Below are 57671 nucleotides of genomic sequence, written 5' to 3'. Positions count from 1 at the left end.
TGGCCTGCAGCTTCGCCGAATTCGGGGTTGTTGCCGCGGCCGACCGCGTTGATCAGATACTTCGAGCGCCAGTTGTACGAACCGCGCAGGCTGAACAGATCATCCTCGTAATAGAGCGAGAGGTTGTAGCTCTTGCGCGAGAGGCCCGGGAACGGAAGCTGCTCACCCGTGAAGTAGTCGGTGCCTTCATAGCCCGAGTCCTTCGAATAGGTGAAATTCGCGATCACGCCGAAGTTCTGCACGACCGCCATGTCGGTAAAGGTGCTGAACGACAGCTGGCCGCCAATCTCAAGACCGTTAACCGTCACCGCAGCCGAGCCGTTGACCGGCAGGTTAATCGCATAGACCTGGCCATCATAGGTTTCGTTGACCGTGGTACGTTCGATGAACGAGCTGATTTCCTTGCGGAAATAGGTCGCCGACACGAAGCTGACCGAGTCTATGTAATATTCGAGACCGGCATCGTACTGACGGGCACGATAGGGCTGCAGATCCGGATTGCCGCGCGAACCGGAGAATCCGACGATGTCCAGCGTCAGGCGCGGGGCAAGATCGGTCGGGTTCGGACGGGCCAGCACCTCGGTCGCCGAGCCGCGGAACAGAAGCTTGTTCGGGATGATGTCGGCACGCAGGTTCAGTGCGGGCAGGAACTCGACATAATCACCGTCGAAGCTGACCGGCGAGAACACGCCGCCTGCCGACTGATAGCCGTTCGCGGTCGTCTTGGTCTGGACCACGCGGGCACCGACCACGCCATAGAACGGCACGCCGAGGTCGAAGGTGAAGCTGCCCTGCAGATAGCCGGCAAGGTTCTTTTCGACCACGTCATAGGTCGCGCTGAGCGTCGGGTTGTCGTACGGATCGGGAACACCGATGGCCGAGGAGAACGCGCCATCGTCATACAGCCAGGCCGGGACCGAGAAGCCACCAAGCGAGCCGGTATTGAAGAACTCGTTCTCGATCGGGACGAGCAGGTCGGCATAGCTCTGGATCTCGTCCAGCAGCGAGGGATCGGAATATCCGTCGAGGATGATATTCGCGTCCCACTGCTTGTTGTCGAGCGTGGTGCGGCGATACTGGACGCCCGCCTTGAGCTGGGTCAGCCAGTCGGTCAGGTCGTTGCGCGCGACATCGCCCTTGGCCATGAACTCTTCCTGCGTCGACAGGACCGGGCGGTGCTGCACGCGGACATAGTTGATCGCCGACGAATCGTCATAATCGAACGGAAGCGTGATTTCCGGCGCATATTCGGCATTGTCGTAGTTCACGATCAGATAATCGAGACCGCGCACGTCCGCCGTGGTGTTGACGTAGTCGTTGTCGATCTGCGCCTTGGAGAAGCTGGTGCGGACACCGATTTCCCATTGGCCGGGCGTATAGTCGACGCCGCCCGCCGCGCTCCAGTTATAGCGCGTGATGTCGCCGCGGATGGTGCGCAGGTTCAGATAGGGGGCCGAGCCATTGTTCAGATAGGTGACCTGGCTGACGGTATCGTCCTCACCCGTGGCCGAATTGGCTGCATCGACCAGCGCGCCGCCGCTGAACAGCTGAAAATAGGGCGCTTCCAGGTCCTGCTTTGATCGGGTGTAGGTCCCTTCGACATAGGCGTGGAGGTCATCCGTGGGCTTGTATTCGAACACGCCGTTGAGACCGATGCGCTTCGTATCCAGCACGTCTTCGGAATAGCGCGGGATTTCGGGGAAGAAATCCGGATTGCCGTTACCGTCGAGGTCGTAGAGTTCGCCCGTGTCGGGATCGGTGATCTGGCGCCAGCCGGTGGTGCGGGTGGTGTGCGTCTCGATCCGGCGGCGTTCATAGGTGGCCGACAGCAGGATGCCCATGGTGTCGTCGGCAAAACGCTTGGAACCGATCAGCGCGAGCTTGGGATCGAGCGTATCGCCGATTTCCGAATAGATGCCCTGCGCAGACCCCGCGATGAAGGAATCTTCCTTCGAATCGAACGGACGGCGGGTGATGATGCGCACCGTGCCGCCAAGGCCGCCTTCGGTCATGTCGGGAGTCACCGACTTCACGACTTCGAGACGGTTGACGAATTCGACCGGGATATCGCGGAAATCGACCGCGCGCGAGCCCGACTGCGTGCCCAGCATCGAGACGCCGTTCATTTCAACGCGGTTGAGATCTGGGCTGGCGCCGCGGATGGAGACGCCGCTGCCTTCGCCGTTGGTGCGGCTGATCTGAACGCCGGTGACGCGCTGCAGCGCCTCGCCCACGTTCTTGTCCGGGAACTTGCCGATGTCCTCTGCCGAAATGGCATCGAGGACCTGGTCCGAATCGCGCTTGGCGCGAAGGGCGTTTTCAAGGCTCTGGCGGATGCCCGACACGACGATGACATTTTCATCGGCAGGAGCCGGCGTCTGCGCATCGGTTTCGTCGGCCGCTTCGGCCATGGTGTCATCGCTCGACGCGGTGGTTGCGTCCTGCGCATTGGCGGTGCCGCCAAAGGCAAGAGCAATGGCCGAAGCGCCGGCGATCAGGAATGTATGATTAGTCTTTCGCATCAGCTTACTCCCCAAATCTCGGTCCCGACTCTGTGGTCGGTGAAGCGTCGCCTCTTTCGTTCCATTCCGATTCACAGTCAAGAAAAAGTTCACATAGTGCTGTCAAAGCCCAATATGTGGAACACGCCTGAACGTCTGTTCCACATGGGGTCGCGATCGGTCGCAATCGGGCCGGATCCCGCACAAAACCGCGACATCATGACGCTTGACGCGTCATGAAAAACGGGCCCGCGCGGCTGATGCCGGCGGGCCCTGAAAATTTTGTATCAGCTTCGGCGGCCAGCGCCGCGTCGCCCAGTTACCGGTCCGAGTTGCCGGGCCTAATTGCCGGGGCGGTAACCCAGCGCTTCGCTGATCTGGTCGGCAGTCTCGACGACGGAGGCACGAAGCTCGTCGATATCCCGGTCGGCAAGGTAGAAGGCGGCGCTGGCGATCGAGATCGCGACACAGATCTTGCCAAAGGAATCTCGTACCGGCGCGGCAATGGACCGGACGCCATCGCCCAGCTCGCTGTCATGGATAAGCGAACCCGCTTCCTTGGCCTCGCGCATCTGGGCGATGAAACGCTTGAGCGCGGCAGCGGTTGCCGTCTCGCCGCGCGCCGCGCGGTAAAGCCGCTCCCACTCCTCCTCGCTCTCGTCCAGCAGCAAGGTCTTGCCCAGACCCGTTTCCGCCACCGGGCGACGATCGCCCGGCGCGGTCGCCACGCGCAGCCGCTGCGTGCCGGTGACGCGTTCGAGATGGCGTGAAAAATCGCCCTCGCGCTTGGCCAGAAACACGCAGATCCCGGTGTGTTCCGACAGGGTCTCCATGAACGGCCGCGCCACGCGGACATAGTCAATCTGCTCGGTCGCAAGCCGGCCGAGATGGAGGAGCTTTGGCCCCAGGGCCAGCCCCTCTGGCGTGACGGCGAGATAATTGCGCGAGCGCAGCGCCTGCACCAGCCGATGCGCGGTCGTCTTGCTAACGCCCAGCCTGCGGGCAAGGTCGGTGGTGCGGATCGGCCCGTCGATGACGGCATCGAGGATGTCGAGCGCCCGCATCAGCGTCTGCGCGCCCTTTACCTCAAGATCGGGATTCACGTCCCGGTCGGCCACGTTTTGCATGTCTATCCTCCTCTCCCCCGGCCCGTTCACCCCGACCTTGACCGTCGGCGCAGCCTCGAGCCCCCCCCAATTTGACCGCTTGCAACTCTGCCAGTCCGTAAAGGACGAGCCCGCCGTGGCAGAATTATGGCCCCGCCGCCGTGTCAAACCGCGGATATGAAATCGCGATATGTCCGATGGCTATAAGGGGAGTTTTCCAATTCCGCCACTGAAAGGCTTGACTTGATGTTCCCAGATGGTGAACTTTATCACCATAATATGGAAATCATAGCGATTTCGCTTTCTCATGGGAGATGATATGGCCCTGGCGTCCATGACACGTCGATCGATGCTGGCTTCCTCGGCACTGGCAGGTTCGGCAGCGGCATTGCCGGGCCTTGCGCAGGCAGCCTCCCCCGCCCCATCGACCGGATTGCATAAGGGCTCCGGCCCAGACGTCGCATGGCTCGACCCTGCGCCGCCCGCCGCGCATGAAGGGCAGGCATGGGGACAACCTTGGCCGCGCGGGACGAAATACGACAAGTCGGGATATCACCTTTCGGGCAAGGACGGAAAGATCCCGCTTCAGACATGGCCGCTGGCATGGTGGCCGGACGGTTCGATCAAGTGGACCGGCCACGCCACTGCCGCCGATGCCGCGCTGGCAGATGGCTTCGCTGTCAAGCCGGGCGCCGCCAAAGGAGCGCCCTCGCTCAAGCTCGCCGATGGATCCACGGCGATCACCGTCACCAATGGCGCGACGGTGTGGTCCATCGCCAAATCGGGCACGAATTTCCTGCGCGCGACCAGCGCCGACGGGCGCACCGTGCTGGAAGACGTGCATTTCCACGCGACCGATCAGGACAAGCCCGGCGACGACGGCACCGGCCCGGTCGAGGCCGCGCCGAAACTGATCCGATCGACCGGCACGATCACCGGGGCCGAGATCGAGCAGACCGGCCCGATCCGCGCGGTCGTGAAACTGTTTGGCAAATTCACCGGCGAAGGGGGCGACTGGATGCCCTTTTCCATGCGCCTGTATTTCCACGCGGGCAGCGCCAGCGTGCGGATCGTGCATTCGCAGATCTTCGACGGCGATCCGGCGAAACGCTTCATCCGCGGGCTTGGCCTGTCGGGCCATGTGCCGATGCGCGATGAACTGCATGACCGCCATGTCCGCTTTGGCGGCGAGGATGGCGGCCTGTGGGGAGAGGCGGTGCGCCCCCTCACCGGCCTGCGCCGCGATCCGGGCGAGACTTTCCGCGCCGCGCAGGTCGCCGGCATGCCCACCCCGCCCCTGTCCGAAATGTCGGAGCGGGTGCGGCCCAATCTGCAGTTCATCCCGGCCTGGGGCGATTTCCGTCTGCGCCAGCCCAATGCCGACGGGTTCTCGATCATCAAGCGCACGGCACCCGGCTTCGGCTGGATCGATGTCGACACCGCCGGCCGCGCGCCGGGCCTTGGCTATGTCGGCGGGACCACCGGCGGCGTCGCATTCGGCATGCATGATTTCTGGCAGCGTTGCCCGACTGGCCTCGACATCAATGATGCCGCGTCGGACAAGGCCGGTTTCACGGTCTGGTACCATGCCCCCGATGCGCCCGCGATGGATCTGCGTTTCTATCACGACGTGATGGGGATGGAGGATTACGTCGACCAGAACCGCGGGCTCGACGTGACCTATGAAGATTATGAGCCCGGCTGGGGCGATGCATCCGGCATTGCGCGCACGATGGAATTTCGCCTGTGGGCCCTGCCCGCCACGCCTTCGCGCGACCGGCTGGCGCAGATGTCGGCGACGATGGAGACCCCTGCCCGCCTGACCGCCAATACGATGCGCGTGTATGAAGCGGACATGTTCGGCCCGTGGAGCCCGCCCGCCGCCGACGGCAATCCGCTGCGTGAGAAGATCGAGGCGCGGCTGAAGCGCGAACTCGATTTCTATGTGGGCCAGGTCGACCAGCGGCGCTGGTACGGGTTCTGGAACTATGGCGATGTCATGCACAGCTATGACAATGACCGCCATGTCTGGCGCTATGACATCGGCGGCTTTGCCTGGGACAATTCCGAACTGTCGAGCGATCTGTGGCTGTGGACCAGCTATCTGCGCACCGGCCGCGCCGATGTGTTCCGCATGGCCGAGGCGATGACCCGCCACACCGGCGAGGTCGATGTCTATCACACCGGCCGGTTCAAGGGGCTGGGCACGCGCCACGGGGTGCAGCACTGGGCCGATAGTTCGAAACAGCCACGCATTTCCAATGCCGCCTATCGCCGCTTCTACTTCTACCTCGCCGCCGATGAACGTTGCGGCGATCTGATGCGCGATCTCAACGACAGCGCCAAGGCGCTCTCCACCGTGATCATCGAGCGCAAGGTCAATGCGCGTGAAGGCGATAATCGCATGACCGGCAGCATCGGGGCGGGCAATGGCCTGCCCGAAGGCCAGGTGATGATGGGCTTTGGCACCAGTTGGGGATCGCTGCTCGCCGCATGGCTGACAGAGTGGGAGCGCACCCGGTCCGAATGGGCGAAATCCATGATCGTCAACGGGATGAAGAGCATTGCGGGCCTTAAATACGGCTGGCTCGCGGGCGGTGCGCCCTTTGATCTCAAGACCGGGCGCTTCTTGGGCGCGGGCGATGAAATTTCGATCAGCCATTTGTCGGGCGTTTTCGGCGTGTTCGAGATCACGGCGGAACTGCTCACCCTGCTCGACGTGCCCGAATATGAAGAGGCCTGGCTGGATTACTGCGCGGTCTATAATCTCACCGCCGAGAAATACACGCTGCCTGGCGGCGCGCCGGGCGCGGCGGGACGCGGGCTGCGGCAGGCACACTCGCGCTTTACCGCCTATGCAGGCGTCATGCGCGACGATCCCGAACTCAAACGCCGCGCATGGGCCGAATTCTTCGGACCCGGCGACCGGACAGACCGCGACCAATATGCCGAAGGGCATCGCGTCACCGGCGATGCGGTGCTGAGGCCCGTGGACGAGATCATCGAGATCTCGACCAATGATGCATCGCAATGGGGCCTGACCGCGATCGAGAACCTGACCCTGATCGGGGATGTGCTGCGTCCATGACCCTTTCTTCCCGCTTTAGCCTTGCCCCCCGGGCTTTCCTGCCGGTCGCATTGCTGCTGGCAGGCTGCGCGTCGACCATCCCTCCGGTCGACGTGCTCCCGGTGGAAAAGGGCCTGCCCGGCTGGACGGTGGAAGCCGAAGCGGGCGAGGATGCCACGGTGCGCGCGCTGGATGGCGACATCATCGATATCGACACACCCAAGGGGCTCTCGCTGTGGTGGAACCAGCCGGTCGAAGGGCCGGTCAGGATCAGCTTTGAAGCCAGGGCAGTCAGCGAGGGCGGCCCCAATGACGAGGTCAGCGACGTCAACGCCTTCTGGATGGCGACCGATCCGTCAGCACCCGACAGTTCGCCCCTGTTCTATGGGCGCAGCGGGGCCTTTGCGACCTATGACACGATGAAGACCTATTATGTCGGGATCGGCGGCAACCGGAACACGACGACGCGGATGCGCCGCTATGTCGGGGAAACGGGCAATCGCCCGCTGCTGCCCGAAAACGACCGCGCCGATGCGGATGTGATGCTAAAGCCCAATATTTGGACCAGCGTGACGCTGACCGCCAATGGCAAGACCGTCGCCGTCGATTACGGCGGCAAGCGGATCTTCACCATGCAGGACGACGATCCCTATAAAATGGGATGGTTCGCGCTGCGCACGACGAAAAGCCATTTGCAGATCCGCAACGTGCGGATCACCCCGATTGCCGAGTAAACGTTAGACGCTGGTCATCGGCAGCCCGTGTCGGGGCGCGAAATGGCTGAAACGGCTGAGCCAGAGCAGCGCATCGCCATCGTCGGTCAACATGGGCGCGCCGTGCCCGCCCTCTTCGATGATGAACAGCTCCGACGGGACCTGCGCCGCCTTCAGCCCCTGGAACATGGCGATCGAATTGCCGACGGGGACGACTTCGTCATCGGCGGCCTGCCCCAGCATGATCGGCGGGCAATCGGCGGGAATATTGCGTTCCAGCGAATAGCGCTGCTCCAGCTCTGCCGAAGGGTTTTCGCCCAACAGTTCGGTGCGCGACTGGGCATGCGCCAGCGGCGCCATCATCGACACCACCGGGAACAGCATGGCCGACACCTTGGGCCGCGCGCTCAACCCATCGGCGGCATCGACCGCGTCATAGGTCTTGTCGCCCGATCGGGTGGACAGCATGCCGCACAGATGCCCGCCTGCGGAAAAACCCATCGCACCGACGTTTTCGGCATCATAGCCGTAATGCGATGCCCATGACCGGATCAGCCGCATCGCGCGCTGCGCATCCTGCAAGGGCGTATCGGGGCCAGCCGCCCAGCCGTCATGCGCAAGCCGGTAGCGCAGGGTGAAAGTCGTCACGCCCAGCGATGCGAACCAGAGCGCGATGGGCATGGATTTGCGCCCCACGGCGACGCGGGCATAGCCGCCGCCCGGGATCAGAAGCATCGCCGCGCCCGATGGATTGGGCGATGGCGTCACGGTCATCACCGGATCCGCGACATGGGGCCATGCGATGTCATCCGGTCCGCCGCCCTTGTTGCGGTTGACGAATTCGTCCTGCACCCCGCCATCGGGCATGCCCGGCGCGGCGCCCGGCCACAGCCGCACGATACCGCCATCGCCGCCCGGCGGCAGCACTTCGGCCTGTGCGGAAAAGGCGCCAAGCCCGCCCCCCATAGCCAGCCCCGCACCGGTCAGTGCCCCTGCCCGTGCCATCGCGTTCAGCATGCCCCGCCTATCAAAACCGGGCCTATCAAAACCGGGCCCATCAAAAACGGGCCGGTCGAGTTTGGACCTGTCCATCGCCATTCGTCCCTTATTCCGCTTTCGCCAGTTCGGCGGCGTAGACCTGTTCTTCGCCTTCCATGTTTGAACGGAAGATGATCCATTTGCCGTCGGGCGTGAAAGTGATGTTCGGCTCCAGCTTGTAGTCATGGCCGCGCATGTCGACGATCTTTTCGGCAGCGAAGGTGCCCGGGCTGATCAAATCGGCCGCATTGGCGGCATGAATGCCCGCGACATCGGGCACGTCCTGCGGCGTGAAGAGATAGAGATATTTGCCGTCCGGCGCATGGGCGACCATTTCGCTATCGCCGCCATCGCCCGAAAAGCGCGTCATGTCGGGCGACTGGTAGTAATGTACCGACCATTCGTTGCGCTCGACATGGTACCATTTGCGCTTGCCGGTCGCGATCTCATAGCCCGCCAGCCAGAAATCCTCTCCGCGCGGGGTCTGGAGATCGTACCAGATCCACTTGCCGTCGGGGCTGAAGAATTCATGGCCCGCGATCTCCATGTTCATGGTGCGGGTGTGGATTTTCGTGTTCTGGCTGCCATCGGTGCGCACGGTCCAGATACGGTCGACCTTATGCCAGGGCCCTTCATGGCAATACATGATGAGATTGGGGTCGGTGGGCGAGAACTGGACATGGTTCAGCCAGTCGGTCGAGGCGACGACCACTTTCCTCTCGCCGGTTTTGGTGTCGAGCGTGAAGATCTCCATCGGGATCTTCGCTTCCAGCCGCTGGTCAAGGCGCACTTCCTTCGCCTCGGCATAGGTCAGTGGCTTGCCGTCGGGGCCCAGCGCGGCATAGGCGGGGTCGCCATGCTTCTGCATTTCGCCGCCCGGCTGCAGCGGGGGATTGCGCTCCGCCCACTGGCCCAGCAGCAGCGTTTCATCGGCATTGATCGAACCGATCGAACCGGATTCGATGCTCGCGATCTTGCGGATCTTCCCCGTGTCGACGTTCACGCCGTAAACGCTCGTGCCCTCCTCGCCATAGGGCTTTGAGAAATAGGCCGTGCGCGTCTTGCGCCCGGTGAAAAGCAGCTTCGCATCCTTGTCGTTGACGAGGGGGGCGACCTTCCAGTCCTTCAGCCGGATCGTCGCGATGCCAGCAGGCGTGGTGATGACCATCATGTCGCCCTGCGGGGTATAGCTGTTCTGATGGAAATAGAGCGACTGGCTGCCCGCCTGATCGGTAATGCGCACGATGCGGTGGCCGGTCAGCTCATCGACCCAGCTCTTGGGGTGGGCCATCTGCTGCGCCGTCGCGGCGGCTGCGTCGCGGGCATTGGCACTATCGGCGACAACAAATGCCGGGGCGGTCAGCGCCATGGCTGCGATGCCTGCCAGGAAACTCTTCAAGCGTTCTCTCCTGTCCACGGGCGCCGATTTGAATCGAACCCGGTGTTTCACTTTATGGTTTAATGTTTTATCATATGGACCATAAGGTCAAGGCATCTCGTTCCACGATGAATGGGCACATCGGGATGACCGACAGCAGAGAGGCTTCAGGGTGACATGCCAATTTTCGCCGCCGTCACGGCCATGTCGATAGCGTGCAGCGCGCCCGGCGCCATCCACGCCGATCTTTCCGAAATCCTCCCGACCGCGCTGCCAGCCTATGGAGTGAACGGCCAAGGGATTGAGCCGGGCGGTTCGGACACGGGCTTCGCCTATTCCTTCGCCGTGCCGGAAGGGACATGGCGCGTAACCGTGAGGCTGGGGAGCAAGAGCGCCGCGGGCGACACCACGATCAAGGCCGAAAGCCGCCGCCTGATGGCGCGTTCCATCACGACCCGCGCAGGGCAATATCGCGATGTCTCCTTTCTGGTGCCCGTACGAACGCCCGCGCTTGCCCCGGTGCCTGAAAACGCGCCGGGCGGCCATGCCGTGCTGGTCGATACGGCAGAAGCGGAAACGCGCGACTGGGACGACAGGCTGACACTGGAATTCCTGGGCCGGCCGGCGGTGGCAGAGATCTGCGTCGAACCGGCAGGGGAAGATGTGCCGACCATTTACCTTGCCGGGGATTCGACGGTCGCGGACCAGCCCGCCGAGCCTGCCGCCAGCTGGGGGCAGATGCTGCCCGCATTGTTCGACGAGCGCATTGCCGTTGCCAATCATGCGAAATCGGGCGGCACGCTCAAAAGCTTCATCGCCGAGCTGCGGCTTGCCAAGATAACCGAAACGCTGAAGCCCGGCGATTACCTGCTGATCCAGTTCGGACATAATGACCAAAAGGCGAACTGGCCGCAGACCCATGCCGATGCCCGCTTCGCCTATCCAGCCTATCTGCGCGCCCTGATCGCGGAAGCGCGGGCACGCGGGGCGCATCCGGTTCTCGTCACCTCGCCTGAGCGGCGCTTTTTCGACGATGGCCGCATCCGCGACACGCTGGCAGGCTATCCCGACGCTATGCGAAAGGTCGCGCAGGCCGAAGGCGTGCCGCTCGTCGATCTCAACCGCGACAGCATCGCCATTTACGAAGCACTTGGCGAACAGCGCGCGGCTTTGGCCTTCAACGATGGCGGGCGCGACAGGACGCATCACGATAATTACGGCGCATGGCTGATGGCCAATGCGGTGGCGGCAGGGCTTGTCAAAGCGGTGCCCGCACTTGCCCCGCATCTGACCGCAGCCCCGTTCGACCCCGAACATCCGCCCCTGCCCGGCACGGTCGCCATCGCGCCGAGCCTGCTGCACAATTCGGCCCGGCCGCAAGGGTATTGACGCGCATGACCATTCCTTCGGAAATCACCCTCCCCTTCGCGGGCCATGCCGCGCAAGTCTTCGATGTGCGCGATCATGGCGCGCGCGGCGATGGCACGACCATCGACAGCGGCGCGATAAACATGGCAATCGCCAGCGCCGCCGCTGCGGGCGCAGGCGCCGTCATCGTGCCTGCGGGGCGTTATCTGTGCTTTTCGATCCGGCTCGCCAGCCATGTCACGCTGGTGCTGGCAAAGGGCGCGGTGATCGAGGCGGCGGACCCCGCGATCCATCCGGGCAGCTATGACCTGCCCGAAGACAATGGCGAACAGCTCTATCAGGATTTCGGCCACAGCCACTGGCACAACAGCCTGATCTGGGCCGAGGATCTGGAACAGGCGGCGATCGTCGGTCCCGGCATGATCGTCGGCACCGGGCTGACGCGCGACGGGCCCGGTGCGCGCTGGAAACAGCAGACCGGCGAAAGGCCTCTGTCCATGGCCGGCATGAGCGAGTCCGAAATCGCCGAGCTGGAGCCCGAAGCCGCCGCGATGCAGGGCAAGGGCAACAAGGCCATCGCGCTGAAGCGCGGGCGCGATATCGTCCTGTCGGGCTTCACCATGGCCATGGGCGGCCATTTCGCGATCCTTGCCACCGGCACGCGAAAGCTCACCATCTCGCATCTTGCCATCGATACCGACCGCGACGGGATCGACCTTGATTGCGTGGCCGATGTGGTGGTCGAACATTGCCGGGTGAACAGCCCCAATGACGACGCCATCGTCCTCAAGAGCAGCCTTGCGCTGGGCCGCGCCATCCCAAGCGAAGATGTCGTCATCCGCCATTGCCTTGTGTCGGGTTTCGACATGGGCACGATGCTCGACGGCAGCTTTGGCCGCACGCAGCAATGCGCGCCCGACCGCGACCGGGTGACGGGCCGCATCAAGCTCGGCACCGAAAGCAATGGCGGATATCGCCGCATCACGATCGAGGACTGCCGGTTCGAACGCAGCCGGGGCGTGGCGCTGGAAACGGTCGACGGCGGCATCATGGAGGATGTGACCGTTCGCCGCATCACCATGCGCGAAGTGACCACCGCCCCGTTGTTCGCGATGGTCGGCGACCGCCGCCGCGGCCCCGACGGAACCGGCATAGGCCGCGTGCGCCGCATCACCTTCGAGGACATCGAGGCGAGCGGCATCGATCATCGCTTTCCGGTGATGCTTTCGGGCCTCGCCGACAGTCCGCTGGAAGACATTGTGCTGCGCAACATCCTGCTGCAATACGAAGGCGGCGGAACCGCCGCCGATGCGCGGCGCATGGTCCCTGAAATCCGCGATGCCTACCCCGAACCCAGCATGCTGGGCGTGCTGCCCGCATGGGCTCTCTGGGCGAGGCACGTATGCGGCCTCAGGGTCGAGAATTTTACTGCGCGGACATTCAGCGATGAACGAACCGACATCATCCTCGATCAATGCGAAGACGTGGTCATAAAAGATGCCGACTGCCGGCTCGGGGGAAACGTCGCACCGTAAGCCGCATCACCATCCACGCAAAGGGTCGATAACCGGCTCAAAATCCACAAAGACAGCATGAAGAGACAAATTCCATGGGCGCAAATCCGATACTGGGCGTGATCTTCCACTGGCTGGGCGGCTTTGCCTCGGCCAGTTTCTACGTCCCCTACAAACGCATCAAGTACTGGTCATGGGAGATCTTCTGGCTTTTCGGTGGCCTGTTTTCCTGGGCGATCGCCCCCTGGTTCTTTGCCGCATGGAGGACGAACGACCTTTTGGGCGTGCTGGCCGCCACACCGACCAGCACGCTGGGGTGGTGCTATTTCTGGGGTCTGCTCTGGGGCTTTGGCGGGCTAACCTTTGGGCTGACCATGCGCTATCTCGGCCTTTCGCTCGGCATGGCGGTGATCATGGGGCTGACCACTGTCGTGGGAACATTGGGGCCGCCAATCTTCCGCGGGACCCTGGTCGATATCGCGTCACGCACCAGCGGGCAGATCACGCTGTTCGCCATCCTGATCACCCTTGTCGGCATCATCGTGGTGGCCCGCGCGGGCCATGCCAAGGATGCGGAGCTGGGCGATAGCGCCAGCGAGGGCGTTGCCGAATTCGACCTTAAAAAGGGTCTCATCATCGCGGTCTTCTCGGGCGTGCTGTCGGGCTGCTTTGCATGGGGCCTCGACGCCGGTGAACCCATCCGCCAGCTAACCCTGGCCGCCGGCACCGATCCGCTCAGCCAGGGCCTCCCCGTGCTGTGCGTCGTGCTGGCAGGCGGGCTGACGACCAATGCGATCTGGTGCGCCATACTGATTCATCGCAACAATAGCTTCGGTCAGTTCTTTGGTGCGGGCACCGACGATTCTGCCGGGGCGCGGGTGCCGCTTCTGGCGAATTACCTGCTGGCCGCGCTGGGCGGCACGCTCTGGTATTTCCAGTTCTTCTTCTACACGATGGGCGAAAGCCAGATGGGCCGCTTCAGCTTCTCTTCGTGGACGCTGCACATGGCCTCGATCATCCTGTTTTCCACGCTGTGGGGTTTCGCGCTCAAGGAATGGAAGGGCGCCAGCACCCGTACGCGGCGCATGGTCTGGCTCGGCATCGCTTTGCTGGTCGGGGCGACGATCGTGATCGGCATTGGCAACATGCTCGACAGCACGACGGTCACCGGACATTGAGCGCGACGTTCCCACCCCGTTCGGCCCGTTCGATCGGAATGAACTGACCCGCCAGTTCCTCGCGGTGCGTCTTGCCCGCCATGAGGCATATCTGCGGCGCATCGGTCCCTGCATCGATAGCGCCGCAGAAATGTGCCGCCCGGGCACTACTCTTCGAAGAGGGTATACGCCAAGACCGGCGCGCGCGGACAGATCGACCTGGTCCGCGACATATCGACAGGCATCAGGCGCTGGCTTGATAAGAGGCTTGATCAGGGGCTTGACCGGGGCCTTGATCGAGAGGGCCGATCAGGGGGGGCTGATCAACCCACCAGCATCAGCGCCAGCAGGAAAATCGCCAGCGCGCCCGCACTGGCTGCACAGAGCATGCCCATCGGGCAGGTTTTGAATCCGGCATCGCCACGTTCCACGCATCCGACTCCCATTTTATTTTTTGCCAGAATAGCTTTTCGGGAAACCGCTGACAAGCATATGGGTTGCGGTCTTGACTGGACCGAAAGCTCGGCTAGCTCCATCCGCGCCCCCCACTCTAACCGTGAGAATTCGACCCCATGAACGGCAATGAACCGGCCAATCCGCCGAGCGAAATCGCTCAGGATCCGGCCGGAGAGGAAAGAGCCCCGGAAAAGAAGTCCCTTTCGAAGCGGACAAAGACCATTCTTGCCGTCGTGGCTATCGTGGTGCTGGTGGGAGCGGCGGCATGGTACATGCGCTACAAGAGCTACGGCCAGTACATGCAGGAAACGAACGACGCGCAGATCCGGGCGGACCTTTCGGTCATCTCGCCAAAGATCGACGGTTTCGTCGATGCCGTGCTGGTCAGCGAGAACGAAGACGTGAAAAAGGGTCAGGTCCTCGTCCGCATCAACCCCACCGATTACCGCAGCCAGACCGGGCAGGCACAGGCGCAGATCGCACAGGCCGAGGCTGCCGCCGACAATGCGCGTTCGGCCATTGGCGTGCAGCGCGCCCAGATCGCGCAGGCAGAGGCGCAGCTGGCTGCCGCCAGGACCCAGGCCGCGCATGACGCCGAAGAAGTCGCCCGCTATCGCCCGCTGGTCGAGATGGGCGCAGAAACCCGCGAAAAGCTGAACGGCCTGCAATCGCAGGCGCGCCAATCCGCCGACCGGGTGCGCCAGCTGACCGCCGCTTTGGCCGCGCAGCGCCGACAGGTTTCAGGGATGCAGGCCCAGGTGAGAGAGGCGCAGGCCCGCGGCCAGCAGGCGCGCGCGCAACTGAACGCGGCGCAGCAAGACCTGTCCTCCACCGAATTGAAGGCGCCAGTCGCAGGCCGCATCGGCGACAAGACCGTGACCGCCGGGCAATATGTCCAGCCCGGCACCCGCCTGATGAGCGTGGTGCCTTTGCAGGATCTTTATATCACCGCCAATTTCAAGGAAACGCAGCTCGCCCTGATGCGCCCCGGCCAGCCGGTGGAGATCGAGGTCGACGCCCTGCCCGGCGTTACCATCGACGGCCATGTCGCCAGCATATCGCCTGCGACGGGTGCGCAATTCTCTCTGCTGCCACCCGAAAACGCGACGGGCAATTTCACGAAAATCGTGCAGCGCGTGCCAGTTCGCATCGCATTGGACGCCGCCCCCGATGCGCGCAAGCTGCTGGTGCCCGGCATGTCGGTCACCGTCACTGTCGACACCCGCGGAGCAGACGGCGAGCTTGAGCAGATTCAGGAACAACAGGACGCGATGGGTGCCGCAAACTGATCATGGCTAGCGCCGCGACACCGGACGAAACGGGCGGTCTGGAAACCGCCCCTCCCCCCACGCGGGCGGAGCCAAAGGCGAGCATCACCGACTGGCTCGCCGTGATCGCGGGCACGCTGGGCGCATTGATGGCGACGCTCGACATCTCCATCGTCAATTCCGCGCTTCCCACCATCCAGGGCGAAATCGGCGCTTCGGGGACCGAGGGCGCATGGGTCGCCACCGCCTATCTGGTGGCGGAAATCATCGTCATCCCGCTTGCCGCATGGCTTACGCGGGTGTTCGGCCTGCGCACTTTCCTGCTGATCGCGGTCACGACCTTTACCGGCTTTTCGATCGTCTGCGGCATTGCAACCTCGCTTTCGACCATGGTGATCGGGCGGATCGGGCAAGGCTTTACCGGCGGCGCGCTGATCCCGATCGCACAGACCATCATCGCCCTGCGCCTGCCGCGCAGGCAGCAGCCGGTCGGCATTGCGCTGTTCGGCGTGGTCGTCATCCTCGGCCCGCTGCTCGGCCCGCTGCTGGGCGGATGGCTGACGGAGAATATCAGCTGGCACTATGCGTTCTTCATCAATGTCCCCGTATCGGGCGTGCTGCTGATCCTGCTGCTGACCGGTCTGCCGCATGAAAAGGCCAATCTGGGCCTGCTCGGTCGCGCCGACTGGATCGGGATCCTCGGCCTTGCGATGACGCTGGGTGCGCTGACCGTGCTTCTTGAAGAAGGCGCGCGCGAAGAATGGTTTGCGAGCGAGCTGATCCAGCTGATGGCGCTGATCGTCGTGGTCGGGGCCTGTCTGTTATTTTATGGGCAGGCGACTGCGCGCGAACCGGTCATCAAGCTCAAACTGCTGCTCGACCGGCAATTCGGGGCGGTGGCGATCATGGGGATCACCATCGGCATGGTGCTTTACGGCACCTCCTATGCGATCCCGCAATTCCTGGCCGCGATTGCCGATTACAACGCACTGCAGGCGGGCAAGGTGGTGCTGCTATCGGGCATTCCCTCGATCATGCTCATGCCTTTCGTGCCCTTGATGATCCGCAATATCGACATTCGCGTTGCGGTCGGGGCGGGCATGGTGATGATGGGACTGTCGGCCTATTTCGATGCGGAGCTGACCATCAATTCGACCGGCGGCGCCTTTACCGTGTCGCAGCTGCTGCGCGGGGCGGGCACGATCATGGCGATGATGTTCCTCAGCCAGGCGACCGTCGCATCGGTTCCGCCAGAGGATGCGGGCGACGCGTCGGGGCTGTTCAACGCCTTTCGCAATCTGGGCGGCAGTTTCGCATTGGCGGGCATTTCGATCCTGCAGCAGAACCGGCTGTGGCTGCACCAGCGCCGGATCGAGGAATCGCTCAACGCCAATGGCATGGAGGTCCAGTCCTATGTCGCCCAGCTTTCGCACCAGTTCGGCAATGCCGCCACCGGCATGCGGGTGCTGGGCCAGCAGATTTACGGACAGGCGCTGGTCATGACCTATAACGACATATTTTTCGCACTGACGGTCGCGGTCGCGCTGGCCACACCGCTGGTGCTGCTGCTGCGTCCGCTGCCGCAGGACGGTTCACAAGAAATGGCGATGCATTGATGCGAATTTTTGCCCCCCTCACCTGCCTTGCGGCGCTGGCCGCCTGCACCGTCGGCCCCGATTACGACGGCCCGCCCAAGGTCGCGGGTGGCGCGGTGGAACGCGGCAGCTTTGTGCGCGGCGGTGACATCGCGGATGCGGGCCGACCGGAATTGATGGAATGGTGGAGCGCGCTGGGCGATCCGGTGCTGAACGGCCTGATTGACGACGCGCTGGCGAACAGCCCCGACATTGCCGCCGCCGAAGCAAAGATCGCCCAGGCCCGCGCCAAGATCGGCGGAGCACGCGCGGCGCTGTTTCCCTCACTGTCGGCCAGCGCGCTTTATGCGCATGCCGAATTGCCGGGCAGCGGCATCGGGCAGTCGAGCGAGGCGGATGGTTCTTCGGCCGGCACCAGCACGCTGAATTTCTACAATGTCGGGGCCAATGCCTCGTGGAATCCGGACCTGTTCGGCGGCTCTCGCCGCAAGCTGGAAGCCGCGAGAGCCGATTACCAGAAAAGCGGCTTCGATCTGGCCGATGCGCAGGTGCAGCTTACCGCGCAGGTCGCGCAGAACTATGTGAACCTGCGCGATGCGCAGGCGCGCGATGCGCTTAATGCGCGCTCGATCGACCTCATGAGAAAATCGCTGGTGCTGACGCAGGCGCGTTACGATGCAGGCACGGCGACAAGACTGGAGGTCGACCGGATGGAAGGCGATCTGCGCACCATGATCGCGCAGGCCGCCCCGCTGGAGGCGCAGATCGCGGCCTATCTCGACGCGCTGGCGGTGCTGACGGGCCGGGTTCCGGGCGAACTGGACGCGGTGCTGGAACAGCCTTCTCCCGTGCCGCTGCCCCCGGCGAACGTATCGGTCGGCGATCCCGCCGCGCTGATCGCGCGCAGGCCCGATATTCGCGCCGCCGAACGCGCGCTGGCATCGGCCAATGCGAATATCGGCGTGAACAAGGCCAGCCTGTTCCCGCAGATCAGCTTTACCGGCATCCTTGGCCTTGGCGGCACCGATCCGGGCGACGTGCTCGATCCCGGCAATCTCAGCACGATCGCGCTGCCCATGCTCAGCTGGTCGATCCTCGATTTCGGGGCCGGACAGGCGCGGGTGCGCGGGGCGGAGGCGCAGGCGGATCAGGCGCGTGCGCAATATCGCGGGACCGTGCTGGAAGCGCTGCAAAAAGCCGAAGACAGCCTCGCCCGCTTTGGCGCGACGCGCAAGCAGCTCGCGGCGTTTCTGCTGGCCGAACGCGCGGCGCAGGATGCCGGCACGCTGAACGCCGCGCGATACAAGGCCGGAACCGCCACGCTGATCGACCAGTATGGCGCAGAACGGCAGGCGATTGCCGCCGCCATTTCTACCGAAAAGGCTCGCACCCAGCTTGCCGTCGATTACATCTCGGTGATGATGGAGCTGGGTCTGGGCTGGGACGGGGAAGACCCGGGAGAAAGCTAACCCGCGCGGATTTTCGAATGGGCAGCAATTATCCTGCCATCATCAGGCTGTGGGGAGCCAGATCGTCGCTGTGGGCGTGATCCTCGCCCTCCAGCCCTTCGTGCGCGGCGAACTCATGCTCCGCCTCGGTCGGAACAGCTTTCCTGTCATGTGCCTAAGGGTATCGCGCGAAAACTCTTTGCCCGAAGTCACCGAAGGCGATGACCTGATAGGGCTGGGTTCGCCCGCCCATCTCCATGCCAGGCGAACCCAGCGGCATTCCCGCCACGGCAAGGCCTTTCACGCCCTTGGGCCTTTCGCGCAGCAGGCGCTTGATCTCGGCGGCGGGAACATGGCCCTCGATCACATAGCCTTCGACTTCCATCGTGTGGCACGAGGCGAGCGCAAGCGGCACGCCGCGGGCGGCCTTTACCTGCGGCATCGGCACGTCTTCGCGCATCACGATTTCGGCCTGAAGCCCTTCGCGGACATGTTTCGCCCATTCGTGGCAGCAGCCGCAGCCCGGATCGCGGAACATGACATAGGGCACGGCCTGCGCGGCGCCGGTGCACGAAGCGGCAAGGAGAGCCACCGCGCTCGCCAGATTACGGGCCGTATTATGCTTGAAAGCCATCATCCTGTTTCCCCTTGCGACATTTGCGCGATCATAGCGCCTTGCGATTGCCGGCACATGACCGGGATCAATCATCCTTGGCAGAATCGAAATTGATGGCCGTTCTTTTGCCCGACATGCTGTCGATAATCGGGCATTCGGGCCGGTCGTCGCCATGGCAGGTCTGGGCAAGATGGACGATGGCGGCCAGCGCCTCGACCTTGCGGCCCAGCTCGTCGGCCTTGGCCAGAGCCAGCGCCTTGACCTCGGCACTGGCGCGGTGCTCGTGGCTCCATAATGCCAGCAGCTCGCCAATCTCCTCGATCGAAAAGCCGAGGTCGCGGGCATTGGCGATGAAGCGCAGGCGGTTGACGTCGGCATCGGCATAATCGCGATAGCCGCTGTCGCGGCGCAGCGGCGCGGGGATCAGGCCGATCTTTTCGTAATGGCGGATCATCCTTTGCGACACCCCGGTGCGCTGTGCTGCATCGCCGATGTTCACAAGCTTGCCGCTTTCAGCCGCAGCGAATTGCCGATCACGCTGACAGAGGACAGCGACATCGCCGCCGCCGCGATCACGGGGGACAGCAATATGCCGAAATGCGGATAGAGCACCCCCGCCGCCACCGGCACGCCCAGCGCATTATAGGCAAAGGCGAAGACAAGGTTCTGCCGGATGTTCGACATGACCTTGCGGCTCAGCGTCCGGGCGCGGGCGATGCCGGTCAGCTCGCCGCCCAGCAGCGTGATGCCCGCGCTTTCGATGGCGACATCGGTGCCCGACCCCATGGCGATCCCGACGTCCGCCGCGGCCAGTGCCGGGGCATCGTTCACCCCGTCGCCCGCCATGGCGACGACCTGACCCTCTGCGCGCAGCCGTTCGACCACCGCGCTCTTGCGGTCGGGCAGGACATCGGCCTCGACCTCGTCAATGCCGAGCGACCTTGCCACCGCCTCTGCCGTGGTGCGGTTGTCGCCGGTCAGCATCAGCACGCGGATACCTTCGGCGCGCAGGGCCTTGATCGCGGCAGGCGTGGTCGCCTTGACCGCGTCGGCAATGGCGATGACGGCGGCGACCTTGCCATCGACGGCCATCAAAATCGCGCTGGCGCCATCGTGCCGAAGGTGATCGGCCTCCTGCGCCGCTGTATCGGGATCCACGCCGTTTTCGCGCAGGAAGGCCGCATTGCCGAGCAGCACCCGCCTGCCATCGACATGGGCGCTCGCGCCCTTGCCGCTGGGGGAATCGAAGTCGCTTGCCTCGGGCGCAGCAATGCCGCGCCGCTCCGCTTCGGCCATGACCGCCTGCGCAAGCGGATGTTCCGACGCCTGCTCGACCCCTGCGGCAAGGCGCAGCGCCTCCTCCTCTGCCAGATTGCCCAGCGTCACGATGCGAGTGACCGACGGCTTGCCCTCGGTCAGCGTGCCGGTCTTGTCGACCACCAGCGTATCGACCTTCTCCATCCGCTCCAGCGCTTCGGCATTCTTGACCAATATTCCTTCCTCCGCCCCGCGCCCCACGCCGACCATGATCGACATCGGCGTGGCAAGGCCAAGCGCGCAGGGACAGGCGATGATCAGCACCGCCACTGCCGCGACCAGCGCATGGGCAAGGCGCGGTTCGGGGCCCCACAGGCCCCACGCGGCAAAGGCGAGCAGCGCGACGAACAGGATCAGCGGCACGAACCAGCCCGCAACCTTGTCCGCCAGACGCTGGATCGGCGCGCGCGAACGCTGGGCCTGCGCCACCATCTGCACGATGCGCGCCAGAGGTTCGTTCGCGCGCGCGTAGTTCGAGCACCTGGCCCAGAAGGACCAGCACGGTAATGACCGCAGCCGCTTCGAAATAGACCGCGACCGTGCCATCGGCGCGGCGGAAGGCATCGGGGAACAGGCCGGGCGCGAGCGTCGCGACCATGGAATAGGACCACGCCACCCCGGTCCCCAGCGCGATGAGGGTGAACATGTTGAGATTGCGCGTGGCGACCGATGCCGCCGCCCGCGTAAAGAACGGCCAGCCCGCCCACAGCACCACCGGCGTCGCCAGCGCCAGCTGCACCCAGACCGAAACATCCATCGGCACGAGATGATGGACAGCGGGAAACACATGCCCGCCCATTTCCAAGAGGAACACCGGCAAGGCGAGCGCAAGCCCGATCCGGAACCGCCGCGTCATGTCGACCAGTTCCTCGTTCGGGCCGGCATCGGGGTCGACCATCTCGGGCTCCAGCGCAATGCCGCAGATTGGGCACGATCCCGGGTGGTCCTGCCGCACCTCGGGGTGCATCGGACAGGTCCAGATCGCGCCTTCGGGGGCGGGTTCCTCGTCCGCCGGGTTCAGCCAGCGATCCGGGTCCTCGACAAAGCGCGCCGCGCAGCGGGCGCTGCAGAAATAATATTCGCGCCCGTCATGCGTGGCGTGATGCGCGGTCGCCTGTGGATCGACCTGCATCCCGCATACGGGATCGGTGACCTGCGTGCTGCCTGCCGCGGCATGATCGTGATTACAGTGCTGATGCGCTTCCATCGGCTTATCTCCTTGCCGATAAGACATATAAGGCCTGACATCATGTCAGGGTCAAGGGGACAAGCAATCTACCGATTTGATCGGGATTATCGCTGACCGGTTTACACCGCGCCGCTTTCTCTCTGACCGCTTTTGACATGCAAGGCGCAGCAAGACAGACGGCTTTATCTTGTGCCCAGCCACTTTGATTTACTCGGCAGGGCGAGGAATGCGTTTCCCCTTGCGGCGGCTTGTCAGGTGAAAGGAATGACAGCGGTCGCAGCGGTAAGTTCGAAGCTGCAAGCCCGAGCGCCGCACTACCGCAAGGGCCTCTTCCTGCGAGCGGTAGGATTTCTTCTTCAGACATATGCTCAATCGGGTTCGCACCCTGCCACACTACAGATGACGCACCGGTTAGTCGCTCGCCAACTGACAGAGAGCCGATGGATGGCCACCCATGGGCATGGTGAGTGTGCCTCTTGCTGGCCGGATGGCCACTGACGCAGCCCCGCTTTGCGCCGCCAGTGCCGCGAAATGAACGCTGCGAGTGGCGATGCCGGTATGGCTTTATCGGGCGAACCCGCTATGAGGCGAACACCGCAAATTCAGGCAGACCAATGGCCCGCAAGCATTCGAAAAAAGACCCGTATGGCGACCTGCATCAGGAAGAAGACACTCCTGAAAGCATTCCGGACTGTTGGCTCTGCGGGCGCCCGACCGGAAAGACCATCGTATGGCATCATCCCGTGCCCAAAAGCCGGGGCGGAAGAGACGTGGTCCCGATGCACCCGATCTGTCAGCAGACGCTGATCGCCAATTTCACCAATTCGGAAATGCAGCGCCACGGGATGGACGTCGAGGGCTTGTTGGCCGACCCCGCGGTCCGCAAGTTCGTCGATTGGGTGGCTAACAAGGACCCCGATTTCACGGCCACGATAGCCAAGAAGAAACGCTGAGCACCGCTCCCGCTTGACGGGTTTCAACCGGCAGGGGCGTCAATCCGCCTTTTCGCGAGCATTCTGTCCGCGATTGAAAAAGCCGCGATGCAAAGCGCATAGCCGGTCCAGAAGATCGCCGTGAGCGGTGCGGCATTGCCGAGAGCGATCCTGGCAGCGAAGCTCAGCATGAGCATGACGGGAGCACCACCGACCACGCCATGCCATAGGGACCAGAGCATCGGTTCGCGATATCCGCGCCGCTGACGCTTGCCGAGCCAGATATAGGTGCCGGTCGCGCAGATCGCGGTCAGCGCCGCCCCGAACAGGACATAGGCAAGCTTCACCCATATCCCGCCATAGTTTCCGAAATGGAGGTTATAGGTGGACGCAGCCGCCTGCTGCCCCCATTCGCCGTCGGAAAGCCCGGTCTTTCCCGTGAAATGGCCCGCGGCATCGAATCCGTAATATTCGCCAAAAATCAGCCGCCTGTCGTGCACCCCCACCATCTGCACATGCTGTCCGCGCGTCAACGGGTCGTGCAGAATGGCATATGTCAGTTCGACGCCGGGGTGGTTGGCGCCCATGTATCGCAGGGCCGCCGCGACATCGGGCGGCGGGGCGGGCGCGCTGTCGCCTTCGGCCTCCTCGCCGAAGATCGGGGCATAGACCGCCTCCACATCGCCATCGTAATCATTCGCGGCAATCGCATAGGCGGTCACGCTGGCGAGGCCGATCAGCGCACCCGTCAGGGCGATGGCGATGCCGAAAGGCAGGGTCCACACGCTTAACCGGTTGTGCCAGTCGGCCAGCGCCACACCGCCAGAACTCCGCGCGCGAAAGCGGAATGCATCGCGGAAGATGCGCGGCAGTGCCACCACGCCCGACAATGACAGCGCCAGCATCATCACGCCCAATATGCCCACCACCGTAATGCCGACCAGCGACGGCAGGTTCAGCGTGTAATGCAGCGCGACAAGGAAATCGGACCAGGCGATCTCTTCCGGCCCTGCGATATCGCCATTCGCGGTCAGGTGCATGGCCGCGCTGTCAGTGGTGATCGTTGTGCGCGGCAGATCCTCCGTCGGAAGATGGACGTAGAGATGCGTCGTTAGTGCATCTGCGGGCTGGCGGAGCATGGCCTCCACCCCGCGCTGCACCGCTTCGGGCGCGATCGAGGCCATTTCGGGGGCATTTGGCTGCTCGGCCCGCTGCAATTCGGCGTAGAATACCGCGACGGTTCCGGTAAGCGATACGAGATAGAGCAAAGCCCCCGCGATCAGCCCGATCGCGGCATGGGCCGACAAGGCGCGCTTTACCGTTCCGGCTTCGACGGCCTTGGTCATGACAGGCCCCCGGCAAGAACCGGCGGAAGCGCGGCGGCCATGGTCGCGCCGATCAGCGCGAACTGGCGGCGGCGGCTGGCCGTCATCAACAGGGCATAGGCCAGCACCGTCCACGCCAGCGGCGCGGTAAACAGGGCGATTACGGTCGCATTCGCCTCTGCCGCGCCGCAAAGCAGCGCGATCCAGCGCAGCAGCAGCGCCATGGCGATCGCGCTGCCGAAGGAGAGCACCGCGACCAGCGCAAAGGTCAGGAACCGCTCGCCAAGGCGCAGCGGCTCACCCCCTTCGGGCAGCATGCCGGCGCGCCGGTTCGGCGCCCTGCCCCGCTTTGGCGGCGTAGTGATCGCCGCCCAGCCAAGACAGGCGAAAGCCGCCGCCATCGCCCATAGCGCCGCGACCGCGATCCCCCACGCGCCCGCCGATCCCGCTCCGCACAGCAGGGAAAGGGCAATGGCACCCCAACCCGCGAGATTGTGCCATGCGGAGCGAGCCTGCAGCCCCCACGACAGGCGCAGGACGAGGATGCCGACCACCCCCGCCGCGCTGCCCAAGGCGAGCAATCCATCATCCGCCATCAGAAACGATAGCCAAGGGTGGCATAGACATTGCGTTCGCTGCCCATGAAGCAATCGCCCCGCGCAAGGCAGGCGGCGTAATAGTCCTTGCCGAGCAGGTTGGTCGCATTGACCGACAGGCTCCAGCGCTGCCAGCCAATTTCGGCCACCGCGTCGACAAGGGTGAAGGCAGGCGTCGTCAGCCCGTCGGGGAATGCGGTGCCATATGATCTGTTCTTGCCGACATGGCGCACGCCCGCGCCGAATTTTGCGGCCGTATCCGCCGACAGGCGCAGCCCCTTCATGGCCCAGAGCGAGGCGTTGAATTTCGGCACATTGTCGAGCTGGTGGCCGGTATCCTCGACCTCCGCCTCATTATAGCTGGCATTGGCGATCAGGCTGATTTCGCCGGGCAGCGCGGCATTGGCCTCCAGCTCCACGCCTTTCGATGTCAGCGATCCGATCTGAAGCTGGCCGGTCAGCACGACATCGGGATCGTCGGGGCTGGTCACGACGGCAGAGACCGGGCGGTTCGCTTCCTTGATGTGATAGGCCGTGGCGGTGACGATAATGCCGTCGAGGGGGTGGAATTTCACACCTGCTTCGAACTGGCGGCCCGTTTTGGGGACGAAGGGATCGCCATAGACATCGGTGCCGCCGATCGGCTCGAAACTCTCGGTATAGCTGGCGAAGGGGGAGATGCCGGGAACAAGCTCGCCGATGATCCCGGCGCGGAATGTCGTGGCGCTCTGGTCATAGACCTCTGTGCCATAGGAAGTGGAGCGTGCCTTGTCGCGGCGCGCGCCCAGCACGATGGACACGCGGTCCCACATGCGGATCTGGTCCTGCAGGTAGAAGCCGATCTGGCTCTGCTTCGTGTCCTCTTCAGAGCCATAGAGATAGCCCGTATCGCCGGGCATCGGGATCGTGCCGCCGAAATCCGACAGCGCATCGTAATCGATGTCGTATATGTCGATCGTCTCCAGCGCATAGCCGCTGGTCTTGCGCACCCGGTTCCAGCTGTAATCGACGCCCGCCAGCAGCGTGTGTTCGACCGCATCGCCGGTGCGGAAATCGAACTGCACATTATTGTCGGCCGAAAAGATCTCCATCCGCGCGATGCTGCCGCTCGCATAGTTGGAGATCAGGCGCTGATCCTCGTCCAGATAGGGGTTCAGCGGGCTTGAATAGCTGTTGGGGTAATGGGTGAGATAGGTCAGGTCGCTGTCGATATAGCGCGCCTTGAGATTCACCGTCAGATCGCGTGAAAATTGGTGCGACGCCATGGCCGTGCCCTGCAGCAGGCGTCCGTCATACCGGTCCCAGCCCGGCTTGCCGATGAAGGTATCATTGTCCAGCTGCCCGTTCGGATTGTCGAGGATCGTGCCGACCAGCGGCAGGAACTGCGACGTCGAGCCGCCGTCATCCTCTTGATACAGACCGATCAGCGTGATCGTCGTCGCCGCATCCGGCGCGAAGGTAATGGAGGGCGAGATCATCACCCGGTCGTCAGAAACGTAATCGGTCTGCGTCCCGGAATCGCGCACGCGGGCGACGATGCGCGCCGCGACCGTGTCGGTCAGCGGCCCGGTGATGTCGGCCATCGCTTCCTTCCGATCGAAAGAGCCATAGCGTAGCGATACTTCGCCCCCGCTTTCGAATTGCGGGGTTTTCGATACCATGTTGATGATGCCGCCCAGCGATCCCTGCCCGAACAGGACAGAGGCTGGCCCGCGGACCAGTTCGATGCGGTCGAAATTATACGGATCGGCGCGAATGCTGGCGTAATAGCTGAAGATGTCGCGCATGCCGTCGCGGAACTGCAGCGCGCTGATCCCGCGCACCAGCGCGCCATCGACGCGGCTGTCGGGACCATAGGGATTGGCCGTCACGCCCGAGACATAGTTGAGCGTATCGCTGACCGATACCGCGCCCTGCGCTTCGAAAACGCTATCGTCGATGATGGTCACGGGCTGCGGGATTTCCACCACCGGCGTCTTGGTCTTGGTGGCGGTGACACCTTCTTCCTTGCCGCCCGAAACGACGATGTCGCGCGGTTGTTCGCTCGCGCCAGCATATTTCCCAGCAGCATTGTCTTTGGCTTCGGTGCGTTCGGCAGCGAACGCATGGGCTGAAGTGAGCATGGTGGCGGACAGGATCGAGAATTTGAGCAGTCGCATGGGTTCCCCGTTTCGAAGTTGCCGACTCGATAATGCGACTCACTCTCATTTGCAACCAAAGCTTGCAGATAGATTGGTGACAGGCGGCAGATCGCGGGCCTTTCCCTCTTCAGCCCGTGTCTCTTTTCAGCCGGGCCCTGACCTGCCCGCTACGCGCACGATATGGCGCCTGAAAGCCGTATCCTCTCGCCCAAGAATGGCGCATGCGGCCACGCAACGCCCAACGCCGTTGATCCCGTGCAAAAGGATCACCCGGTGCTGCCGCCGCAGCCGCGGTATCGGAACCAGTCTCGGAGAAGATCAATGCAGACGGCGCGCTGGCGCTGTCGAGCCGCGAATTGCGGCGCTTTCAGGCGAGTTTCGCCGCCACCTCCCGCGCGATCGCCATGCTGGCGGTCAACCCCGGGCTTTCAATGCCGAACAGGTTGACCAGCCCTTCGCAGCCATGGTCGTCAGGGCCGGAAATCACGAAATCGGCGGCAGCCTCACCCGGCCTCGAAAGCTTGGGCCTGACCCCTGCATAGCCCGGTTGCAACCGTTCGGGATCAAGCGCAGGCCAGATCCGCCGTGCAGCATCGGCGAATCTCTCGTGTCGCGCAGGGTCGACCGTATAATCGACCTCTTCGATCCATTCGACATCCGGACCGAACCGTGCCTGGCCCGCAATATCGAGCGTCAGATGTGTCCCCAGACCGCCCGGCTCGGGCACGGGGTAGATAAGGTGCGAAAAAGGCAGTTTGCCCGCATAGGTGAAATAGACGCCGCGCGCATAATGGATCGGTGGCACATGCGCAGGGTCCAGCCCCTCGGTCGCGCGGGCCAGGCTTTGCGCTTTCAGCCCTGCGGAATTCACCAGCAGAGGTGCCGAAACGACCGGCTCGTCCATGCCTTCCAGCCACATCTGCCACAATCCGCCGGCGCGCGTGACATGCGTGACCCGGCTCCCGGTCACCAGCATCGCGTCATGCGCCTCCGCCACGCCCAATAGCGCCAGCATCAGCGCATGGCTGTCGATGATACCGGTAGAGGGAGAGAACAGCGCGCCCGCGCAATCCAGTTCCGGCTCCAGGCCTTGCGCCTCTGTGCGTGACAGGAAGCGCAAATCGCGCACACCCGCTCCCTCTGCCCGCTTCAGTATCGTCTCCAGCTCACCGAACTGGGCCGCCCCATGGGCGAACACCAGCTTGCCCAGGCGGCGATGCGGCACGCCGGCTTGCGCACAGAAATCATAAAGCATCTGGCGCCCCTCAACGCAGAGCCGCGCTTTCAACGAGCCTTCCGGATAATAGATTCCGGCATGGATAACCTCGGAATTGCGGCTGCTGGTCCAGCTACCGAAATGGTCTTCGCCATCAAGGATCAGGGGAGCCTTTCCCGCCAGCGCCAATGCGCGCGCAACGGCAAGGCCTACGACGCCAGCGCCGACAACGATCGCCCCCACTTCTTCAGCCATGCGCCAATTCCCCTGTTCGGCAGATCCGGGTCTATCGCGCAGCGGGCTACACAACCAAGCGATTTCGCCTAAGACGGCGTGGCAGGCCGCCGATCCGGCCACGCGATGCAAGGAGACGCGAAGAGATGGGTGACTTTGTCCAATACGAAAAGCGCGGGCAGATCGCGGTGCTGACGCTCAACCGTCCCGACAAGCTGAATGCGCTGGCTTCGCTGGAGGATTGCCACGATCTGATCGCCGCTTTGGAACGGATCGGCGATGACCCGCAGATCAGCGCCGCGGTGCTGACTGGCGCGGGGCGCGGCTTCAGCGCGGGCGGCGATCTGCAATCGATGAAGGAAAAGAACGGCGTCGCCAATCGGGAGCACCCTGCCCTCACCCGCAGCAATTACCGGTCCGGCGTGCAAAAGATTCCGCGCGCCTTCCGCGCGTGCGAGGTGCCAATCGTCGCTGCGATCAATGGCGCGGCTGTCGGGCTGGGCAATGACATCGGCTGCCTGTGCGACATTCGCATCGCCAGCACCCATGCGAAATTCGCGGCCAGCTTCATCAAGATCGGGATCATCCCCGGCGATGGCGGCGCGTGGATCCTGCCGCGCATCGTCGGCTTTTCCAAAGCGGCGGAAATGATCCTGACCGGCGATCTCATCACGGCGGAAGAGGCACTGTCCTGCGGCCTCGTCTCGCGCGTGGTCGAACCCGATGCGCTGATGGACGAAGCGCTGGCGATGGCAGAGCGGATCGCTGCGAACCCGGCACGCTCGCTCCGCATGGCAAAGCGACTGCTCCTCAACGCGCAGGACGCGAGTCTCGATACGATTCTGGAAATGTCGGCGGCCATGCAGGCTGTTGCGCATGAGACGGAGGACCATGCCGAGGCAGTCGATGCGTTCCTGGCCAAGCGCCCCCCTGAATTCAGCGGACGCTGATCCCATTGTGCGAAAATTCGCCGATCAGGCAGGTTTCGCCATTCTTCCGGGGAGAAAAACCGCCTGTGAGTCGCATAGAGCGCGTTTCTGGGATGGGGTGGCATCTACCCCACCCGAATCGGGCTTTTGGCCTTGTACGAAGCCCTGAAAGAGGATTTTTCCGCAGCTTTTTGTGCTAAAACCCCATGGATTGTGGAAAAACCATGAGCGCCTTTGTGAAATGAATTAAATTGGCGCAGCGTGCCAGCGAAAAGCTTCATTTTTTTCGCGAGGCGCAAAATGCATTCTGAGATCGACCGCATATCCGAACTGGCTGAAGCCGGTGAACGCATGATCGAACGCCTGCGCAAAAAGGCATTTCTGCCCGAAGCGCGCAAGGGGCTGTCGGTCCGCTATGGCATTGCCGAGGCGGCCGCCCTGCTGGAGTGCAGCACCAACCGCATTCGCATGGCCGAAGAGGATGGCCGGCTCCCCCCCCCTCCCCCGACCGAGAACGGGAGGCGTCCCGGCTATACGATCGAGGAACTCCTCAACATGCGCGAGGTGCTGGACGCCTCGCCCCGGCGCGCGCCGCTGGATACGCCCGCGATGATCGCGGTGCAGAACTTCAAGGGCGGCGTGGGCAAGTCGACGGTGACCACCCACCTCGCCCATTATTTCGGGGTACAGGGGTACCGCGTGCTGGTCGTCGATTGCGACAGCCAGGCGACGACGACCACCCTGTTCGGGTTCAACCCGCATTTCAACGTGACGCGGGAACAGACGCTCTATCCCTACCTGTCGATCGAGCCGACGCAGCAGACGCTGGATTACGCGGTGCAGGGCACGCCATGGCCCAATGTCGATCTGATCCCGTCGAACCTCGAACTCTTCGATGTGGAATATGAGCTGGCCGCCGCCGGTTCCGATGGCGGATCGGTGCTGGCAAGCCGTTTTCGTAAGCTGAAACAAGGCCTTATGGAGCTTGCGCAGGATTACGACATCGTTTTGCTCGATCCTCCGCCAGCGCTGGGGACGATCAGCCTTGCCGTGATGCAGGCGGCCAATGCGCTGCTTGTGCCGATGGCGGCGACCACACCCGATTACTGCTCGACCGTGCAATTCCTTTCGATGATGGAGCAGGTCACCGGGCAGCTTCAGGAAGCTGGGATCGCGGTCGAATATGATTTCGTCCGCCTCATCTGTTCGAAATTCGACGCCAATGACCCGAGCCACGCGATGGTCCGCCAGATCATGGAGCAGAGCTTCGGCCCTGCCCTGCTGCCGGTGCCGATCCTTGAAAGTGCGGAGATCAGCCACGCGGCCCTGCGCATGATGACCGTGTACGAGCTGGAGCGCCCCATCGGCACCCCGCGCACGCATAAACGCTGCCGCGCCAATCTGGACGAGGCGATGGGACAGGTCGAGGCGCTGGTGCGCCGCGGATGGGGTGTTGCCCAACCCGCGAGCGAAGAGACCGTGGTCAATGCGGCCTGAACTCCCGCTCTCCTTCGATTTTATTTTCCTACCGGCCCAAGATCTGCGCAGCGAGCGCGCCCGACACACCGGTAACGCCGAAAGGATGCACGATGGCCCGTAAGCAAAGCGAATATCTCGCCGATCTCCTGGGTGATGACGAGGACGATGCAGCCACGGCGCCACCTTCCGAGACTGCCGAAGCAGCCGTTCCGGAAGTGTCGACGCCGGCGCCCGCTTCCCCGCCCCGCAATCGCCGCGGTTCGATGACGCTGCTGGGCCGCGAAAGCGCCCTCGCCCGCGTTGCCAGCGGTGATGTAAAGCAGGTCACGCAGATGCTGCTGGACCCTGCGCGGGTGCGGCCATGGGCAGGCAATGCGCGCTCATATGCGCATCTGAGCGAGGAGAATTGCCGCGAGCTGATCGACGCGATCATCGCCGAGGGGGGACAGAAGGTTCCTGCCGTGGTGCGCCGGGTTTCGGACGATCCGAACCATGAATACGAAGTTATCGCCGGCACCCGCCGCCACTGGTCGATCAGCTGGCTGCGCGCCAATTCCTATCCCGAAATGCGCTTTCTGGCGCAGGTTGCGGAACTGGACGACGAGGCTGCCTTTCGCCTTGCCGATATCGAGAACCGGGCGCGCAAGGACGTTTCCGACCTCGAACGCGCGCGCAATTATGCCGAGGCGCTCAAGACGCATTACGGCAATCACATGACCCGCATGGCGGAACGGCTGAAGCTTTCGAAAGGGTGGCTGTCGAAAATGCTGAAGGTCGCCGCGATCCCCGATAGCGTTATCGCCGCCTTCGCCTCACCTGGCGACGTGCAGCTCAAGCCCGCCTATTCCCTGGCGCAGGCGCTGGATGACGATAGCCGCGCCAAGTCGATCCGTGGCGAAGCCCGGACGCTCTCCAAAGAGCAGGCAGACGCGCGCGTCAATGGCCGCCCTCCCCTCCCCGCCGTCGATGTGCTGAAGCGCCTGCTGGCCGCCGGCACGGAAAAGCCCGAGGCAAAACCGATGGTGATCCTGCGCGAAGGACGGCCCCTGCTGACGGTCAAGCAGACGAACCGGCAGGGCGTCACCATCCAGCTGCATTCGGGAACCGGAGCGCGCGAGGCCGATGTGCTGAATGCGGTCAAGCGCGCGCTGGTGCAACTCGATGAGGATGGTCGGGGCCTGAAGCCGTGAGCGCCCGCCCCCTGCCCTGCCCATCCGGCAGGATATGTTTCCCCGGGGAAACCTGCATGTTTCCCCGCCATGACCTGAGCCGTGTTTCCCCGGGGAAACACGGCTCGATGCTATGAAGGCCGGACGAAAATGACGCGCTCTGCAAAGACCAATGCGACCAGACAATCGGTCCCCGAACAGTTCGACCTGTTCCTTCCCTATCTCGCCGATCTGCCGATGCGCGATCAGCGCGAGATGATGGAGCGGCCCTTCTTCTCCCTTGCCAAATCGAAACGCGTCAAGCCGATCGATTACACCAGCCCAGACGGCAAGCTGTGGGTCCATGTCAGCGCCAATTCCGATTACGGCATGGCCACGATCTGGGATGCCGACATCCTTATCTATTGCGCCAGCCAGCTCGCCGACATGGCGCGCCGGGGCATCAATGACGTCCCGCGCAAGCTGCACCTGATGCCTTACGATCTTCTGCGTGCCATCGGCCGGCCTACCACAGGCCGCGCCTACGAGCTGCTCGGACAGGCATTGGACCGTCTCGTCGCCACCACGATCAAGACCAATATTCGCGCAGAAAACCGACGCGAGGCAACTTTCTCATGGCTCGATGGCTGGACCCAGCTTGTCGATGAAAAGACCGAACGGTCTCGCGGCATGACACTGGAACTGTCGAACTGGTTCTGGGAAGGCGTGATGATGAAGGGCGGGGTCCTCTCCATCGACCGCGCCTATTTCGACATCACCGGCGGTCGCGAACGCTGGCTCTATCGCGTGGCGCGAAAGCACGCGGGCGGGGCAGGGGAGGCGGGCTTTGCCATCGCCATGCCGACATTGTTCGAGAAATCGGGCGCAGAGGGGCAATATCGCCGTTTCAAGTTCGAGATGCTCAAGCTGGTCGAGAAGAACGCACTTCCGGGCTACGGCCTGACCCTCGAGGAGGGCAGGGGAGGGGAGACACTCGTACGCATGCGGCGGATCGACGGCAAGGACGGGGCGGAGACAAGGTCCACGATGTCGCCGAATTCGGAATGCCAGGATGCACCGATACCCACAAACGATGTTTCCCCGGGGAAACCGGAAACAGCCGTCGCGCACAAATCAAGCCCCGCGCCTGCCAATGCCAAGCCGGGGCGGGGAGGGCGCGCGCAGCCCGGAACACGTGCCGGCGCTGATGACCATGTCACCGAAGACGCTATCGATGCCAGTGCGCTGATCCGCTCAACGCTCGCCGGAATGACCGATGCGGCAACGCGCGGCTATCTCACCGACGATACGATCGAACATCTCCGCGAGAAATGCCCCGGATGGGACCTCCACGCGCTTCATGCCGATTACCAGCGCTGGGTCGATGCAGATCCCACACGCATGCCCGCCAACTGGCAGAAGGCTTTCATTGGATGGGTCAAGCGACACCACGAAAAGCATCGTCACGAACTGCGCGGCTGACCGCCTGAGAGGGCCTTCCAAACTTGGCCTGAACCGATCTTCGTCATGACTTGCGCCTTTTATCGTGGCACTTGCCCTCAGCTGCCGCGCCAGATTCCGCCCCAGCGTTCCCGAAGTGTCGCGTTTAGCAGGCCCGATCATCAGGCCGTCAGCAAGCGAGCGCATCTTTGAAGGAGTTTCCGCAGATGCGGCAATAAACTGATTCAATAAGAGCGCCGGATTTGTACTTTTCGAACAGCATCGACACATCGAGAACGCCATTAGGCACAACAGGAACAGATTATCGACCCTTCAGGAACGCTTCCCCGACACTACGGGAACGATTTCTCGATCCATCAGGAACGCAGGCCTGCCGCGACTCGCGGACTCAACCGCATGACACCCCTCTTCCGACCGCTTAACTATTCAAACTCTCCTTTAACCCCTCTAACCTTCACGAAGATCATAGGATCTCTGGATGAAGGGGAAGGGTGCCCCTGCACACGCACCTTGCCATGCCACGGCTTCAGGACTATATTCAGTCCTTGAAAGGACCGATCCGTGAACATGCACGACCGCGTGAAACCCATCAGCTATCTCAAGGCTCATAGTGCCGAGCTTATCCGCCAGCTGGGGGAGGGCGCCCCGCCACTGATCGTGACGCAAAACGGCGAGGCGAAGGCCGTACTGCAGGACATCGGCAGTTATGAACAGACGCAGGAGACGCTTGCCTTGCTCAAGCTGATCGCGCTCGGCCGCGACGACATGGCGCAGGGCCGCACCGTCCCGGTCGAAGGCCTTGCCGACAGGATCCGTTCGCGTCGCTGATCCATGGCCGAACAGTCGAACAAAGTCAGGATCGCGCTCGGCGCCGAACGCGATCTTGCCGCCATATACCGTCGGCGCAGCCTCCAGCGCGGGGAAGGGGGGCCTGACGGATCCGATGCCCTGCTCGATGCTCTTGTCGAAGCGATCGAAAGCCTTGGCACATTCGCAGCTCGCGGGCCGGTGGTGCACGAACTCGACGCAATCGGCATACGCGAATACCGGCAACTATCCCTCAACCCCTACCGGATCGTCTATCACCTTGAGGGCACGACCGTAACGGTCCTCATCGTCGCCGATTCACGCCGGGACTTCCACACCTTGCTTAACGAGCGACTTCTCGGCAGCTGAAGACGCAGGGCAAAGACACAAGGGCTCTGGCCCAACTGAGTGACCATCCGGCCCGGCAATCGAACGCGGACATCCGTGCGGCCTGAATTCCAGCCTTTAGGGCAGTCAATTGACGTCCAATGGAAGCGGTAGGACAAAACCGACAACGGTCGTGGTTGCAGCCATCTAACTGAAGGATGCCGCACACCATCCGGCTTAGGGACTGGAGAGGGGATATCGTGCGCCCGATATGTCGGACCAGGGTCGGTATGGGCACGAAGATCCATGCCATGATCGATGCCCATGAACAATCGCCTGAAAGAAGGGAGCTGTGTGGCAACCCGCTACGGCCAAGATCCGCGATCCTGTCTTCTCGACGCCCTCCGTAACCGCTTTCGTCATTCTCTGGACATGGCCAATGGTCCTGAGCCCAGGGCCGTCTCTGGGCTGCAGTAAAATACGCAACTGTCCGCGGATGAACCGAGGTACGCGTCGCCAGCTGAAGAGACCTTGCGCAGCCGGAGCGGGTTCGACGCTCAAATATCGTGCCCTGCATGCCCCTTACGCGCTTGTGAAAAACGCGACGCCAATGGGGCGAGTTTATCAATCCAGCGACGGGTAGCAGATGCCTGTTGCTTCCAGTCAGTCGGATTGATCGTATGACCATATCATCTTTGCCTTTGGCCGACTCAAGTCTCTTGCGGCAGCAGATGTACATAGGTGGTGACTGGATCGGTGACGCGGACCATCCCGTAAATGATCCTGCCTCGGGCGAAAAAATCGCCTTCGTGCCACGTGCCGATGGAAAGCTCGCGCGCCAGGCGATCGAGGCTGCCCAGGTCGCCATGGCCGAGTGGAAGGCGCGACTGGCCGCGGATCGCGCGAAACTCCTGCGTCGCTGATTCAATCTCATTCTCGAAAACGCTGAGGACCTGGCCCTCATCCTGACGCGCGAACAAGGTAATCCGCTGGCAGAAGCGCGCGACGAAATCGCCTATGCCGCCGCTTACGTCGAATGGTTCGCCGAGGAGGGGAGGCGGGTCTATGGCGAACCCATCCCCGCGCACAGATCGGACAGCAGGATCGTTGTCATCCGCCAACCAGTGGGCGTTGTCGCCGCGATTACCCCGTGGAACTTTCCGGCCGCGATGATCACGCGCAAGGTCGCTCCGGCACTCGCGGCGGGTTGTTCCGTCGTGCTCAAGCCTGCCATGCAGACGCCCCTGACCGCCCTGGCCCTGGCGGCCTTGGCCGAACGGGCTGGTATTCCGGCCGGGCTGTTCAATGTCGTCACCGGGCCAGCCAAACCGATCGGCGACGAATTCACGCAAAACCCGAATGTCGCCAAGCTCAGTTTCACAGGCTCGACCCGAGTGGGCAAGATGCTCATGGCGCAATGTGCGTCCACTATGAAAAAACTGTCGATGGAACTGGGCGGCAACGCTCCCTTCATCATTTTCGAAGATGCCGACCTCGATGCTGCGGTCGAAGGGGTGATCGCCTCAAAATATCGAAACAGCGGGCAGACCTGTGTCTGCGTCAACCGGATCTTCGTGCATGAGGACGTGGCCGAGCAGTTCGAGGATAGGCTGTCGCGCGCCGTTGCCGCGCTCAAGGTAGGGGCCGGTGTCTCGGACGGAACGACGCAAGGCCCGCTGATCGACGAGAACGCGGTGGCGAAGGTCGAGGCTCACATCGCTGACGCCATCGAAAAGGGCGGCAGGCTCGTGACCGGTGGACGACGGCATCCACTCGGGCAGACGTTTTTCGAACCGACCGTCATTGCGCAATGTTCGCCTGACATGGCGGTCATGAAAGAGGAAACTTTCGGCCCTCTCGCACCGCTGTTTCCCTTTGCTTCCGAGGAGGAGGCGATTGCGCTCGCCAATGATACCGAGGTCGAGCTGGCCGGCTATTTCTACAGTCGCGACTTGTCACGCGCCTGCGGGTAGCCGAAGCGCTCGAAGTGGGGATGGTGGGCGTCAACACCGGCATGATTTGCACGGAAGTCGCCCCGTTCGGCGGTATCAAGGAACCCGGCATGGGCCGAGAGAGATCGCGGCACGGCATAGAGGATTACACCGAGCTTAAATATATTTGCTTCGCCGGAATTTGAAGCCGATAGGCGATCACGATTGCCCTTTGAAAGATGGAGCGCGTTTTCCAAGGAAGGCGCCGATACCTTCCCGGCCATCCTCTCCTGCAGCGCAGGAGGCGATGCTTTTCGCTTCGCGTTCGAGATGGGTTTCGAGACCTTCTGCATAGGCACCCATCAAAAGCGCCCGACTACGGGCAAAAGCCCTGGTTGGCCCTTCGGCGAGTTGCCCGGCCTGCGCCACTGCCATTGCCTCCAGATCGGCATCGGGGACAAGCTGTGTGATCAGGCCTATTTCCAAGGCTTGCTGCGCGGAAAGGCGCGCATTCGTAAGGATAAGATGTTGCGCCTTGCGCATTCCGACAAGCCGGGGGAGTAGCCAGCTCGCGCCGCCGTCGGGTGTGAGGCCGATGGCGGTATAGGCCAGCGTAAACTGCGCGGCTTCGCCCGCGATGACGATATCGCCCAGCATCGCGAGTGACACTGGTGCCCAGAGCGGCAGTAGTAGTTCTAGAAGGTGTTCTTAGAACGGTCGGATCTCCAACCGGCTCGCCCCAAATCCCAGCGTATCGGCTCGACGAGGATGACGCATGACCAATGCTCCTGCGCTCGACGTCTTCTTGCATGATCGCCGCATAGGAAGTCTGCTCCATCTCGACGGCGACGGCAGCATTTTCTCGTTCGATCGCGACTATGTTGCAGACACCGCGCGACCGACCTTGTATCTGTCGTACAAGGATACATTGGGCGGGTTGATCGATACGCCGCGCGCCTATCGTACTCGGATCGAACCCTTCTTCTCGAACCTGCTACCTGAAGGCACCTTAAGAGATTTCTTGGCTCGCCGGGCAGGTGTCAAAGCGCTCCGTGAGTTTCCGCTTCTCACGCAGCTCGGCGAAGACCTGCCCGGTGCTGTGAAGGTCCTTCCTATCGACAAGGTGCAGGCCGCATTAGATCCGGTGTCCGACGAGCGTGTGAGCGAGCAGATCACGCGGACAATGCGCTTCTCGCTGGCCGGTGTTCAGCTGAAATTTTCGGGTATCCGCTCCGGCGCCAAGAACGGGGGGCTGGCCATACCGGCGAGCGGGACGGGTGGCGACTGGATCGTGAAATTGCCCTCAGTGCGGCATCCCGACGTTCCTGAAGCAGAGTTCGCGGCGATGACGCTCGCCCGGCAATTGGGAATAGATGTGCCAGAAATCGATCTGATACCGATCGAGGCCGTTGAAGGTTTGCCGGAAGGGATCCAGCGGTATGGGCAATCGGCTTATGCAATCAGGCGTTTCGACCCCAGCCCAGACGGACCCGTGCATATGGAGGATTTCGCTCAGGTCTTCAGCGTCTCACATATTGCGTGCTGATCGGAAATGGGGACATGCACCTCAAGAACTGGTCTCTTGCTCATCCGGATCGGCGTCGGCCTATTCCGGCTTACGACAAAGCGCGGCTCCCATCGCATCTTGTTGTGTCGACTGCGCGTGACATTGTCGCGCGCTTCGATCAGCTTTGGAATCAGGAACGCAGCAATCTTCCCTTTCCGAGCGAAGTAGTTGCGGCAATCGACAAGCACCGCAAAAAGCTTCTTGTTTGACGGCGACATTCGGATGCCGTCCAGCAGGATATGGGGGAGGGGGCATCGATGTCGTTCTTCCTGGTGAGAAAATCGACCGAGGATTGTCCGAAGTCTGGGTCGTCTGTCCGCTCCAAAAGCCTCCCCGTCCTGCGCGGGAAAATCGCATCTCTTTACGCAAGCGGCGGCGACGACCGAATCTGACGCAGGTGTAGGAAATAACGGCCGCAGCCCATTCGTTCAGGGGGCAATCTTGTACATTCACCATGGCTTGCTGCTTCACGCGCCCTCCGATCTGGTCCGCTTTCTCGGTTGCGGCCATGCCACGGCACTGCATTTGCTGCAGGCAACCGATCCCGCTGCTGCGCCGGACAAGGCAGCCGATGGCGATCTGAATGTGCTGACCCAGAAGGCTGGTCTGAGGCACGAGGAAACCTATCGTCAGTTTCTCGAAGTGAAGGGCGGGCTGGTCGAAATCGCGACCGCAGGCACCGAACATCGCGCCGATTGCCGCTTCATCGCCGGTTGCGACGGGTTTCACTGCCCCAGCCACAAGGCCGTGCGGATGAGCGTGGGCAAGGCGTTCGGGCGTGTCTATACTTTCGGCTGGCTTGGCAGCCTCGCCGATGTGCCGCTGACCGGAAAAATCGAGGACTGGTCTGATGACCGCACCTAGGACAAGCTTGCCATCCGCCTCGGCCCCGAGGCGGCGGCGCATATCACGCGCGGCCCGTCCATCGAAAAGAGCATCGCGCCGCTGCGCTCCTATGTGGTCGCGCCAATACGGCACAGCTCGCTGCTGCTGTGCGGCGATAGCGCGCATATCGTGCCGCCGACCGGGGCCAAGGGGCCAAACCTTGGCGCCGGCGACGTGCATTATGCGGCCGAGGCAATGACCGGGTTTTTCAAGAGGAACGACGGCGATTTCATCACCGCCTGTTCGGACAAGTCGTTGACCCGCGTGTGGACGTCCGAACCTTTCAGCTGGTCACTGACGCGCCTGATGCACCGCTTGCCTGAGGACGTCCGGTCCGAACGCGCCATGCAGGTGGCAGCGCTGGACCATATCGCCACGAGCGCGCGGCGCAGACATCCATTGCGGAAAACCATGTTGGTCTGCCGGCCTGATCTCAGCGCCCGCGCAAAAGAAAAGGCCCCGCCGGATTATCACCGGCGGGGCCTTTTTCTGTCCGTTGTCAGAGTTCCTCTGGCCAGTAGAGCCGCATCGGATTGGTGACGAGCAGCTTTTGCTGAAGTTCTGCCGTAGGGGCGATGCGCGGGATCATGTCGACGATATGGCCATCGTCGGCGATCTCGTCCTGCATATTGGGATGCGGCCAGTCGGTGCCCCAGATCACGCGATCGGGATAATCGGCAACCAGCGGCGTGACCGCGGCGGCGAAATTATCCCACGGATCGCCCATGCCGCCTTCCTTTTTGGCATCGAGCCGTTCGGGGCAGGTGGCCTTGAACCAGATGTCGTCGCGGCTGTCGAGCAGCGCGCGGAACGCCTGCATGTCGGCGCCGTCGGGACCCTGCCTCACATCGGGGCGGCCCATGTGGTCGATGACAACGGGCACGGGAATGGCAGCGATGAAGGGGCGCATTTCCTCCAGAATGTCGGCTTCGAAATAGATCACGACATGCCAGCCTTCGGGCAGGCGCGCAGCAACTTCGAGGAACTTGTCCTTGGGTGCATTATCGACAAGGCGCTTCAGGAAGTTGAAGCGAATGCCGCGAATGCCCGCATCGTGCAGCGCGGCCAGATCCTCTGCCGAAATGTCGGGATCGACCACGGCCACGCCGCGCGCCTTCCCGTTCGACTTGGCGATGGCATCGACGGTGGCGGCATTGTCGGTGCCATGGCAGCTGGCCTGAACGATGACATTGCGCGAAAAGCCAAGGTGATCGCGCAATGCGAACAGCATGTCCGGCCCGGCGTCTTCGGGCAGATATTTTGCCTTCGCACTGAATGGAAACTCGGCCATCGGGCCGAACACATGGCAATGCGCATCGACCGCGCCTGCAGGCGGAGTGAAGGCGGGCTTCGACGGGGCGGAGTGCCACGAGACAATACGATCAGACATAAACAATGCCATCCATAAGCTTGCGCGCAGTGCGCAACAGGGCGCTGGAAACGACCGCGCCGGTTTCATCTGTTTCAAGCAAGCAGCTCATCTCGCCGCTCGGATGCTCGATGCTCAGCGTTTTGCGCGCACCTTCGGGAATATCGGCCACCTCGGCAGCAGGCGATCCGGGGACGAGGCAGGCGGTGGCTGCCGTCACCGCGCCCAGCACGCCGATGCTGGCATGCGCGCGATGCGGGATGAAAACGCGGGTGGTGACCGCGCCGCCGTTTCGCGGCGGAGCGACGAGCGTCATCTTGGGCACGGATTTCTTTGTCACGTCGCCAAGGTTCATCATCTCGCCGGCGGCAAGGCGGATCGCCTCAATCTTTTCGCGGATGGGGGCGAAAGCGTCTGCTTCCATCTCCTCACGCGTTTCGTAACCGGTGGCGCCCACGTCCTGCGCCTTGAACACGATGCAGGGCATGCCATTGTCGATCAGCGTGCAGGGCACGCCATTGATGACATCGACCGGATTGCCGCTGGGCAGAAGCGCGCCGCAGGATGAACCGGCGGTATCGCGGAATTCGACCGGGATCGGCGCATGGGTGCCGGGCACGCCGTCGATGGCGGCAGTGCCTGCGTAATTTACCACACCGCCGGGCGTCTCGACCGTCTCCACCGCGACCTGGCCCGTGTTTTCCATATAGATCGACACGCGGCTTTCATCGCCGGTGGGTGTCACCAGTCCACGCTCGATCGCAAAGGGGCCGACACCGGCAAGGATATTGCCACAATTCTGCTGGTCCGACACGATGGCCTGATCGACGAAAACCTGCAGGAACAGATAATCGACATCGATGCCCTCGCGCTCCGACTTCCTGACCACTGCGACCTTGCTGGTCAGCGGGTCGGCGCCGCCCATGCCGTCGATCTGGCGCGGATCGGGGCTGCCCATCACGCCCAGCAGAAACGCATCGCGCGCCTCGGTGTCAGACGGCAGGTCCGTGCTCAGGAAATAGCCGCCTCTCGACGTGCCACCGCGCATCCACATGACTTTGGCCGACGCGGTCATCAGACGTACTTCAGCCCTTCGGCCTCAAGCCGCTCGCGCATCTTGTACATGTCGAGGCCGAGAACGCCCGATTCCAGCGTCTTGCGCTTTTCGCCTTCCATCGCTTCGCGGGCGCGGGCTTTTTCCAGCACTTCGGCAGCCTTTTCGCGCGGCACGCAGGCCACGCCATCGTCGTCGGCCACGATCACATCGCCCGGGTTTACCGCGCAATTGGCGCACACCACCGGCACGTTGACGCTGCCCAAAGTGTTCTTGACGGTGCCTTGCGCATAGACAGCCTTGGACCAGACGGGGAAGTTCATTTCCGTGAGGTCGCGCACGTCGCGCACGCCTGCATCGATGATCAGCCCGCGGCAGCCGCGCGCCTGTGCGCTGGTGGCAAGAAGATCGCCGAAATAGCCATCCTCGCACGGGGAGGTCGGGGCCAGCAGCAGGATGTCATTCGCCTGAAGCTGCTCGATCGCGACATGCACCATCCAGTTGTCGCCCGGAGGCGCGCTGATCGTGACCGCGCTGCCCGCGATGCGCGCCCCGGCATAGATCGGGCGCATATAGCTGGCGAGGAGACCGGTGCGGCCTTGCGCCTCATGCACGGTGGCGACGCCGCAGGCGGCAAGCCCATCGATGACGTCCTGAGATGCGCGTTCGATATTCTGGACGACGATGCCGCTCACGGGACTGCTCCTTGGTTTTCTGATCTTGGCCTGCTGACTTGGCCCTGCCGCGCGGAATTGGAAAACAGGAAATGCTGGATCGCCTATTAGTTTTCGCTAAAACACCCGTCATGGAGCTTTGGGACCTGAACCTGCGCCACCTGTCGGCCATGGCCGAGATCGCGCGCTTGGGCACGATCAATGCAGCCGCAGGTGCGGTGAACCTGACCCAGCCTGCGATCACCCAGGCGCTTGCCCGGCTGGAACGCCAGCTGGGCGCCAGCCTGTTCGACCGGCGCCCCGATGGCATGACGCCGACCGAACCGGCCCTGCTGCTGGCCCCGCGCGTGGATGCCGCGATGGAGCGGATCGGTAGTCCCCATGTCACCATGGCGCGTATGCGAGCGCTGCTCGCGCTCGCCGATGCGGGCAGCTATACGGGGGCGGCTGCGGCCACTGGGCTGTCGATGCCATCGCTGCACCGGGCCGTCAGCGATCTTGCGCTTGCCACAAGGCGCAAGCTGGTGGAACGGCGCGGCAAGGCGCTGGTCTTTACCGAAGCGGGGCTGCGCACGGTCAGGGCCTTTCGGCTGGCGCGGTCCGAACTTATCGCTGGATTGTCGGAGGTCGAGGCACTGAAAGGGCGCGAGACGCGGGCCATCGCGATCGGCGCCATGCCTTTGTCGCGGGCGCGCGTGTTGCCAGAAGCGGTGGTGCGCTTTGCCCGCCGCTATCCCGAAGTACGCATCTCCATTGTCGAAGGATCCCGGGTCGAGCTGGTCGAACCCTTGCGCGACGGCATGATCGATTTCACCATTGGAGCGCTGCGCGATCCCTTGCCCGAACCCGATCTGGAGCAGGAGGCGCTGTTCATCGACATGCCGGTCGTGATCGCCCGGTCCGGTCACCCGCTTGCCGGTACCGACGCCTCGCTTGCGGAACTCGCGCGGCATGAATTCGTCATGCCCCCGGTCGGGACGCCGCTGCGCGATGCCTGGGATGAACGTTTCACCCTTGCCGGGCTGGAACCGCCGCGTGTCGTGATCGAGACCGGATCGGTCATGATGATCCGTCAGATGCTGGTCGGCAGCGACCGGCTGACGGTGCTGTCGCCCGACCAGCTGGCGGTCGAGCTGGATGCCGGGCTTTTGCAGCAGGTTGCAGAGCCGGTCGATGGCATGCGCCGCACCATCGGCATCACCCAGCGATCGGGATGGCGTGCGACCAGCGTGCAAAGTGCCTTCCTCGCCACTTTGCGCGAGGTGGTTGCGGTGTGAAGTGACCGATGCCGCGCCCCGACATCGGTGCTGGCCATAACAAGTGGGTGACTTCAAGGATCGAGAATTAGCGAAAGCTTATCGCTATCTCGGCCTTTCCATTGGTTACCCTCGCCACGCGCCCGGCATAGTAAGGGCATGTTAGGCAACCCAACCCCAACGATAGCGCTCATCGGTTATGGCGAGGCCGGGCACACCTTTGCCCATGCCGCCGGGTGGGAAGCGCAGGCCTGCGCCTTCGATCCCTTGCCTGCGCGCCATACCGTGATGGAGGCCGATGGCGTCACCGCCTGCGCATCGCCTGCGCAGGCGCTCGAACGGGCCGATCTCGTCCTTTCGCTGGTGACCGCCGACAGCGCGCTTGACGCGGCACAGGCCGCGGCCCCGCTGCTAATGCCCGGTGCGCTTTTTTGCGACATGAACTCGGTCTCCCCCGATACCAAGCGGGAAGCGGCGGCAGCTGTGCACGCGGGCGCTGGCCGCTATGTCGATGTTGCCGTGCTGGCCCCTGTTCATCCGGCGCGGCTGCGGGTGCCGCTGCTGATCGCGGGACCCGCAGCATCCGATGGGCGCGACGCGCTGGAGCAGGCCGGCTTTGCCAATACGCGCATCGTCGGCGATGAAATCGGGCGCGCATCGGCGATCAAGATGATCCGTTCGATCATGGTCAAGGGCGTGGAAGCGCTGACCGCCGAGATGATGATCGCCGCCACCCGCGCCGGTGTGACCGAAGAGGTCATCGCCTCTCTCGACGCGAGCGAGAAGAATATCGGCTGGGCCGAACGCGCCGAATACAACCTTGAGCGCATGATGACCCACGGCCTGCGCCGCGCAGCCGAGATGGAGGAGAGCGCCAAGACGCTGACCGGTCTTGGCATCGAGCCGCTGATGACCGGCGGCACCGTGCAGCGCCAGCGCGCAATGGCAGGGCGCACACCCGATGATTTCAGCCAGTAAGGCGGGAGAGACACGCATCATGATTATCGATTGCCACGGCCATTATACCGTCCTGCCCAAGGGGCACGACCAATGGCGCGAAGACCAGAAGGCCGCTTATCTGGAAGGCAAGGCCCCGCCGCCCTATCCCGAGATCAGCGATGATGAAATTCGCCAGACGATCGAGGACAATCAGCTTCGCCTGATCAAGGAGCGCGGCGCGGATCTGACCATCTTCTCCCCGCGTGCGTCGGCCATGGCGCATCATGTCGGCGATCAGGATGTCAGCGCCGAATGGGCGCTCCATTGCAACAACCTCATCCACCGCGTGACGAAGCTGTTTCCGGATACCTTCGTCGGCGTGTGCATGCTGCCGCAAAGCCCCAAGGCCGATCTTGCCGCCAGCATCACCGAACTGCGTCGCTGCGTCGAGGAGCTGGGCTTCATCGGCTGCAACCTCAATCCCGATCCGGGCGGCGGCCATTTCGAACATCCGCCGCTGACCGACGAATATTGGTTCCCTTTGTATGAGGTGATGGAGGAACTCGACGTTCCGGCCATGATCCATGTGTCGGGCAGCTGCAATCCGGCCATGCATGCGACGGGCGGCTTTTATCTGGCCGCCGATACGGTCGCCTTCATGCAGCTGATGCAGGGCGACCTGTTCGCCAAATTCCCCAAGCTTCGCTTCATCATCCCGCATGGCGGCGGGGCGGTGCCCTATCACTGGGGCCGGTATCGCGGGCTCGCCGACATGCTGAAAAAGCCCAGCCTCGACGAATATATCATGAACAATGTGTTCTTCGACACCTGCGTCTATCACCAGCCGGGGGTCGACCTCCTGGCCGACGTGATCGACAACAAGAACATCCTGTTCGGCAGCGAAATGGTGGGCGCGGTGCGCGGGATCGATCCGCAGACCGGCCATTATTTCGACGACACCAAACGCTATGTCGACGCGCTCGACATTACAGAGGAAGAGCGCGCCGCGATCTTCGAGGGCAATGCGCGGAAGGTGTTCCCGCGCCTCGACGCCATGCTCAAGGCGCAGGGTCAGTAAGGGGGAGGCCTATGACCGACATTCACGAATATCTGGCGGAATTCGACGATATTCCCGGCACGCGGGTATATACGGCGGCGCGTGCACGGCAGGGGTATCACCTCAACCAGTTCGCGATGAGCCTGATGAAGGAAGAAAACCGCAAGCGTTTCCACGCGGACGAGAAGGCCTATCTCGACGAATGGCCGATTACTGACGAGCAGAAGCAGGCGGTCCTCGACCGGGATTACAATCGCCTGCTCGACCTTGGCGGGAACATCTATTTCCTTTCCAAGGTTTTTTCCTCCGACGGGCTTTCCTTCGTGCAGGCCGTGTCCACCATGACCGGCATGAGCGTTGAGGATTACCAGGCCATGATGATGGCCGGCGGTCGCCCCGCACCCGGCAACCGTTCGATTAAGGACAAGAACTGATGGCCCGCATCACCCACGGCATTGCCTGCAGCCATATCCCGGTGTTGGGATATGCCTTCGATCATGGCAAGGACGGCGAGGATTACTTCAAGCCCGCCTTCGAAGGGTTCGACTGGACCCGCCAGTTCATGGAAGAGGAAAAGCCCGATGTAATCGTGCTGGTCTATAACGACCATGCCTCCGCATTCGACATGAAGATCATCCCGACCTTTGCCATTGGCACGGGCGAGATCTACCAGCCTGCCGACGAAGGTTTTGGCGCGCGGCCCGTGCCGCCGGTCGAAGGGCATGCCGATCTTGCCTGGCATATCGCGCAGTCGCTGATCCTCGACGAATTCGACATGACGATCATCAACGAGATGGAGGTCGACCATGGCCTCACCGTGCCCCTGTCGATGATGTATGGCCATGTCGAAAAATGGCCGGTCAAGGTGATCCCGCTGGCCGTCAATGTCGTCACCTATCCGCCGCCGTCGGGCAATCGCTGCTGGCTGCTGGGCGAAGCCATAGCCCGCGCCGTCGAAAGCTTCCCCGAAGACCTCAAAGTGCAGGTTTGGGGCACCGGCGGCATGAGCCACCAGCTGCAGGGGCCGCGTGCGGGGCTGATCAATAAGGAGTGGGACAATATGTTCCTCGACAAACTGATCGGCGACACGCAGGACCTGCGCCATATCCCCCATATCGAATATCTGCGCGAAACCGGCAGCGAGGGGATCGAAATGGTCATGTGGCTGATCATGCGCGGCGCATTGGGCAAGAGCACCAAGGCGCTGCACCGTCACTATCACGTCCCCGTCAGCAATACCGCGCTGGGCCATCTGGTGCTGGAACCTGTCGATGGCAGCGTCCCGCCCAGTCCCACGCTCGAAGGCAATAATGCGGCGGCGCAGGCTCTGATAGCCTGAGCCCCACCGAACCCATCCCTCCCCGGAACACCCCCCATCCGGGCACATTCAGGAGTTACCCCCATGAAGATCGCACTCGTCGGTGCCGGCGCGTTCGGTGAAAAGCACCTCGACGGCCTTAAGAATATCGAAGGCGTCGAGATCGCCTCGGTCATCTCTCGCGAGGCCGAGCAGGCCGCCGAAGTCGCCGCAAAATATGGCGCTCCCCATTCGGGCACGGACCTTGCCGATGCGCTGGCTCTGCCCGAAGTCGATGCGGTGATCCTGTGCACCCCCACGCAGATGCATGCCGAGCAGGCGATTGCCTGCATGGATGCGGGCAAGCACGTGCAGGTCGAAATCCCGCTGGCCGACAGCTGGGAAGATGCGCTGGCCGTGGAAGCCAAGGCCAAGGAAACGGGCCTCACCTGCATGGTCGGCCATACCCGCCGCTTTAACCCCAGCCACCAGTGGGTGAAGAACAAGATCGACGCCGGTGAATTCAACATCCAGGCGATGGATATCGAAACCTTCTTCTTCCGCCGCAAGAACATGAACGCCAAGGGCCAGCCCCGCAGCTGGACAGATCACCTGCTGTGGCACCATTCGGCGCATTCCATCGATATTTTCCAGTACATGACCGGGTCGAAGGTCATCGCCGCCAATGTGCTGCAGGGTCCCAAGCATGCCGAGCTGGGTATTGCGATGGACATGTCGATCCAGCTGAAGACCGAGGCAGGCCAGATCCTGACGCTGGCGCTGTCGTTCAATAATGACGGGCCGCTGGGCACCTTCTTCCGCTATATCGGCGACACCGGCACCTATATCGCGCGCTATGACGATCTGGTGACCGGGCGCGAGGAACCGATCGATGTGTCGAACGTCGATGTTTCCATGAACGGAATCGAACTGCAGGACCGCGAATTCGTGGCCGCCATCACCGAAGGGCGTGAGCCCAACAGTTCCGTCTCCAGCGTGCTCGATTGCTACCGCGTGATCGGGGAGCTGGCCGCCAGCCTTGAAGCGCAGGACGGCTGGTCCTGATGAAGCGCGCGCTTGCCGGACGTAATGTAGAGGCCATCGGCCTTGGCTGCATGAATGTGGCCTGGGCCTATGGCACGCCCCCGTCGCGCCAGGATGCGGTTCGTCTGTTCCGGCAGGCGCTCGATCTTGGCTATGATCATTTCGACACCGCCAATATCTACGGCAAGGGCGTGTCGGAGGAGATCCTTGGCGAGGCGATCATGGATCGGCGGGACGAATTCCTGCTTGCGTCCAAGACGGGCATCGTCGTCGATGGGCCAAAGCGCGGCATCAATTGCAGCCCCGACGCAATGACCGCCTCGATCGAGGCGAGCCTTGAGCGGCTGAAGACCGATCATATCGACCTGTTCTACATGCACCGCTTCGATCCCAAGGTGCCGATTGCCGACAGCGTCGGCGCTTTGGGCGATGCGATACAGGCGGGCAAGATCGGCGCCTATGGCGTTTCCGAATGGAGCAGCGCCCATATCCGCGAAGCCCACGGCGTGCATCCCGTAGCGGCGGTGCAGACCGAATATTCGCCGTGGACCCGCAATGTCGAACTGGGCGTGCTGGAAACGACCAGGGAACTGGGCATCCCGCTCGTCGCCTTTTCCCCCGTCGCGCGTGGGGCGCTGGCCAATGCGCTGAGCGATCCGCTGGTGCTGGAAGAGAAAGACTTGCGCGCCAGCCACCCGCGTTTCAGCGACGATAACTGGCCGCGTAACATGGTGCTGATCCGGGCGTTCAACGCATTGGCGGCAGAGGCTGGCATCACGCCCGCGCAGTTGTCGCTGGCATGGGTGCTATCGCGCGGCGATCACGTCCATGCGATCCCCGGCACCACCAGTCCCGTGCATCTTGCTGAAAATTTCGCGGCCAGCGACATCGCTGTCAGCGACGAGGTGCTGGCCAAGGCGGGCGACATCGTGAACCAGCAGACCGTATCGGGCCGTCGCTACCCGGAAGTCATGCGCGGAACGATCGATACCGAGGATTTCTGAGGATATCGTTAACCAGCTCACCATGACCTGATCGCACGCCTCGATGTGCGAGGCTGGCAACCCATACGAGATGGTAAGGGCTCTCCAAGAGGTATTGGAACCAGCCGGACCTATCCGAAGAGTGGACGTTTTACACTGACGTGCACCGTTATTCCCGAGGTCGCCTTAAGGCTGAACGTGGATGTGAAACCCGTTTAACGCGTATCGCCGATACGGCCCTGGTCGCGATGAAATTCTGTCTTGGCTCGAAGAGCATGCGCCAAAGTGGACTTGTGATGGTTTTGTGCCGGTCTCCTGCGAGCATGATGCTCATCGAAAGAGACCGAAAGGTAATCAAATATTCATTGGAATTTCAGCGCGAGGCGGTGCGGATTGCATTGACCAGCGGTTTGCCGCTCAAGCGCGTAGCAAACGATCCGGGCATCGGATCGATGGCGAGAAGGCCGAGAATGGTACTGGGCGCGGTAGCCTTGTCATTCCAGCCCAGATGGCGACCCCGGGTGCCGTCAACTTCATGGCGATGCAGGGCCGCGGGCTGGTCTGCCTTGCGCTGACGCAGGCACGCATGGCGCAACTTGGCCTCAAACCGATGGTCGGCGGACAAAACGCTGGGCCGGGCACTGCCTTCCATACGTCCATAGAGGCTTTTGAGGGTGTGACCACCGGCATCAGTGCGGCCGATCGTGCGCGCACAATTGCGGTGGCGATCAATTCCGACTGCGGGCCAGACGATATCGTCACTCCCGGCCATGTCTTTCCATTGACTGCGAACGAGGGCGGCGTCCTGCTGCGAGCGGGTCAGACCGAGGCGTCGGTCGATATTGCGCGGCTTGCTGGCCTTAAACCCTCGGCAGTTATCTGTGCGGAGCTGGACATAAACGGCAATGTCGCCGACTTTGACGATCTAGTCCAGTTCGCCGACGACCATGCGATGAAGATCGGCACAGTCAGCGATATCATCGCCCTTCGCCGCCGGCCCGGAATGCACGGCTTGATGCCCTTTCGTTCAAGCGCGTCCCTGAACCATTGGGCGTTAACCCCGATCGGCCATCATCCATTTCGCCATAGGCAGGTCGCCGAGGAGGGCCGCCGCCCGTGTAGTCGCTGATCTTGCCAGCCGTGATGAAGAAGCTCAAAGGGCGACCGTTGGCATCAGTGACTGCGTGAAGCTTGGTGTTCATGCCGCCCTTCGTCCGCCCGATCAGGCGCCCGAGGTTCCCTTTTTTAACCCAAGGCTGGAAGCCGTGCGGTGAGCGTTGAGATAGGTCGGGTCGATCATGATGGTCTGGGGTTCGGCTCTCTGGGCGGACAGACCTTCCATCATCCGAGCAAACACACCCATCTCGCCCCACCGCTTCCAGCGGTTATACAATGTCATGCGTGGCCCGTATGCTCTGGGAGCAACCCGCCAACGCAGGCCGTTCCGATTGACGAAAATATTCCCGCTCAGGACCTGCCGATCATCGACCCGTGGCCTTCCATCGCTCTTGGGAAAATACGGCGACAGACGCGCTATCTGCTCATCCGTCAGCCAATACAGGTCGCTCATACTCAGTCTCCTCGCGGAGCCTGGTTCATATCGCCGCCTGCAAATCAATGGGTCATGAGCTTAGGTGGCCGATGATATTCGAATCACTGCTGACTATTCAAAAAGTGAAGCAAGCCTCGACATTTGCCTTAGAAAAACGGCTTAAAAACGTGATTTTTGCCATGAAAAGCCAATATTGGTGCGACCTTTTAAACATATTGCCGATCTGCATATCGCTAGTTACGTATTCTATATACGCACAGTGAGAGATGCGTGATGGATGAGAGGATCAATGTGACCCATTCCCCGGAATCGAGATGAGCGCAAAGCTTCGACCATCCTGACGAGGCTCGCTGGCTGAGCGCTGTCTGACCGATGGTGTTTGATGCGGCGCGGCGGGCAGACGGCCGCCTTGAGAAAAGACTGACGCGCTGGCGAATGAAACCTGCGCGAGGGAGAGAGCTATGAACGCAACGGCTTTTGCGCAGACGCTGCATGGTCAAAAGGGGCACGAAGTCCACTTACCACGCAATCGCATGCTGATCGGTGGCGAATGGATCGAAAGCGCCGAAGGGCAATGCATCAATGTGGAGGATCCGGCCACCGCCGAAATCTTCACCCGCGTCCCGGCAGGTTCCGCCGAGGATATTGACCGTGCTGTTAGCGCCGCGCGAAAGGCATTTGAGTCTGCAAGCTGGGCGCGCATGCGTCCGCTCGACCGCGGCAAGATAATCGAGAATATCGCCCGCAAGATCGAGGAGCACGCCGGCGAACTGGCACTTCTGGAAAGTTACGACAACGGCAAGGCGGTGCATCACGCGCTAGCCGTCGACGTGCCGGCGGCGGTCGACATTTTTCGCTATATGGCGGGCTGGACGTCCAAGATCGGCGGGCAGGTCAATCCGATTTCGGGCGACGGGCAGCAATACCACAGCTATTCCGTGCGCGAGCCAGTGGGCGTGGTCGGCCAGATCGTGCCATGGAACTATCCGCTGGCGATGGCCGCGTGGAAAATCGCGCCGGCGCTGGCGGCAGGCTGTACGATCGTCCTGAAGCCATCGGAACTGACGCCGCTGACCGCGCTTCGACTGGCTGAACTCGCGCTCGAAGCCGGTTTGCCAGAAGGCGTGCTCAACGTGGTGACGGGCTATGGCCAGGATGCCGGGCAGGCATTGGTCGAACATCGCGGCGTGGACAAGATCGCCTTCACCGGTTCGACAAGGGTCGGCAAGCAGATCGTGCGCACGGCTGCCGATGATCTGAAACGCGTAACTTTGGAGCTCGGCGGTAAATCGCCTTCGCTGATTTTTGCCGATGCGGACCTCGAGAAGGCGACTCTCGGGGCCGCGCTCGCCATCTTTTTCAATTCGGGTCAGGTGTGCCTCGCCGCCTCGCGCCTGTTCGTCGAACGATCGGTCTATGATCAGGTTGTCGAAGGCATTGCAAAGGTGGCGCAAGGCTTCAAGCTGGGTCATGGCCGTGATCCGGACACGATGCTTGGACCGCTGGTGTCGCGTGCGCAGCAGATCCGCGTGCTCGACTATATTGAACAGGGCCGGCAGTGCGGAGCCGAAGTCGTCACCGGCGGCGGGACCGGCGGCAAGGACGGCTATTTCGTAGAGCCGACGATCTTCTCCAATCCGGACCGCGACGCCAGCATTGTGCGTGAAGAAATCTTCGGTCCGGTCCTTGTCGCCACCCCGTTCGACGATGTCGAGGAAGTGGTGAAGGCTGCCAATGACACACACTATGGGCTGGCCGCCAATATCTGGACCCGCGATCTTTCGCGCGCGCATCTTACCGCACGTCAACTGCAGGCCGGCGTGGTCTGGATCAACACCCACGGCATGAACGATCCTTCCGCGCCTTTTGGCGGCGTGAAGGAATCCGGCTGGGGCCGCGAGGTCGGGGAAGAGGGCTTGCTGCACTACACCGAGACCAAGACGGTGACCGCTCTGCTTGGCGAATGAGCGCGAACATGGCTGCCTTCACAACAGGAAAAGACGGGAGACATGAGTGAATGAGTTGTTTTTCGACGTGTTTGGCGGCGTGTAGGCAGCGTGCTCACCGCTGCGATCGCCATGCGACGATGGCCAGGACGCAGAAAGACTCATTCGAAGACACAGTTCCGTGAATTGGAACGATCTGCGTGAGAAGCTTCCCACATGCGCCGAATGCGCAACGTTTAAATTCGCGATCGGCCAACCCGACCAGATGGTCGAGTGCTGCCGCAATCCAAAGGCGATTGAGGATACGACCATGATCGTCGGGCCGATTTGCGCCTGACGCAGAAGGATCAAGGAGAAGAACGTGAAGGCTGCCATACTCAATAACCTGGACGGTACGTTTCAGGTCGGCGAAATCGAAATCGACGAACCCCGCGACCACGAGGTGCTGGTCGAGGTGAAGGCATCGGGCCTTTGCCATTCCGATCTTCACTTTGCCGAGACCGATTTCGGCGTGCCGCTTCCCGCCGTGTTGGGGCACGAACTGGCCGGCGTGGTCATCGCGGTCGGTCCCGAAGTGCGCGAATTCGAGATTGGCGACCATGTCGTCGGCTCGCTTATCCAGTTCTGTGGTCATTGCCGCGCCTGCAATTCGGGCAAGACCTATCAATGCACCCATCCGGAAAAAACGCTGCGCGCCGATGAGGGTGAGAAGCCGCGCCTGCGAGGTGAGAGCGGGGCCGTCACGCAAGTTTTCGGTACGGGTGCCTTTGCGGAAAAGGCGCTGGTGCATGAAAACCAGCTTGCCAAGGTGCCAAAGGAACTGCCGTTCGCACAGGCCTCGCTGCTGGGCTGCGGCACGATCACCGGGGCAGGTGCAGCGATCAATACCGCTTCTGTCCGCCCGGGCGATACGGTTGCCGTGATCGGCATTGGCGGCGTCGGGCTTAACGTTATTTCGGGTGCGAAGCTGGCTGGCGCAGGGCGCATTGTGGCGATCGACATGCAGCCAAGGAAGGAAGAGCTTGCCCGCAAGTTCGGTGCGACCGATTTCATCGATGCGTCTTCCGGCAATTCTGTCGAAGCGTTGCGCACGCTTATACCGGGCGGCGCGGATCACGTTTTCGAGGTCGTGGGCATCAAGGCTACATCGGAGCAGGCGATCCAGATGGCCCGCAAGGGCGGGGGCGCCTATATGATCGGGGTCCATGCGCCGACATCGACCATCGATGTCAATGTCACGGTCGACCTGTTGACCAATCAGGTTGATCTCCGCGGTGTCTATATGGGTTCGACTAATATCAAGCAAGACATCCCGATGTATGCCCAGCTGTACTTGCAGGGTAAGCTCAACCTCGATGACCTGATCTCGCGCGAGATCGGGATCGAGGAGATTAATGAGGCCTATGCGGAGCTGAAGGGCGGTGCGATCGCCCGCAGCGTGATTACCTCGTTCTGATCGAAGCGTTCATCATGTGCAAAAGAAAAGGAGCGGTGCTGAAGCGCCGCTCCTTTTTAGTGGGGCAGAATCTTTTCCGTCAGGCCGCCATGCCCTGACCTTCTTCAGCCTCAGCCATAGCGCTGAGCAGGCGGCGAGCCTGATTCACGGCGCCGTCGCTGGCAATGCCGACGAAGGTACGACCAGGATCGTCATTGATCCGTTCCTGCTGTAGCGCCAGCGTCTGTTCGTCTTCGGTGATCGTGTCGAAGAACTGATCGAAAAGCTTGTCAGGCACGCCGGTCGCCGGATCGGCCGTGGTGCAGATGGTCCACAAATAATGGCTGGTCGTTTCCGTTTCGGGCGTGATGAAATGGTTGTTCGCCAGTTCAAAGCCATTGTCGCGGCGGCCTTCATAGGCGCCGGTCCCCGCATCGCAGCCACCCGCATTGACGCGCAGGGTCATGCCCCGGGCCGGTTCGAAGCGCACTTCCTGCCAGCGATCGACGCGTCCCTTGAAGCCGCCCGCGTCGATATAGGAACGCGGCGGGACCGAATTGGGCATCTTGCGCAGAAGTTCCACGCGCTTGCCGTCGAACTCTACCTTGGTTTCCGCGCCATAATGCTGTTCGGGGTTACCGCCGATCGTGCCCGCGTGGATGTACGGCACATGGGTCAGGTCCATGATATTGTCGACGATAAGCTGCCAATCGGCATTCACCGGGAAATTATAGGGTCGCCACGTCCACTTTGGATCGTTGTGTTCCGGACTGTCGATGATCTGTGCGGGATCGGCCAGTTCGGCATCGCCCATCCAGATCCAGATCAGATGATCCTTTTCGACAACCGGATAGCTGCGCACATTGGCGGCAGGCGGAATACGTTCCTGATTAGGAATGCGCGCGCACTTGCCGTCGGCTTCGAATTCGACACCGTGATAGGCGCAGCGGATGCGACAACCGTCTACGTGGCCGGAACTGAGGGGCATCGCACGGTGACTGCACCGGTCTTCCAGTGCGGCGATTTTGCTGTCTTCGGTGCGAAAGAGGACGACCGGTTTGTTCAGGAGCTTGCGGGCGAGTGTCTTGCCCGACTCGATCTCGGCGGCGAAGGCAGCGACATACCATGTGTTCTTGATGAACATGACTCTCTCCAGATAATTCCTGCCGATCTGAGCGGCACTGTTCTGATCTGTATTTTCAGTATGCTGCCATGCTGCGCGCAAGCCAATTCCAATAGCATAATGCCATAAGATTTTCGGGATGGAGGGGGCATGAAATTCAGCGCCGTTGTCGTGTGTAGGCGGGCGAGGCGCAATTTCACGGGTTCTGAATGGTATTTGCGAAATTGAATAATTGCGATTTGCTTAGATAATAAATCTACTAATTTCAGTATGTTGATTGGCCGCCGGCAACGCAATTTTTCTCTAGCAGCCGGTTTGGAACGGCGCTCGCTTTGTCGCCTGCCTCAGAATTGGCCGACATCACTCTTGCAATGGTAGGACCATTATGCTTTTTCAGTGTTGAGAGTGATCGAGACATCTGAAAGGCACATCATGGACTTCGAACTTCCCGACGAGATCAAGGATTTCTGCGAGGCGACAAAGGCCATCGTCAACGACCTGCTGCCGCTGGAGCGCGAATTCGTTGAGACTGGCGTGGTCCCGCCGATCGTTCGCCAGACCCTAGTCGATAACGGATATTTCGGCATGGCCTTGCCCGAGGAATATGGCGGCCTTGGGCTTGGCGCTCTGGCGCAGGCTGCGGTGCAGATCGAGCTTGCGCGCCTTCCCCCCCAATTCTGGACCGAAATTCGCCCACTGATGGGTCCGGGCGCGAAGAACATCGCCTATCACTGCACTGAAGCGCAGAAGGAGATGCTGATCCCGGGAATGGCAACTGGCGAAATTCCGGTAGCCTTCGCTCTCACGGAGCCGGGTTCGGGGTCTGATCCCGGTTCAATGCGCACCACCGCGACGCGCAATGCCGATGGCTGGGTGATCAATGGATCGAAGACCTATATCTCGAACGGCAAGAACGCGAAATTTGTCACGGTCTATGCCTACACGGACAAGAGCGCAGGTGCTCGCGGCGGCATCTCGGCCTTCTTGATGCCAGCGGATACGCCGGGCTTTTCGGTGTCGGGCGTGATCGAGCTGATGGGTACTTCGCCGGCCGTGTACGAACTGACATTCGATGAATGTCAGGTGCCTGCCGACGCTTTGATCGGCGAAGAGGGCAAGGGCTTCAGCTATGCGCTTGAATGTTTGAACGAAGGCCGCATGAATGTTGGCGCGACGGCAGTGGGAATGGGCGAATATGCGCTCGAACTTGCGACTGAAGAAGCGAAAGTTCGCCCGGCGTTCGGCAATGTCATCGCCGATTTTCAGGCAATTCGCCATTATCTGGCCGGTATGGCGACCGACATGCGTGCCGCGCGCCTGATCCTGCTCGATGCCGCATGGCGCTATGATCAGGGCGAAAAGCGCCGCGAACTGGCTTCGATGGCGAAGCTGTTCGCGACCGAGGCGGGTGGCCGTACGGTCGATACCGCGCTGCAGATTTATGGCGGCGCGGGCTATTGCAAGGGCTATGCGATCGAACGGCTCTATCGCGATATCCGCATCACGCGGATTTATGAGGGTTCTTCGGAAATTCAGAAGAACACCATCGCAAAAGAACTGCTGCGCTGATTCACCTCTGCATTGAATAGGATAGGCTTATGAAGGCCCTGGTGCCCGTGAAGCGGGTTATTGACTACAACGTGAAGCCGCGTGTGAAAGCGGACGGCTCGGGCGTGGATCTTGCGAACGTCAAGATGAGCATGAACCCGTTTGACGAGATCGCGGTGGAAGAAGCGATCCGGCTGAAGGAAGCGGGTTCGGTTTCGGAGATCGTGGCCGTCTCCATCGGCCCGGCAAAGGCGCAGGAAACGCTGCGCACGGCGCTGGCGATGGGCGCGGATAGCGCGGTGCTGGTCGAGACGGACGAGACCGTGGAGCCGCTCGCGGTGGCGAAGATCCTGAAGGCCGTGGCCGGAGAGGTCGAACCGGGCCTGATCATCCTCGGCAAGCAGGCGATCGACGACGATGCGAACCAGACCGGCCAGATGCTGGCCGCGCTGATGGACCTGCCGCAGGGCACGTTTGCCTCGAAGGTCGTGGTCGAGGGTGACAGCGTCAGCGTGACCCGCGAAGTCGATGGCGGGCTGGAGACGGTGAAGCTGTCGCTGCCTGCGATCGTGACGACCGATCTGCGCCTGAACGAGCCGCGCTATGCGTCGCTGCCGAACATCATGAAGGCGAAGAAGAAGCCTTTGGAGACCAGGACCCCGGCTGACTACGGCGTGGATATCGCGCCGCGCCTGAAGACGCTGAAAGTGTCCGAACCGCCGGTGCGGCAGGCGGGCGTGAAGGTCGCCGACGTCGACGAACTGGTCGCCAAGCTCAAAGCCATGGGAGTCGCGTAAGATGAAGACGCTTGTTTATGTCGATCACGACAACGCCAATCTGGGCGATGCGACGCTCGCCACCGTCACCGCTGCGTCCAAGCTGGGCGAAGTGCACCTGCTGGTCGCGGGCGCTGGCTGCGCTGCCGTGGGTGAAGCCGCTGCCAGGATCGCAGGCGTGGGCAAGGTCCATGTCGCGGACGACGCGGCCTTTGAACACCAGCTGGCCGAGAATGTCGCGCCGCTGATTGCGGGCTTGATGGACGCAGGTGAGCATGGGCATGACGCCGTGCTGTTCCCCGCCACCACCACCGGCAAGAACATCGCGCCGCGGGTCGCCGCGCTGCTCGATGTCATGCAGATCAGCGACATCCTCTCGGTCGAGGGCGAGAAGACCTTCACCCGTCCGATCTATGCGGGCAACGCGATTGCGACCGTTGAATCGACCGATGCGAAGCTGGTCATCACCGTGCGCGGCACCGCCTTCGACAAGGCCGAGGCCGAGGGCGGCAGCGCCGAGATCGAAGCGGTCGCATCGACCGGCGATACCGGCAAATCGAGCTTCGTCAGCGCCGAGATCGCCAAGAGCGAACGCCCGGAACTGACCAGCGCGAAGATCATCGTGTCGGGCGGCCGCGCGCTGAAGGACAGCGAGACCTTCGAGAGCCTCATCATGCCGCTTGCCGACAAGCTCGGCGCGGGCGTGGGCGCATCGCGCGCCGCCGTGGACGCGGGCTATGTCCCCAACGACTACCAGGTCGGGCAGACGGGCAAGATCGTGGCTCCGGAAGTCTATATCGCGATCGGCATCAGCGGCGCGATCCAGCACCTTGCCGGCATGAAGGATTCCAAGACCATCATCGCCATCAACAAGGACGAGGACGCACCCATCTTCCAGGTCGCAGACAT

43 protein-coding genes and 6 pseudogenes (1 of these 49 running past the window's edge) are annotated in these 57671 nt (G+C 62.4%); 31 read left to right on the top strand and 18 right to left on the bottom strand.

Annotated elements, in window-relative coordinates; translation table 11 throughout:
* Both A9D13_RS16300 and A9D13_RS16295 read right to left on the bottom strand, forming a co-directional pair.
* Positions 1 to 2522, bottom strand: partial view of a TonB-dependent receptor gene (locus A9D13_RS16300; protein WP_066776024.1) — the 5' portion only. The gene continues 169 nt to the left of window position 1, outside the view; only the first 2522 of its 2691 coding nucleotides appear in the window; the start codon lies at positions 2520 to 2522; its stop codon lies beyond the left edge, outside the window.
* Positions 2523 to 2842: 320 nt separating this feature from the next.
* The gene (locus A9D13_RS16295; RefSeq protein WP_066776022.1) at positions 2843 to 3628 is read right to left on the bottom strand and encodes an IclR family transcriptional regulator; all 786 of its coding nucleotides are present in this window, start codon (positions 3626 to 3628) and stop codon (positions 2843 to 2845) included.
* Positions 3629 to 3941: 313 nt separating this feature from the next.
* Between A9D13_RS16295 and A9D13_RS16290 the strand changes: the two genes are divergently transcribed.
* Positions 3942 to 6695, top strand: coding sequence for an exo-rhamnogalacturonan lyase family protein (locus tag A9D13_RS16290; RefSeq protein ID WP_229665570.1), 2754 nt, complete (start codon positions 3942 to 3944; stop codon positions 6693 to 6695).
* Positions 6692 to 7408, top strand: a complete 717-nt coding sequence (locus A9D13_RS16285; protein ID WP_066776018.1) for a DUF6250 domain-containing protein — start codon at positions 6692 to 6694, stop codon at positions 7406 to 7408. Before A9D13_RS16290 ends, A9D13_RS16285 begins: the two co-directional genes overlap by 4 nt.
* Before the next feature lie 3 nt (positions 7409 to 7411).
* On the opposite strand, the gene A9D13_RS16280 is transcribed toward A9D13_RS16285, so the two are convergent.
* Complete coding sequence (locus A9D13_RS16280; RefSeq protein ID WP_066776015.1) at positions 7412 to 8404, bottom strand: alpha/beta hydrolase; 993 nt, start codon at positions 8402 to 8404, stop codon at positions 7412 to 7414.
* An 88-nt stretch (positions 8405 to 8492) separates the two neighbouring features.
* Complete coding sequence (locus A9D13_RS16275; protein ID WP_172808209.1) at positions 8493 to 9794, bottom strand: oligogalacturonate lyase family protein; 1302 nt, start codon at positions 9792 to 9794, stop codon at positions 8493 to 8495.
* A 186-nt stretch (positions 9795 to 9980) separates the two neighbouring features.
* On the opposite strand from A9D13_RS16275, the gene A9D13_RS16270 reads away from it, so the two are divergent.
* The 6 genes from A9D13_RS16270 (at position 9981) to A9D13_RS16245 (ending at position 18630) form a co-directional block, all read left to right on the top strand.
* Positions 9981 to 11192, top strand: a complete 1212-nt coding sequence (locus A9D13_RS16270; protein WP_066776013.1) for a rhamnogalacturonan acetylesterase — start codon at positions 9981 to 9983, stop codon at positions 11190 to 11192.
* 5 nt (positions 11193 to 11197) lie between these two features.
* Positions 11198 to 12706, top strand: a complete 1509-nt coding sequence (locus A9D13_RS16265) for a rhamnogalacturonidase (RefSeq protein WP_066776012.1) — start codon at positions 11198 to 11200, stop codon at positions 12704 to 12706.
* A 74-nt stretch (positions 12707 to 12780) separates the two neighbouring features.
* Complete coding sequence (gene rhaT / locus A9D13_RS16260; protein ID WP_066776009.1) at positions 12781 to 13863, top strand: L-rhamnose/proton symporter RhaT; 1083 nt, start codon at positions 12781 to 12783, stop codon at positions 13861 to 13863.
* Positions 13864 to 14414: 551 nt separating this feature from the next.
* Positions 14415 to 15587, top strand: coding sequence for an HlyD family secretion protein (locus tag A9D13_RS16255; protein ID WP_066776005.1), 1173 nt, complete (start codon positions 14415 to 14417; stop codon positions 15585 to 15587).
* A gap of 2 nt (positions 15588 to 15589) precedes the next feature.
* Complete coding sequence (locus A9D13_RS16250; protein WP_066776002.1) at positions 15590 to 17182, top strand: DHA2 family efflux MFS transporter permease subunit; 1593 nt, start codon at positions 15590 to 15592, stop codon at positions 17180 to 17182.
* Positions 17182 to 18630: an efflux transporter outer membrane subunit gene (locus A9D13_RS16245; protein ID WP_066775998.1), complete on the top strand. Its 1449-nt coding sequence runs from the start codon at positions 17182 to 17184 to the stop codon at positions 18628 to 18630. Before A9D13_RS16250 ends, A9D13_RS16245 begins: the two co-directional genes overlap by 1 nt.
* 154 nt (positions 18631 to 18784) lie before the next feature.
* On the opposite strand, the gene A9D13_RS16240 is transcribed toward A9D13_RS16245, so the two are convergent.
* The 3 genes and pseudogenes from A9D13_RS16240 to A9D13_RS16230 all read right to left on the bottom strand — a co-directional run bounded on the left by A9D13_RS16240 (position 18785) and on the right by A9D13_RS16230 (position 21749).
* Positions 18785 to 19243: a DUF411 domain-containing protein gene (locus A9D13_RS16240; protein ID WP_066776058.1), complete on the bottom strand. Its 459-nt coding sequence runs from the start codon at positions 19241 to 19243 to the stop codon at positions 18785 to 18787.
* A gap of 67 nt (positions 19244 to 19310) precedes the next feature.
* A complete protein-coding gene (cueR, locus tag A9D13_RS16235) occupies positions 19311 to 19724 on the bottom strand; it encodes a Cu(I)-responsive transcriptional regulator (protein WP_066775995.1) in 414 nt (137 codons plus the stop codon).
* Positions 19721 to 21749: pseudogene (locus A9D13_RS16230) on the bottom strand (heavy metal translocating P-type ATPase). Before A9D13_RS16230 ends, cueR begins: the two are co-directional and overlap by 4 nt.
* A 596-nt stretch (positions 21750 to 22345) precedes the next feature.
* Here A9D13_RS16230 and A9D13_RS16225 point away from each other — a divergent pair.
* The gene (locus A9D13_RS16225) at positions 22346 to 22684 is read left to right on the top strand and encodes a hypothetical protein (protein WP_066775993.1); all 339 of its coding nucleotides are present in this window, start codon (positions 22346 to 22348) and stop codon (positions 22682 to 22684) included.
* Positions 22685 to 22707: 23 nt separating this feature from the next.
* Here the strand turns inward: A9D13_RS16225 and A9D13_RS16220 are convergent, their stop codons facing one another.
* The 4 genes from A9D13_RS16220 to A9D13_RS16205 form a co-directional block, all read right to left on the bottom strand.
* Positions 22708 to 24009 carry a PepSY-associated TM helix domain-containing protein gene (locus tag A9D13_RS16220; protein ID WP_066775989.1) on the bottom strand — a complete coding sequence of 434 codons (1302 nt, stop codon included), beginning with the start codon at positions 24007 to 24009 and terminating at the stop codon, positions 22708 to 22710.
* Positions 24006 to 24584: a hypothetical protein gene (locus A9D13_RS16215; RefSeq protein WP_066775988.1), complete on the bottom strand. Its 579-nt coding sequence runs from the start codon at positions 24582 to 24584 to the stop codon at positions 24006 to 24008. Before A9D13_RS16215 ends, A9D13_RS16220 begins: the two co-directional genes overlap by 4 nt.
* Complete coding sequence (locus A9D13_RS16210; protein ID WP_066775986.1) at positions 24584 to 26743, bottom strand: TonB-dependent siderophore receptor; 2160 nt, start codon at positions 26741 to 26743, stop codon at positions 24584 to 24586. The genes A9D13_RS16215 and A9D13_RS16210 overlap by 1 nt, the downstream gene beginning before the upstream one ends.
* A gap of 349 nt (positions 26744 to 27092) precedes the next feature.
* Positions 27093 to 28196, bottom strand: coding sequence for an NAD(P)/FAD-dependent oxidoreductase (locus A9D13_RS16205; protein ID WP_066775985.1), 1104 nt, complete (start codon positions 28194 to 28196; stop codon positions 27093 to 27095).
* Between the two features lie 125 nt (positions 28197 to 28321).
* Between A9D13_RS16205 and A9D13_RS16200 the strand changes: the two genes are divergently transcribed.
* The 7 genes and pseudogenes from A9D13_RS16200 to A9D13_RS16170 all read left to right on the top strand — a co-directional run bounded on the left by A9D13_RS16200 (position 28322) and on the right by A9D13_RS16170 (position 36463).
* Entirely contained in the window at positions 28322 to 29125 is an 804-nt protein-coding gene (locus A9D13_RS16200) for a crotonase/enoyl-CoA hydratase family protein (RefSeq protein ID WP_066775983.1), read from the top strand.
* A gap of 279 nt (positions 29126 to 29404) precedes the next feature.
* Positions 29405 to 30601: an AAA family ATPase gene (locus A9D13_RS16195; RefSeq protein ID WP_066776055.1), complete on the top strand. Its 1197-nt coding sequence runs from the start codon at positions 29405 to 29407 to the stop codon at positions 30599 to 30601.
* Positions 30602 to 30693: 92 nt separating this feature from the next.
* Positions 30694 to 31773: a ParB/RepB/Spo0J family partition protein gene (locus A9D13_RS16190; RefSeq protein ID WP_066775980.1), complete on the top strand. Its 1080-nt coding sequence runs from the start codon at positions 30694 to 30696 to the stop codon at positions 31771 to 31773.
* 129 nt (positions 31774 to 31902) lie between these two features.
* Positions 31903 to 33213 carry a replication initiator protein A gene (locus A9D13_RS16185; RefSeq protein ID WP_066775977.1) on the top strand — a complete coding sequence of 437 codons (1311 nt, stop codon included), beginning with the start codon at positions 31903 to 31905 and terminating at the stop codon, positions 33211 to 33213.
* A 540-nt stretch (positions 33214 to 33753) separates the two neighbouring features.
* A complete protein-coding gene (locus A9D13_RS16180; RefSeq protein WP_156522129.1) occupies positions 33754 to 34020 on the top strand; it encodes a type II toxin-antitoxin system Phd/YefM family antitoxin in 267 nt (88 codons plus the stop codon).
* A 3-nt stretch (positions 34021 to 34023) separates the two neighbouring features.
* On the top strand, positions 34024 to 34368 hold the full coding sequence (locus tag A9D13_RS16175; RefSeq protein WP_066775972.1) for a type II toxin-antitoxin system RelE/ParE family toxin: 345 nt from the start codon (positions 34024 to 34026) through the stop codon (positions 34366 to 34368).
* 638 nt (positions 34369 to 35006) lie between these two features.
* Positions 35007 to 36463: pseudogene (locus A9D13_RS16170) on the top strand (NAD-dependent succinate-semialdehyde dehydrogenase).
* Positions 36464 to 36476: 13 nt separating this feature from the next.
* Here A9D13_RS16170 and A9D13_RS16165 read toward each other — a convergent pair.
* Positions 36477 to 36914, bottom strand: a complete 438-nt coding sequence (locus A9D13_RS16165) for an enoyl-CoA hydratase-related protein (RefSeq protein ID WP_066775971.1) — start codon at positions 36912 to 36914, stop codon at positions 36477 to 36479.
* Between the two features lie 118 nt (positions 36915 to 37032).
* Here A9D13_RS16165 and A9D13_RS16160 point away from each other — a divergent pair.
* A pseudogene (locus tag A9D13_RS16160) lies at positions 37033 to 38033 on the top strand (type II toxin-antitoxin system HipA family toxin).
* Positions 38034 to 38499: 466 nt separating this feature from the next.
* A pseudogene (locus A9D13_RS20200) lies at positions 38500 to 39140 on the top strand (FAD-dependent monooxygenase); the annotation flags it as partial.
* A gap of 68 nt (positions 39141 to 39208) precedes the next feature.
* Here A9D13_RS20200 and A9D13_RS16145 read toward each other — a convergent pair.
* The 3 genes from A9D13_RS16145 to ligK are packed head-to-tail and all read right to left on the bottom strand — an operon-like array spanning position 39209 to position 41827.
* The gene (locus A9D13_RS16145) at positions 39209 to 40099 is read right to left on the bottom strand and encodes an amidohydrolase family protein (protein ID WP_066775966.1); all 891 of its coding nucleotides are present in this window, start codon (positions 40097 to 40099) and stop codon (positions 39209 to 39211) included.
* Positions 40092 to 41153, bottom strand: coding sequence for a 4-oxalomesaconate tautomerase (locus tag A9D13_RS16140; RefSeq protein WP_066775964.1), 1062 nt, complete (start codon positions 41151 to 41153; stop codon positions 40092 to 40094). The genes A9D13_RS16145 and A9D13_RS16140 overlap by 8 nt, the downstream gene beginning before the upstream one ends.
* Positions 41153 to 41827: a 4-carboxy-4-hydroxy-2-oxoadipate aldolase/oxaloacetate decarboxylase gene (gene ligK / locus A9D13_RS16135; RefSeq protein WP_066775962.1), complete on the bottom strand. Its 675-nt coding sequence runs from the start codon at positions 41825 to 41827 to the stop codon at positions 41153 to 41155. Before ligK ends, A9D13_RS16140 begins: the two co-directional genes overlap by 1 nt.
* 110 nt (positions 41828 to 41937) lie before the next feature.
* Here ligK and A9D13_RS16130 point away from each other — a divergent pair, with 110 nt between their 5' ends.
* The 8 genes and pseudogenes from A9D13_RS16130 to A9D13_RS16095 form a co-directional block, all read left to right on the top strand.
* Entirely contained in the window at positions 41938 to 43083 is a 1146-nt protein-coding gene (locus A9D13_RS16130) for a LysR family transcriptional regulator (protein ID WP_066775960.1), read from the top strand.
* A 138-nt stretch (positions 43084 to 43221) separates the two neighbouring features.
* Entirely contained in the window at positions 43222 to 44040 is an 819-nt protein-coding gene (locus A9D13_RS16125; RefSeq protein ID WP_066775958.1) for an NAD(P)-dependent oxidoreductase, read from the top strand.
* A 19-nt stretch (positions 44041 to 44059) separates the two neighbouring features.
* Positions 44060 to 45079, top strand: coding sequence for an amidohydrolase family protein (locus tag A9D13_RS16120; RefSeq protein WP_066775956.1), 1020 nt, complete (start codon positions 44060 to 44062; stop codon positions 45077 to 45079).
* A gap of 11 nt (positions 45080 to 45090) precedes the next feature.
* A complete protein-coding gene (gene ligA, locus A9D13_RS16115) occupies positions 45091 to 45492 on the top strand; it encodes a protocatechuate 4,5-dioxygenase subunit alpha (RefSeq protein ID WP_066775955.1) in 402 nt (133 codons plus the stop codon).
* Positions 45492 to 46397, top strand: coding sequence for a class III extradiol dioxygenase subunit beta (locus A9D13_RS16110; RefSeq protein WP_066775954.1), 906 nt, complete (start codon positions 45492 to 45494; stop codon positions 46395 to 46397). The genes ligA and A9D13_RS16110 overlap by 1 nt, the downstream gene beginning before the upstream one ends.
* Before the next feature lie 63 nt (positions 46398 to 46460).
* Positions 46461 to 47420: a Gfo/Idh/MocA family oxidoreductase gene (locus A9D13_RS16105; RefSeq protein ID WP_066775953.1), complete on the top strand. Its 960-nt coding sequence runs from the start codon at positions 46461 to 46463 to the stop codon at positions 47418 to 47420.
* Positions 47420 to 48403 carry an aldo/keto reductase gene (locus tag A9D13_RS16100; RefSeq protein WP_066775951.1) on the top strand — a complete coding sequence of 328 codons (984 nt, stop codon included), beginning with the start codon at positions 47420 to 47422 and terminating at the stop codon, positions 48401 to 48403. The genes A9D13_RS16105 and A9D13_RS16100 overlap by 1 nt, the downstream gene beginning before the upstream one ends.
* Before the next feature lie 487 nt (positions 48404 to 48890).
* Positions 48891 to 49307, top strand: a pseudogene (locus tag A9D13_RS16095) (3,4-dihydroxy-2-butanone-4-phosphate synthase); the annotation flags it as partial.
* Positions 49308 to 49366: 59 nt separating this feature from the next.
* Here A9D13_RS16095 and A9D13_RS20195 read toward each other — a convergent pair.
* Positions 49367 to 49952: pseudogene (locus A9D13_RS20195) on the bottom strand (IS5 family transposase); the annotation flags it as partial.
* 443 nt (positions 49953 to 50395) lie between these two features.
* Between A9D13_RS20195 and A9D13_RS16085 the strand changes: the two are divergent.
* Positions 50396 to 51901 (top strand): aldehyde dehydrogenase family protein, encoded by a 1506-nt coding sequence (locus tag A9D13_RS16085; protein ID WP_280521085.1) that lies wholly within the window; start codon positions 50396 to 50398, stop codon positions 51899 to 51901.
* 18 nt (positions 51902 to 51919) lie between these two features.
* Here A9D13_RS16085 and A9D13_RS20625 read toward each other — a convergent pair whose 3' ends face one another.
* Positions 51920 to 52255 (bottom strand): hypothetical protein, encoded by a 336-nt coding sequence (locus A9D13_RS20625; protein WP_156522128.1) that lies wholly within the window; start codon positions 52253 to 52255, stop codon positions 51920 to 51922.
* Between A9D13_RS20625 and A9D13_RS16080 the strand changes: the two genes are divergently transcribed.
* Positions 52242 to 53336 carry a Zn-dependent alcohol dehydrogenase gene (locus A9D13_RS16080; RefSeq protein WP_066775937.1) on the top strand — a complete coding sequence of 365 codons (1095 nt, stop codon included), beginning with the start codon at positions 52242 to 52244 and terminating at the stop codon, positions 53334 to 53336. The genes A9D13_RS20625 and A9D13_RS16080 overlap by 14 nt on opposite strands.
* Before the next feature lie 79 nt (positions 53337 to 53415).
* Here the strand turns inward: A9D13_RS16080 and A9D13_RS16075 are convergent, their stop codons facing one another.
* Entirely contained in the window at positions 53416 to 54459 is a 1044-nt protein-coding gene (locus A9D13_RS16075; RefSeq protein WP_066775935.1) for an aromatic ring-hydroxylating dioxygenase subunit alpha, read from the bottom strand.
* 411 nt (positions 54460 to 54870) lie between these two features.
* On the opposite strand from A9D13_RS16075, the gene A9D13_RS16070 reads away from it, so the two are divergent.
* From A9D13_RS16070 to A9D13_RS16060, 3 genes are all read left to right on the top strand, one after another.
* The gene (locus tag A9D13_RS16070; RefSeq protein ID WP_066776051.1) at positions 54871 to 56007 is read left to right on the top strand and encodes an acyl-CoA dehydrogenase family protein; all 1137 of its coding nucleotides are present in this window, start codon (positions 54871 to 54873) and stop codon (positions 56005 to 56007) included.
* A 29-nt stretch (positions 56008 to 56036) separates the two neighbouring features.
* The gene (locus A9D13_RS16065; RefSeq protein WP_066775933.1) at positions 56037 to 56783 is read left to right on the top strand and encodes an electron transfer flavoprotein subunit beta/FixA family protein; all 747 of its coding nucleotides are present in this window, start codon (positions 56037 to 56039) and stop codon (positions 56781 to 56783) included.
* 1 nt (position 56784) lies between these two features.
* Positions 56785 to 57671, top strand: an 887-nt coding sequence (locus A9D13_RS16060; protein WP_066775932.1) for an electron transfer flavoprotein subunit alpha/FixB family protein, incomplete at its 3' end; no start/stop codon positions are given.

The sequence above is a fragment of the Croceicoccus mobilis genome, assembly GCF_001661965.1.
Lineage (GTDB): Bacteria > Pseudomonadota > Alphaproteobacteria > Sphingomonadales > Sphingomonadaceae > Croceicoccus > Croceicoccus mobilis.
Note: the sequence above shows the minus strand (reverse complement) of the source record. Positions and strands in the feature narration are given on the sequence as shown.

Coding starts and splice junctions, on each gene's coding strand:
- A9D13_RS16295 (WP_066776022.1), bottom strand. CDS start 3,628: ATGCAAAACGTGGCCGACCGGGACGTGAATCCCGATCTTGAGGTAAAG.
- A9D13_RS16290 (WP_229665570.1), top strand. CDS start 3,942: ATGACACGTCGATCGATGCTGGCTTCCTCGGCACTGGCAGGTTCGGCA.
- A9D13_RS16285 (WP_066776018.1), top strand. CDS start 6,692: ATGACCCTTTCTTCCCGCTTTAGCCTTGCCCCCCGGGCTTTCCTGCCG.
- A9D13_RS16280 (WP_066776015.1), bottom strand. CDS start 8,404: ATGCTGAACGCGATGGCACGGGCAGGGGCACTGACCGGTGCGGGGCTG.
- A9D13_RS16275 (WP_172808209.1), bottom strand. CDS start 9,794: ATGGCGCTGACCGCCCCGGCATTTGTTGTCGCCGATAGTGCCAATGCC.
- A9D13_RS16270 (WP_066776013.1), top strand. CDS start 9,981: ATGCCAATTTTCGCCGCCGTCACGGCCATGTCGATAGCGTGCAGCGCG.
- A9D13_RS16265 (WP_066776012.1), top strand. CDS start 11,198: ATGACCATTCCTTCGGAAATCACCCTCCCCTTCGCGGGCCATGCCGCG.
- rhaT (WP_066776009.1), top strand. CDS start 12,781: ATGGGCGCAAATCCGATACTGGGCGTGATCTTCCACTGGCTGGGCGGC.
- A9D13_RS16255 (WP_066776005.1), top strand. CDS start 14,415: ATGAACGGCAATGAACCGGCCAATCCGCCGAGCGAAATCGCTCAGGAT.
- A9D13_RS16250 (WP_066776002.1), top strand. CDS start 15,590: ATGGCTAGCGCCGCGACACCGGACGAAACGGGCGGTCTGGAAACCGCC.
- A9D13_RS16245 (WP_066775998.1), top strand. CDS start 17,182: ATGCGAATTTTTGCCCCCCTCACCTGCCTTGCGGCGCTGGCCGCCTGC.
- A9D13_RS16240 (WP_066776058.1), bottom strand. CDS start 19,243: ATGGCTTTCAAGCATAATACGGCCCGTAATCTGGCGAGCGCGGTGGCT.
- A9D13_RS16225 (WP_066775993.1), top strand. CDS start 22,346: ATGGCCCGCAAGCATTCGAAAAAAGACCCGTATGGCGACCTGCATCAG.
- A9D13_RS16220 (WP_066775989.1), bottom strand. CDS start 24,009: ATGACCAAGGCCGTCGAAGCCGGAACGGTAAAGCGCGCCTTGTCGGCC.
- A9D13_RS16215 (WP_066775988.1), bottom strand. CDS start 24,584: ATGGCGGATGATGGATTGCTCGCCTTGGGCAGCGCGGCGGGGGTGGTC.
- A9D13_RS16210 (WP_066775986.1), bottom strand. CDS start 26,743: ATGCGACTGCTCAAATTCTCGATCCTGTCCGCCACCATGCTCACTTCA.
- A9D13_RS16205 (WP_066775985.1), bottom strand. CDS start 28,196: ATGGCTGAAGAAGTGGGGGCGATCGTTGTCGGCGCTGGCGTCGTAGGC.
- A9D13_RS16200 (WP_066775983.1), top strand. CDS start 28,322: ATGGGTGACTTTGTCCAATACGAAAAGCGCGGGCAGATCGCGGTGCTG.
- A9D13_RS16195 (WP_066776055.1), top strand. CDS start 29,405: ATGCATTCTGAGATCGACCGCATATCCGAACTGGCTGAAGCCGGTGAA.
- A9D13_RS16190 (WP_066775980.1), top strand. CDS start 30,694: ATGGCCCGTAAGCAAAGCGAATATCTCGCCGATCTCCTGGGTGATGAC.
- A9D13_RS16185 (WP_066775977.1), top strand. CDS start 31,903: ATGACGCGCTCTGCAAAGACCAATGCGACCAGACAATCGGTCCCCGAA.
- A9D13_RS16175 (WP_066775972.1), top strand. CDS start 34,024: ATGGCCGAACAGTCGAACAAAGTCAGGATCGCGCTCGGCGCCGAACGC.
- A9D13_RS16165 (WP_066775971.1), bottom strand. CDS start 36,914: ATGCTGGGCGATATCGTCATCGCGGGCGAAGCCGCGCAGTTTACGCTG.
- A9D13_RS16145 (WP_066775966.1), bottom strand. CDS start 40,099: ATGTCTGATCGTATTGTCTCGTGGCACTCCGCCCCGTCGAAGCCCGCC.
- A9D13_RS16140 (WP_066775964.1), bottom strand. CDS start 41,153: ATGACCGCGTCGGCCAAAGTCATGTGGATGCGCGGTGGCACGTCGAGA.
- A9D13_RS16130 (WP_066775960.1), top strand. CDS start 41,938: ATGGAGCTTTGGGACCTGAACCTGCGCCACCTGTCGGCCATGGCCGAG.
- A9D13_RS16125 (WP_066775958.1), top strand. CDS start 43,222: ATGTTAGGCAACCCAACCCCAACGATAGCGCTCATCGGTTATGGCGAG.
- A9D13_RS16120 (WP_066775956.1), top strand. CDS start 44,060: ATGATTATCGATTGCCACGGCCATTATACCGTCCTGCCCAAGGGGCAC.
- ligA (WP_066775955.1), top strand. CDS start 45,091: ATGACCGACATTCACGAATATCTGGCGGAATTCGACGATATTCCCGGC.
- A9D13_RS16110 (WP_066775954.1), top strand. CDS start 45,492: ATGGCCCGCATCACCCACGGCATTGCCTGCAGCCATATCCCGGTGTTG.
- A9D13_RS16105 (WP_066775953.1), top strand. CDS start 46,461: ATGAAGATCGCACTCGTCGGTGCCGGCGCGTTCGGTGAAAAGCACCTC.
- A9D13_RS16100 (WP_066775951.1), top strand. CDS start 47,420: ATGAAGCGCGCGCTTGCCGGACGTAATGTAGAGGCCATCGGCCTTGGC.
- A9D13_RS16085 (WP_280521085.1), top strand. CDS start 50,396: ATGAACGCAACGGCTTTTGCGCAGACGCTGCATGGTCAAAAGGGGCAC.
- A9D13_RS20625 (WP_156522128.1), bottom strand. CDS start 52,255: ATGGCAGCCTTCACGTTCTTCTCCTTGATCCTTCTGCGTCAGGCGCAA.
- A9D13_RS16075 (WP_066775935.1), bottom strand. CDS start 54,459: ATGTTCATCAAGAACACATGGTATGTCGCTGCCTTCGCCGCCGAGATC.
- A9D13_RS16070 (WP_066776051.1), top strand. CDS start 54,871: ATGGACTTCGAACTTCCCGACGAGATCAAGGATTTCTGCGAGGCGACA.
- A9D13_RS16065 (WP_066775933.1), top strand. CDS start 56,037: ATGAAGGCCCTGGTGCCCGTGAAGCGGGTTATTGACTACAACGTGAAG.